Annotated in this window: 62 protein-coding genes and 1 riboswitch (2 of these 63 running past the window's edge); of the genes, 25 read left to right on the top strand and 37 right to left on the bottom strand. The window is 72.3% G+C overall.

Annotated features, from left to right (window positions below; genetic code table 11):
- A protein-coding gene (locus AB0J55_RS05030) for a LysR substrate-binding domain-containing protein (RefSeq protein WP_364242918.1) crosses the window boundary here: on the bottom strand, positions 1-339 show its 5' end (the start). It extends 588 nt beyond the left edge of the window; the window shows 339 of its 927 coding nt (coding positions 1-339); the start codon lies at positions 337-339; the stop codon falls past the left edge of the window.
- 120 nt (positions 340-459) lie between these two features.
- Between AB0J55_RS05030 and AB0J55_RS05025 the strand changes: the two genes are divergently transcribed.
- Positions 460-1,653 (top strand): Glu/Leu/Phe/Val dehydrogenase dimerization domain-containing protein, encoded by a 1,194-nt coding sequence (locus AB0J55_RS05025; RefSeq protein ID WP_364242915.1) that lies wholly within the window; start codon positions 460-462, stop codon positions 1,651-1,653.
- Here AB0J55_RS05025 and pip read toward each other — a convergent pair.
- The 5 genes from pip to AB0J55_RS05000 all read right to left on the bottom strand — a co-directional run bounded on the left by pip (position 1,643) and on the right by AB0J55_RS05000 (position 5,844).
- On the bottom strand, positions 1,643-2,590 hold the full coding sequence (gene pip / locus AB0J55_RS05020) for a prolyl aminopeptidase (protein ID WP_364242912.1): 948 nt from the start codon (positions 2,588-2,590) through the stop codon (positions 1,643-1,645). The genes AB0J55_RS05025 and pip overlap by 11 nt on opposite strands.
- Before the next feature lie 55 nt (positions 2,591-2,645).
- A complete protein-coding gene (locus AB0J55_RS05015) occupies positions 2,646-3,374 on the bottom strand; it encodes an ESX secretion-associated protein EspG (RefSeq protein WP_364243426.1) in 729 nt (242 codons plus the stop codon).
- 64 nt (positions 3,375-3,438) lie between these two features.
- Positions 3,439-4,794 carry a WXG100 family type VII secretion target gene (locus tag AB0J55_RS05010; RefSeq protein WP_364242909.1) on the bottom strand — a complete coding sequence of 452 codons (1,356 nt, stop codon included), beginning with the start codon at positions 4,792-4,794 and terminating at the stop codon, positions 3,439-3,441.
- A gap of 3 nt (positions 4,795-4,797) precedes the next feature.
- On the bottom strand, positions 4,798-5,409 hold the full coding sequence (locus AB0J55_RS05005; RefSeq protein ID WP_364243424.1) for a DUF3558 domain-containing protein: 612 nt from the start codon (positions 5,407-5,409) through the stop codon (positions 4,798-4,800).
- 39 nt (positions 5,410-5,448) lie between these two features.
- Entirely contained in the window at positions 5,449-5,844 is a 396-nt protein-coding gene (locus AB0J55_RS05000) for a hypothetical protein (protein WP_364242906.1), read from the bottom strand.
- A gap of 184 nt (positions 5,845-6,028) precedes the next feature.
- Here AB0J55_RS05000 and AB0J55_RS04995 point away from each other — a divergent pair, with 184 nt between their 5' ends.
- The 5 genes from AB0J55_RS04995 (at position 6,029) to AB0J55_RS04975 (ending at position 12,032) form a co-directional block, all read left to right on the top strand.
- Positions 6,029-6,610 carry a helix-turn-helix domain-containing protein gene (locus tag AB0J55_RS04995; protein WP_364242903.1) on the top strand — a complete coding sequence of 194 codons (582 nt, stop codon included), beginning with the start codon at positions 6,029-6,031 and terminating at the stop codon, positions 6,608-6,610.
- 199 nt (positions 6,611-6,809) lie between these two features.
- Complete coding sequence (locus AB0J55_RS04990; protein ID WP_364242900.1) at positions 6,810-8,159, top strand: hemolysin family protein; 1,350 nt, start codon at positions 6,810-6,812, stop codon at positions 8,157-8,159.
- Positions 8,156-9,199 carry a hemolysin family protein gene (locus AB0J55_RS04985; protein WP_364242897.1) on the top strand — a complete coding sequence of 348 codons (1,044 nt, stop codon included), beginning with the start codon at positions 8,156-8,158 and terminating at the stop codon, positions 9,197-9,199. Before AB0J55_RS04990 ends, AB0J55_RS04985 begins: the two co-directional genes overlap by 4 nt.
- A complete protein-coding gene (locus AB0J55_RS04980) occupies positions 9,196-10,077 on the top strand; it encodes a 3-methyladenine DNA glycosylase (RefSeq protein ID WP_364242894.1) in 882 nt (293 codons plus the stop codon). The genes AB0J55_RS04985 and AB0J55_RS04980 overlap by 4 nt, the downstream gene beginning before the upstream one ends.
- A gap of 116 nt (positions 10,078-10,193) precedes the next feature.
- Positions 10,194-12,032 (top strand): hypothetical protein, encoded by a 1,839-nt coding sequence (locus tag AB0J55_RS04975; RefSeq protein ID WP_364242891.1) that lies wholly within the window; start codon positions 10,194-10,196, stop codon positions 12,030-12,032.
- Here AB0J55_RS04975 and AB0J55_RS04970 read toward each other — a convergent pair.
- From AB0J55_RS04970 to AB0J55_RS04960, 3 genes are read right to left on the bottom strand one after another with little or no spacing between them, the layout of a single operon-like run.
- Positions 12,029-12,808, bottom strand: a complete 780-nt coding sequence (locus AB0J55_RS04970; RefSeq protein WP_364242889.1) for an aldo/keto reductase — start codon at positions 12,806-12,808, stop codon at positions 12,029-12,031. The two genes, AB0J55_RS04975 and AB0J55_RS04970, sit on opposite strands and share 4 nt — an antisense overlap.
- Positions 12,809-12,848: 40 nt before the next feature.
- Complete coding sequence (locus AB0J55_RS04965; protein ID WP_364243421.1) at positions 12,849-13,643, bottom strand: helix-turn-helix transcriptional regulator; 795 nt, start codon at positions 13,641-13,643, stop codon at positions 12,849-12,851.
- A gap of 45 nt (positions 13,644-13,688) precedes the next feature.
- The gene (locus AB0J55_RS04960; protein WP_364242886.1) at positions 13,689-14,003 is read right to left on the bottom strand and encodes a hypothetical protein; all 315 of its coding nucleotides are present in this window, start codon (positions 14,001-14,003) and stop codon (positions 13,689-13,691) included.
- Positions 14,004-14,162: 159 nt separating this feature from the next.
- Between AB0J55_RS04960 and AB0J55_RS04955 the strand changes: the two genes are divergently transcribed.
- On the top strand, positions 14,163-14,522 hold the full coding sequence (locus AB0J55_RS04955) for a nuclear transport factor 2 family protein (RefSeq protein ID WP_364242884.1): 360 nt from the start codon (positions 14,163-14,165) through the stop codon (positions 14,520-14,522).
- A 43-nt stretch (positions 14,523-14,565) separates the two neighbouring features.
- Here the strand turns inward: AB0J55_RS04955 and AB0J55_RS04950 are convergent, their stop codons facing one another.
- The gene (locus AB0J55_RS04950; protein ID WP_364242881.1) at positions 14,566-15,720 is read right to left on the bottom strand and encodes an NAD-dependent epimerase/dehydratase family protein; all 1,155 of its coding nucleotides are present in this window, start codon (positions 15,718-15,720) and stop codon (positions 14,566-14,568) included.
- A gap of 139 nt (positions 15,721-15,859) precedes the next feature.
- On the opposite strand from AB0J55_RS04950, the gene AB0J55_RS04945 reads away from it, so the two are divergent.
- Positions 15,860-16,357 carry a GtrA family protein gene (locus AB0J55_RS04945; RefSeq protein ID WP_364242878.1) on the top strand — a complete coding sequence of 166 codons (498 nt, stop codon included), beginning with the start codon at positions 15,860-15,862 and terminating at the stop codon, positions 16,355-16,357.
- Here the strand turns inward: AB0J55_RS04945 and AB0J55_RS04940 are convergent.
- The 4 genes from AB0J55_RS04940 to AB0J55_RS04925 form a co-directional block, all read right to left on the bottom strand.
- Positions 16,287-18,461 (bottom strand): glycosyltransferase family 2 protein, encoded by a 2,175-nt coding sequence (locus AB0J55_RS04940; RefSeq protein ID WP_364242875.1) that lies wholly within the window; start codon positions 18,459-18,461, stop codon positions 16,287-16,289. The genes AB0J55_RS04945 and AB0J55_RS04940 overlap by 71 nt on opposite strands.
- Positions 18,458-19,393 carry an NAD-dependent epimerase/dehydratase family protein gene (locus AB0J55_RS04935; RefSeq protein WP_364242872.1) on the bottom strand — a complete coding sequence of 312 codons (936 nt, stop codon included), beginning with the start codon at positions 19,391-19,393 and terminating at the stop codon, positions 18,458-18,460. Before AB0J55_RS04935 ends, AB0J55_RS04940 begins: the two co-directional genes overlap by 4 nt.
- 5 nt (positions 19,394-19,398) lie before the next feature.
- Entirely contained in the window at positions 19,399-22,302 is a 2,904-nt protein-coding gene (gcvP, locus tag AB0J55_RS04930) for an aminomethyl-transferring glycine dehydrogenase (RefSeq protein WP_364242869.1), read from the bottom strand.
- A gap of 203 nt (positions 22,303-22,505) precedes the next feature.
- Positions 22,506-22,604, bottom strand: a riboswitch (glycine riboswitch).
- Between the two features lie 42 nt (positions 22,605-22,646).
- The gene (locus AB0J55_RS04925; protein ID WP_033260631.1) at positions 22,647-23,225 is read right to left on the bottom strand and encodes a MerR family transcriptional regulator; all 579 of its coding nucleotides are present in this window, start codon (positions 23,223-23,225) and stop codon (positions 22,647-22,649) included.
- A gap of 298 nt (positions 23,226-23,523) precedes the next feature.
- On the opposite strand from AB0J55_RS04925, the gene AB0J55_RS04920 reads away from it, so the two are divergent.
- Entirely contained in the window at positions 23,524-24,135 is a 612-nt protein-coding gene (locus AB0J55_RS04920; RefSeq protein ID WP_364243418.1) for a TetR family transcriptional regulator, read from the top strand.
- Here AB0J55_RS04920 and trxA read toward each other — a convergent pair.
- From trxA to AB0J55_RS04875, 9 genes are all read right to left on the bottom strand, one after another.
- Positions 24,116-24,451, bottom strand: coding sequence for a thioredoxin (gene trxA, locus AB0J55_RS04915; RefSeq protein WP_364242866.1), 336 nt, complete (start codon positions 24,449-24,451; stop codon positions 24,116-24,118). The two genes, AB0J55_RS04920 and trxA, sit on opposite strands and share 20 nt — an antisense overlap.
- An 11-nt stretch (positions 24,452-24,462) precedes the next feature.
- Positions 24,463-24,858: a MerR family transcriptional regulator gene (locus AB0J55_RS04910; RefSeq protein ID WP_364242864.1), complete on the bottom strand. Its 396-nt coding sequence runs from the start codon at positions 24,856-24,858 to the stop codon at positions 24,463-24,465.
- 69 nt (positions 24,859-24,927) lie between these two features.
- The gene (locus tag AB0J55_RS04905) at positions 24,928-25,326 is read right to left on the bottom strand and encodes a VOC family protein (protein ID WP_364242861.1); all 399 of its coding nucleotides are present in this window, start codon (positions 25,324-25,326) and stop codon (positions 24,928-24,930) included.
- Between the two features lie 8 nt (positions 25,327-25,334).
- Positions 25,335-25,808, bottom strand: a complete 474-nt coding sequence (locus AB0J55_RS04900; RefSeq protein WP_004559569.1) for a bifunctional nuclease family protein — start codon at positions 25,806-25,808, stop codon at positions 25,335-25,337.
- Between the two features lie 216 nt (positions 25,809-26,024).
- A complete protein-coding gene (locus tag AB0J55_RS04895; protein ID WP_364242858.1) occupies positions 26,025-26,771 on the bottom strand; it encodes a MerR family transcriptional regulator in 747 nt (248 codons plus the stop codon).
- Entirely contained in the window at positions 26,768-27,232 is a 465-nt protein-coding gene (gene garA / locus AB0J55_RS04890) for a glycogen accumulation regulator GarA (protein WP_004559567.1), read from the bottom strand. The genes AB0J55_RS04895 and garA overlap by 4 nt, the downstream gene beginning before the upstream one ends.
- Before the next feature lie 114 nt (positions 27,233-27,346).
- Positions 27,347-27,730, bottom strand: a complete 384-nt coding sequence (gcvH, locus tag AB0J55_RS04885; RefSeq protein ID WP_103352921.1) for a glycine cleavage system protein GcvH — start codon at positions 27,728-27,730, stop codon at positions 27,347-27,349.
- A 92-nt stretch (positions 27,731-27,822) separates the two neighbouring features.
- Positions 27,823-28,440 (bottom strand): CDP-alcohol phosphatidyltransferase family protein, encoded by a 618-nt coding sequence (locus AB0J55_RS04880; protein ID WP_364242854.1) that lies wholly within the window; start codon positions 28,438-28,440, stop codon positions 27,823-27,825.
- Between the two features lie 741 nt (positions 28,441-29,181).
- Positions 29,182-29,391 carry a hypothetical protein gene (locus tag AB0J55_RS04875; protein ID WP_033260629.1) on the bottom strand — a complete coding sequence of 70 codons (210 nt, stop codon included), beginning with the start codon at positions 29,389-29,391 and terminating at the stop codon, positions 29,182-29,184.
- A gap of 316 nt (positions 29,392-29,707) precedes the next feature.
- On the opposite strand from AB0J55_RS04875, the gene AB0J55_RS04870 reads away from it, so the two are divergent.
- Complete coding sequence (locus AB0J55_RS04870; RefSeq protein ID WP_364242852.1) at positions 29,708-30,211, top strand: hypothetical protein; 504 nt, start codon at positions 29,708-29,710, stop codon at positions 30,209-30,211.
- A 30-nt stretch (positions 30,212-30,241) separates the two neighbouring features.
- Complete coding sequence (locus AB0J55_RS04865; protein WP_364242850.1) at positions 30,242-30,643, top strand: hypothetical protein; 402 nt, start codon at positions 30,242-30,244, stop codon at positions 30,641-30,643.
- 2 nt (positions 30,644-30,645) lie between these two features.
- Here the strand turns inward: AB0J55_RS04865 and AB0J55_RS04860 are convergent, their stop codons facing one another.
- Positions 30,646-32,349 carry an AMP-binding protein gene (locus AB0J55_RS04860; protein WP_364242848.1) on the bottom strand — a complete coding sequence of 568 codons (1,704 nt, stop codon included), beginning with the start codon at positions 32,347-32,349 and terminating at the stop codon, positions 30,646-30,648.
- 10 nt (positions 32,350-32,359) lie between these two features.
- A complete protein-coding gene (locus AB0J55_RS04855) occupies positions 32,360-33,202 on the bottom strand; it encodes a crotonase/enoyl-CoA hydratase family protein (protein WP_364242846.1) in 843 nt (280 codons plus the stop codon).
- Positions 33,203-33,339: 137 nt separating this feature from the next.
- Here AB0J55_RS04855 and AB0J55_RS04850 point away from each other — a divergent pair, with 137 nt between their 5' ends.
- Positions 33,340-34,215: an alpha/beta fold hydrolase gene (locus tag AB0J55_RS04850; protein ID WP_364242844.1), complete on the top strand. Its 876-nt coding sequence runs from the start codon at positions 33,340-33,342 to the stop codon at positions 34,213-34,215.
- A gap of 12 nt (positions 34,216-34,227) precedes the next feature.
- Entirely contained in the window at positions 34,228-34,767 is a 540-nt protein-coding gene (locus AB0J55_RS04845; RefSeq protein ID WP_364242842.1) for an AAA family ATPase, read from the top strand.
- On the opposite strand, the gene cobA is transcribed toward AB0J55_RS04845, so the two are convergent.
- The 7 genes from cobA to rpmB form a co-directional block, all read right to left on the bottom strand.
- Entirely contained in the window at positions 34,764-35,984 is a 1,221-nt protein-coding gene (cobA, locus tag AB0J55_RS04840; protein ID WP_364242840.1) for a uroporphyrinogen-III C-methyltransferase, read from the bottom strand. The two genes, AB0J55_RS04845 and cobA, sit on opposite strands and share 4 nt — an antisense overlap.
- Before the next feature lie 47 nt (positions 35,985-36,031).
- Positions 36,032-37,897 (bottom strand): hypothetical protein, encoded by a 1,866-nt coding sequence (locus tag AB0J55_RS04835; RefSeq protein WP_364242837.1) that lies wholly within the window; start codon positions 37,895-37,897, stop codon positions 36,032-36,034.
- The gene (locus tag AB0J55_RS04830; RefSeq protein WP_364242835.1) at positions 37,894-38,955 is read right to left on the bottom strand and encodes a MoxR family ATPase; all 1,062 of its coding nucleotides are present in this window, start codon (positions 38,953-38,955) and stop codon (positions 37,894-37,896) included. Before AB0J55_RS04830 ends, AB0J55_RS04835 begins: the two co-directional genes overlap by 4 nt.
- 91 nt (positions 38,956-39,046) lie before the next feature.
- Complete coding sequence (rpsR, locus tag AB0J55_RS04825; protein WP_364242832.1) at positions 39,047-39,301, bottom strand: 30S ribosomal protein S18; 255 nt, start codon at positions 39,299-39,301, stop codon at positions 39,047-39,049.
- Positions 39,298-39,603: a 30S ribosomal protein S14 gene (gene rpsN / locus AB0J55_RS04820; RefSeq protein ID WP_364242829.1), complete on the bottom strand. Its 306-nt coding sequence runs from the start codon at positions 39,601-39,603 to the stop codon at positions 39,298-39,300. The genes rpsR and rpsN overlap by 4 nt, the downstream gene beginning before the upstream one ends.
- Positions 39,603-39,770, bottom strand: coding sequence for a 50S ribosomal protein L33 (gene rpmG, locus AB0J55_RS04815; RefSeq protein WP_003091682.1), 168 nt, complete (start codon positions 39,768-39,770; stop codon positions 39,603-39,605). Before rpmG ends, rpsN begins: the two co-directional genes overlap by 1 nt.
- Positions 39,770-40,006: a 50S ribosomal protein L28 gene (gene rpmB, locus AB0J55_RS04810; protein WP_360181174.1), complete on the bottom strand. Its 237-nt coding sequence runs from the start codon at positions 40,004-40,006 to the stop codon at positions 39,770-39,772. The genes rpmG and rpmB overlap by 1 nt, the downstream gene beginning before the upstream one ends.
- 79 nt (positions 40,007-40,085) lie before the next feature.
- Here rpmB and AB0J55_RS04805 point away from each other — a divergent pair, with 79 nt between their 5' ends.
- The 8 genes from AB0J55_RS04805 to AB0J55_RS04770 are packed head-to-tail and all read left to right on the top strand — an operon-like array spanning position 40,086 to position 45,974.
- The gene (locus AB0J55_RS04805) at positions 40,086-41,330 is read left to right on the top strand and encodes a GTP-binding protein (protein ID WP_364242826.1); all 1,245 of its coding nucleotides are present in this window, start codon (positions 40,086-40,088) and stop codon (positions 41,328-41,330) included.
- Entirely contained in the window at positions 41,327-41,581 is a 255-nt protein-coding gene (locus AB0J55_RS04800) for a type B 50S ribosomal protein L31 (RefSeq protein WP_364242824.1), read from the top strand. Before AB0J55_RS04805 ends, AB0J55_RS04800 begins: the two co-directional genes overlap by 4 nt.
- Positions 41,581-41,733 carry a 50S ribosomal protein L32 gene (gene rpmF, locus AB0J55_RS04795; RefSeq protein WP_364242821.1) on the top strand — a complete coding sequence of 51 codons (153 nt, stop codon included), beginning with the start codon at positions 41,581-41,583 and terminating at the stop codon, positions 41,731-41,733. Before AB0J55_RS04800 ends, rpmF begins: the two co-directional genes overlap by 1 nt.
- The gene (locus AB0J55_RS04790; protein WP_364242818.1) at positions 41,730-42,800 is read left to right on the top strand and encodes a GTP-binding protein; all 1,071 of its coding nucleotides are present in this window, start codon (positions 41,730-41,732) and stop codon (positions 42,798-42,800) included. The genes rpmF and AB0J55_RS04790 overlap by 4 nt, the downstream gene beginning before the upstream one ends.
- 51 nt (positions 42,801-42,851) lie before the next feature.
- Positions 42,852-43,286 (top strand): MarR family transcriptional regulator, encoded by a 435-nt coding sequence (locus AB0J55_RS04785; RefSeq protein ID WP_364242815.1) that lies wholly within the window; start codon positions 42,852-42,854, stop codon positions 43,284-43,286.
- On the top strand, positions 43,283-44,953 hold the full coding sequence (locus tag AB0J55_RS04780) for an MFS transporter (protein ID WP_364242813.1): 1,671 nt from the start codon (positions 43,283-43,285) through the stop codon (positions 44,951-44,953). Before AB0J55_RS04785 ends, AB0J55_RS04780 begins: the two co-directional genes overlap by 4 nt.
- Positions 44,950-45,690: a dienelactone hydrolase family protein gene (locus tag AB0J55_RS04775; RefSeq protein WP_364242811.1), complete on the top strand. Its 741-nt coding sequence runs from the start codon at positions 44,950-44,952 to the stop codon at positions 45,688-45,690. Before AB0J55_RS04780 ends, AB0J55_RS04775 begins: the two co-directional genes overlap by 4 nt.
- Before the next feature lie 11 nt (positions 45,691-45,701).
- Positions 45,702-45,974 (top strand): DUF6295 family protein, encoded by a 273-nt coding sequence (locus AB0J55_RS04770; RefSeq protein WP_364242808.1) that lies wholly within the window; start codon positions 45,702-45,704, stop codon positions 45,972-45,974.
- A 38-nt stretch (positions 45,975-46,012) separates the two neighbouring features.
- Here the strand turns inward: AB0J55_RS04770 and AB0J55_RS04765 are convergent, their stop codons facing one another.
- The 3 genes from AB0J55_RS04765 to AB0J55_RS04755 form a co-directional block, all read right to left on the bottom strand.
- The gene (locus AB0J55_RS04765) at positions 46,013-47,434 is read right to left on the bottom strand and encodes an aminotransferase class V-fold PLP-dependent enzyme (protein ID WP_364242807.1); all 1,422 of its coding nucleotides are present in this window, start codon (positions 47,432-47,434) and stop codon (positions 46,013-46,015) included.
- Complete coding sequence (locus AB0J55_RS04760) at positions 47,421-48,734, bottom strand: MFS transporter (protein WP_364242804.1); 1,314 nt, start codon at positions 48,732-48,734, stop codon at positions 47,421-47,423. The genes AB0J55_RS04765 and AB0J55_RS04760 overlap by 14 nt, the downstream gene beginning before the upstream one ends.
- A gap of 116 nt (positions 48,735-48,850) precedes the next feature.
- Positions 48,851-49,402, bottom strand: coding sequence for a TetR/AcrR family transcriptional regulator (locus tag AB0J55_RS04755; protein WP_364242802.1), 552 nt, complete (start codon positions 49,400-49,402; stop codon positions 48,851-48,853).
- 82 nt (positions 49,403-49,484) lie between these two features.
- Here AB0J55_RS04755 and AB0J55_RS04750 point away from each other — a divergent pair, with 82 nt between their 5' ends.
- Complete coding sequence (locus AB0J55_RS04750; protein ID WP_364242799.1) at positions 49,485-50,225, top strand: SDR family oxidoreductase; 741 nt, start codon at positions 49,485-49,487, stop codon at positions 50,223-50,225.
- A 12-nt stretch (positions 50,226-50,237) separates the two neighbouring features.
- Here AB0J55_RS04750 and AB0J55_RS04745 read toward each other — a convergent pair whose 3' ends face one another.
- Complete coding sequence (locus tag AB0J55_RS04745) at positions 50,238-51,263, bottom strand: LLM class F420-dependent oxidoreductase (protein WP_364242796.1); 1,026 nt, start codon at positions 51,261-51,263, stop codon at positions 50,238-50,240.
- 10 nt (positions 51,264-51,273) lie between these two features.
- Complete coding sequence (locus AB0J55_RS04740; RefSeq protein WP_364242793.1) at positions 51,274-52,191, bottom strand: oxygenase MpaB family protein; 918 nt, start codon at positions 52,189-52,191, stop codon at positions 51,274-51,276.
- 86 nt (positions 52,192-52,277) lie between these two features.
- Between AB0J55_RS04740 and AB0J55_RS04735 the strand changes: the two genes are divergently transcribed.
- The 3 genes from AB0J55_RS04735 to AB0J55_RS04725 form a co-directional block, all read left to right on the top strand.
- Entirely contained in the window at positions 52,278-52,868 is a 591-nt protein-coding gene (locus AB0J55_RS04735; protein WP_364242790.1) for a TetR/AcrR family transcriptional regulator, read from the top strand.
- A gap of 57 nt (positions 52,869-52,925) precedes the next feature.
- Positions 52,926-53,711 carry an IclR family transcriptional regulator gene (locus tag AB0J55_RS04730; protein ID WP_364242787.1) on the top strand — a complete coding sequence of 262 codons (786 nt, stop codon included), beginning with the start codon at positions 52,926-52,928 and terminating at the stop codon, positions 53,709-53,711.
- A gap of 95 nt (positions 53,712-53,806) precedes the next feature.
- Positions 53,807-54,507 carry the beginning of a glycosyl transferase gene (locus AB0J55_RS04725; protein ID WP_364242784.1) on the top strand. It continues 1,123 nt past the right edge of the window, so 701 of the gene's 1,824 nt are visible here — the first part of the coding sequence; the start codon lies at positions 53,807-53,809; its stop codon lies off the right edge, out of view.

Below are 54,507 nucleotides of genomic sequence, written 5' to 3'. Positions count from 1 at the left end.
GGTCAGGGCCGTGGGCAGCAGGCCGGAGGCGACCGACGCCCACACCCCGGCGGTCAGCCGGACCGTGCGCGACTCCTGGGCTTCCTCCAGGGCGAGCGTGGCGCGTTCGACCGAGCCGAGGATCTCCTCCGCGTGTTCGGTCAGCAGGGTGCCGAGCTCGGTCAGCTGGACGCGCCGGCCGAGCCGTTCGAACAGCTTCGCGCCCACGTCCCGTTCGAGCTGCGCGAGCTGCTGCGACACCGCCGAAGCGGTGTAGTGCAGTGCCGCGGCCGCCGCCGTCACGGTGCCCCGGCGGTGCAGCTCGCGCAGCATCCGCAAGCGGTGCAACGAAAGCTCCATACACAAAACCTAAACGAGATCGTGCAGCAGCGTTAAATGGACGGGCGGGCCACCCGGGGCGCACGCTCGTGATGGCGGTCACGAGGCCGCCCCGGACTTCCCCTGGAGGTGAGCGGCCCGATGACCCCCGCCGAACCGCTGATGCGGCTCACGTGGACCGACCCCGTCACCGGCGCGCACGGCTACCTGGTCGTACACAGCCTGGTCTCCGGCGTCGCCACCGGCGGCACCCGGATGCGGGCCGGCTGCACGATGTCCGAGGTCGAGGACCTCGCCCGGGGCATGGCCGACAAGACCGCGACGTTCAACCTGCCGGTCGGCGGGGCCAAGGGCGGCCTCGACTTCGACCCCAAGGACCCGCGCGCGTTCGACGTGCTGAAGCGGTTCTGCGCGTTCCTGCGGCCGTGGCTGGACGCGCACTGGGTGACCGCCGAGGACCTCGGCGTGCCGCAGCACCTGATCGACTCGGTGTTCGCCGAGCTCGGGCTGGAGCAGTCGTACCACGCGGCGATCCGCCGTTCGGCCGACCCGGCGCGGACCCTGCGCCGGGTGCAGGCGGGCCTCAACGCCCCGGTGCCCGGCGGGCTGCTGCTCGGCGACGTCGTCGGCGGCTACGGCGTGGCGCAGGCGTGCCTGGGCGTCGCGGCGGCGTGGGACTGGGACGTTCGGGCGACGACCGTGGCGATCCAGGGCATCGGCACCATGGGCGGCGGCGCGGCCTGGTACCTGCACGAGGCCGGGCTGAAGGTGGTCGCGGTGGCCGACGCCGCGGGCACGCTCTACGACCCCGCCGGTCTCGACGTCCCGGCGCTGCTGGACCTGCGCGACCGCTTCGGCGAGGTCGACCGGTCCCGGCTGCCCGCCGGGGTCCGTTCCCTGCCGCGCGAAACGATCGTCGGGATCGACGCGGACATCTTCGTGCCGGCGGCGATCTCCTACGCGCTGCGGCCGGACAACGAGAGCGCGGTCAAGGCGAAGGTCGTCGTCGAGGCGGCGAACGCGGCGACGACGCCGGAAGCCGAGGCGGCGCTGTCGGCCCGCGGGGTCGCGGTCGTGCCCGACTTCGTCGCCAACGCGGGCGCGGCGGCCTGGGCGTGGTGGCTGCTGCTGGGCGAGGTCGGTGCGGACCCGGCCGACTCGTTCCTGCGGCTGCGCACGGAAATGCAGGCGAAGGTGGCGCTGCTGCTGGCGGAGTGGAACATGGACCGGCTCCCCCCGCGCGTCGCCGGGCTGCGGCTGGCCGAGGCCAACCGGGCCCGGCGCGCCGAAGCCGCGCTCGCCCCGGAAGGCGAGCCGGGCCTGCTCATCCCCTGAGCGCGAACCGGTCGGTCGCGCCGATCAGGACCTCCTGCATCGACGCGGCCGACACGGTGTGCCCGACGTCGTCCAGCAGCACCAGTTCGCTGCCCGGCCAGGCGTGGTGCAGCAGCCAGGGGGTGCCGACGAGGTTGTTCGTGTCGAGCACGCCCTGCGCCAGCACCGCGGGGATGCCGGCGAGCTTGCCGGCCTCGCGCAGGATCTCGCCGTCGGGGAGGAACGCGCGGTTGCTGAAGTAGTGCGTGACGAGCCGGGCGAAGCAGAGCCGGTACGCCGGGTCGTCGAAGATGTCGGACGGCGGCACGCCGGGCAGCATCGCGTCCTCCCAGGCGCACCAGTTTTTCGCGGCCCGGTGGTGGACGGCGGGGTCCGGGTCCATCAGGAGGCGGTGGTAGGCCGCGGACAGGTCGCCGTCGCGTTCGGCCTCCGGCACCCCTTCGCGGAACTTGGCGAAGCCCTCCGGGAAGTACGCGCCGAGGCCGCGGATCAGCATCTCGATCTCGATGTACCGGTCGGTCGCCAGGCCCATCAGGACGATCTCGCTGACGCGCTCGGTGTGGCGCAGCGCGTAGGCCAGGCTGAGCACCGAGCCCCAGGAACCGCCGAACAGCAGCCACTTTTCGATGCCCAGGTGGGTGCGGAGGCGTTCGAAGTCCGCGACCAGGTGGGCGGTGGTGTTGGCGGACAGGTCGGCGACCGGGGCGCCGGCGTGCGGGGTGCTGCGGCCGCAGCCGCGCTGGTCGGCCAGGACGATCCGGTAGCGCGCCGGGTCGAAGAACCGGCGGACGTTCGCCGAGCAGCCGGAGCCCGGGCCGCCGTGCACGACGAGCGCGGGCTTGCCGTCGGGGTTGCCGCAGGTCTCCCAGTAGATCTCGTGGCCGTCGCCGACGTCGAGCATGCCGTGTGCGTACGGTTCGATCTCGGGGTACAGCATCGGCGCGTCCTTCCACCCGGAATGCAACAGCGCTGTCAGATTACCCCGGGCCGGCTCAGGCCAAAGTGCCGGCCAGTTCGGCCAGGGTGCCGGCCAGCTCCCGCGGGCCGGCCGGGCCGATGTGGATGACGGCGTCCTCCCCCGAGCCGGAGGTGTAGCTGAGGTAGCGGCCCCAGTCGGTGTCGGCGTAGTGGAGCGGCTGCTGCAGGCAGGTGTGCCGGCCGACGTCGTCGCGGCGGCCGGCGTAGAGCTCACCGCTGCCCGACACCGGCCGCTGCACCAGGCTGACGACGTCGGCGATGGCCGGGTCCAGCGGGTAGGCGGCCTGCCCGCGGCGGGCGGCCTCGGTCAGGTCGGCCACCCGCACGGTCCGCGGGTGTCCCCCGCCGGGCCCGACCGGCGGCAGCTGCTCGACGAGCGCCTCGGCGAGCCGGTTCCGGTCGATTTCCTGCACCCCGACGTGGGTCCCGTCGGACACGGCCAGGACGGCCTGCAGCCCTTTGGCGGCGGCGAGCACGCCGTAGGTCCGGCCTTCGGTGCCGACCCAGCCGTAGCACTCCCGCGCGGGACTGACCAGCAGCGGAAGCCAGTCGAGGAAGTCGACGGTGACCCGCCCCCGGACGTCGACCAGCCCAGCTTCGGCGAGCGCGGCATCGATCCGCTTGTCCGCTTCCTCCCGTTCGGCGTCCGACAGCCACAGCGGTTCGGGACGCAGGGTGGGGTGCAGCTGGCCGACCTGTTCCCGGTCGGCCAGCGCGGCCAGCGCCTCGACCGGAACGTCCACCCGGCCTGTTCCCACGTCCACCTGCCTCTTGTTCGCCTTGTTCGCCTTGTTCGCCTTGCTCGCCTTATTCGCCGATGACCGGCGGACTGGTCCGCTGGTCGGTGCCGAAGATCGCATCCGGATCCGCCTCGATCAGGAAGTCCGGGCGCTGGTGTTCCTCGTCCTCGTCGCCCTCGCCCCGCCGTCCCCCGGGACCCATGGGCCCCATCTGGCCGCGCTGGCTCCCCGCGGCCCGCGCGGCGGCCGCCTCCGCGGCGGCGGCGTTGCCGAGGCTGCCCATCCCGGAGCCGCGGCCGCTGCCGAGCCCGCGCTCACCGGCACCGCCGGCCCCGCTGCCGCTTCCGGTTCCTGCGCCGGTGCCTGCGCCGCCGCGGCCCGTGGGGTCGAGCAGCCGGCTGCCGGCGTTGCCGCTGTTGGGGCCGCGGCCGCCGGTGCTGGGGTCGTTGGGGTTGAGCGGGTTCTGGCCGTAGTTCTGCCCGCCACCGCCGGTGTTGGTGGGGTAGAAGTCGATTCCCCCGGTGTTCGGCGGCGTTTTGCCGGGCTGGTCGGTCGGTTGCCCGGGGCGAGTCGGGACGGTGGGCACGGTCGGGCGGCCGGAGCCGGTGGTGTGGGTGTCGTCGCCGGTGCCTCCGGTGCCGCCCGTTCCTCCGGTCCCCCCGGTGCCGGTGCCACCGGTGCCGCCCGTACCTCCGGTACCGCCCGTGCCGCCGGTGCCTCCGGTGCCGCCTGTTCCGCCGGGCTTGTCGGACCCGCCGGTCCGCCCGGGATCGAAACCGGTGGTGGAGGTCTGGTCGCCGCCGCCGGTACCGGGGTGGCCGGGCAGCCACTTGCTTCCATCGCCCGGCTGGTCGATCCCGCCAGGACCGTCGGGGGTGTTCACGGCGATGGCGGCGCCGTCGGCTTCCAGGACGCCGTATTCGGTCGGCAGCGCGGCCCTGGTCCCGCTGGTGACGCTGCTGTACTGGTCCATGACGCGGACGTTGGTCTCGTTCGCCGCGTTGTACCTGGCCATCCCCTCCTGGTAGGAGTCGATGTCGTCCTTGGCCATGAAGGGTCCGGCGATCGGGATGGCGGCCTTGAGCCCGGTGGTCCAGGGGTTGGGCTTTTCGGGCTTGGGCGGCACCTGGACAACGGAGTTGCTGGAGTCGTTGAACACCGCGGCCTGGGTGTCGACCGAAGCTTTGGTCGTGTCGAGCGGCAACGCGGTGTCCCTGAAGGCCTGTTCGAGCGGCCCCGCCCCGGCGTTGGCCGCGTCGGCGGCGTCACCGGTCCACGAGTTCACCATGCGGCTCTGGAGCGCCTTGATGCTCGCCCCTCGCTCCATGTAGGCGTCCGACAGCTGCTGAACCGTCTCGGCCATCTGGCGCAGGCCGGAGGTGTCGCCCTGTCTGAAGTTGTCGTAGATCTGCTTGCCGTCCACTCGTCATGCCCCCTTGAGTGTCTTGACCACACCGGCGGCCGCCTGGGCAGCCGCCGCACACGAATCGTCCTGGCCCTGGTACCCCTGCGCCTGGACGCTGAAGGAAAGATCGTCGGCGATACCGACGTCCATCGCGCAGGTCCCCCTCGATCGCTCGTCCTGGACGCCTGCGTAAACGGCCGGATACCCCTCGACGGCCGGCGCGGGCTCCAGGAACCGCACGAGCTTCTTCTGGCGGTAGGCGGCATAGGTGCCGGCCAGCCCGCCCACCCCGTTGTCACGGTTCCCGGTACCGAGGATCACCTGGAGACCGATGCCTTCGCCCTTGATCTTCCAGGAGCACGACGGTCCCGCCGCGGTCAACGGGGTGTTGCCCGCGGGGTGGTACTCGCCGGCGTCGGTGTACTTCAAGGACGCGAGCAGGTCCTGGGGCAGGAGCCCGCAGGTGTCCGCGGCGTACTTCCCCGCGTCGAGCGGAGGCTGGGTCACCTTGGGGACCTCCGGGTCCGCCTGCGAGGTGCCCGTCGAGGCCGAGGTGCCCGGCGCGGGAGACGCAGCGCCGCCGGTCTCCGAGGTGCAAGCGGTCGCGAGTCCCGCGGAAACGACCAGGGACACAGCGAGGACGCAGATTTTGCTTCGCACGAGGTTGTTCGCCTATGCCTTGAAGGTGTCCGACATGCCCTGGTCGGTGGCCACGGTCTTCGTCTGCGCCGCCTTGAGCTTCTTGATGTACTCCTGGGCGTACTTGCGCATGGAATCGTTCTGGCGCTGCAGGGCGGCGATCGAGTCGCCGCTGGTCGACGCGAAGCTCCCGCTGGCGGAGTCTTCGCCCGGCGCCAGCTTGGGTGTGAAGACAAGGCTGTGGATCTTGTCGCCGTCCTCGACGATCTTGTCGAGGAGGTCCTCCCACTGGCCGATCACCGACGACAGCTCTTCCGGGTCCATCTGGAACCGGCCGCCCTTGCCTCCGCCGCCGTACACGCGGCCGGAGTTGTCCAGGACGTCTCCCCACAGCGCCTGTGCCGCCGCTCCGGCCTCACCGATGATCACGCCGCACCTTCCCCTCAGTTCACCCACCGTGATGGGGCAAACCTTAGCCAACCGTCTCACTTCGTGTCAGCGAAACGCCGCAACGTTCAGACGGTGGGGACGCACCCGCGGTTCCCGCGCACTCCGGGTCACAGTACGTACGTACGGATTGCGAGATGGCGGTCCTCGGTGCCAGGATTTCAGGATGCCACGCGTAAGCCAGGATCACCTCGACGCACGCCGGCGCCAGATCCTCGACGGCTCGCGCGTCTGCTTCGCGCGCTACGGCTACGAAGGTGCCACAGTCCGGCGTCTGGAGGAAGCCACCGGGCTCTCGCGGGGGGCCATCTTCCACCACTTCCGCGACAAGGAGTCGCTCTTCCTCGCCCTCGCCGAGGACGATGCCCTCCGGATGGCCGATGTCGTCGCCGAACAGGGCCTCGTCCAGGTCATGCGGGATCTGCTCGCCGGGGGCGACCACCCCGCCGACTGGCTCGGGACGCGGCTGGAGGTGAGCCGGCGGCTGCGGACCGATCCCGAGTTCCGGGGCCGGTGGGCCGAGCGGTCCGAGCAGCTGACCACCGCCACCCGGCTGCGGCTGCTGCGCCAGCGCGAGGCCGGGAACCTGCGGGACGACGTCGACGTCGACGTCCTCACCGCCTTCCTGGAACTCGTCCTCGAAGGGCTCGTCTCGCACCTGGCCATGGGGCTGCCCGCCGCCGGGCTGGGGCCCGTGCTCGACCTCGTCGAGGAAACGGTGCGGCGGCACCGGCCCGGCGCCGGATGAGCGCGCCGACACACCGGTAACGCCAGCGCCGGACGCGAAGGACACGTTAAGCTTGTCCCCATATCCGCAGTACACGCCGATTTCTTGCTAGGAGTGACCGTTTCGTGCGCGCAGCGCAGTCACCCGGTGACAGTACCGGGCCGGGTGACCGACCCGGCTGTCCGATAGGTTCGTCCCCCGCCACCGAGGCGGATGCGGAATGATCCAGATCCTCTTCGCCGTGCTCGGCGTCCTCCTCTTCGTGCTCCTGACGGTCGGCACCGGCCTCGCCGTCGCCGCCGAGTTCTCGCTGACCGCCCTGGAACGCAGCACCGTCGAGGCCAACGTCCGCCAGGTCGGCGACCGCCGCGCGCTGACCGTCCAGAAGGCGCACCGGACGCTGTCCTTCCAGCTCTCCGGCGCCCAGGTCGCGATCACGCTGACCACCCTGATCACCGGGTACCTGGCCGAGCCGCTGATCGGCGAGCTCGTCCGGCCGCTGCTGACCGCCGTCGGGCTCCCGGCCGGGTTCGCCGGGGGCGCGTCGATCGTGCTCGCCCTGGTCATCGCCACCTCGCTGTCGATGATCCTCGGCGAGATGGTGCCGAAGAACCTCGCGATCGCCCGGCCGCTGCCGACCGCCCGCGCGGTCGCCGGCTACCACTCGCGGTTCTCCGCGCTGTTCCGCTGGCTCATCACCCTGATGAACAACAGCGCGAACTTCCTCGTGCGCAAGTTCGGCGTCGAACCGCAGGAAGAGCTGCGGTCCGCGCGCTCGCCGCAGGAACTGGGCTCGATCGTGCGGTCCAGCGCCGAAAGCGGCACGCTCGACACGTCCACCGCCGAGCTGCTCGACCGCTCGCTGCGGTTCGGCGAGCGCACCGCGGAGGAGCTGATGACCCCGCGCGTGCAGCTGGAGTCCCTCGCGATCGACGACACCGTCGAGGATCTCATCGAGATCTCCCGCCGCACCGGGTTCTCGCGGTTCCCGGTGCACGCCGAGGACCTCGACGACGTCCGCGGCGCCGTGCACGTGAAGCAGGCCTTCGCCGTGCCCGCCGCGGACCGGGCCGCCGTGCCGATCGGCTCGGTCATGCGGCCGGTGCCGACCGTGCCCGAGTCGCTGCCCGGCGACGACCTGCTGCTGCGCCTGCGCGACTCGCGCTTCCAGCTGGCCATCGTCGTCGACGAATACGGCGGCACGGCCGGGCTGGTCACCCTGGAGGACGTCGTCGAGGAGATCATCGGCGACGTCCGCGACGAGCACGACGAGCGTGAGGCGCCGGCGTCGAAGCAGGTCGGTGCGGACAGCTGGCTGGTGTCCGGGCAGCTGCGCGCCGACGAGATCACCGACGTCACCGGGTTCCGGATGCCCGACGGCGACTACGAAACCATCGCCGGGCTGATCCTCGAGCGGCTGGGCAAGATCCCGGCCGAGGGCGACGCCACCGAGGTCGACGGCTGGCTGCTCACCGTCACCACGATGGACAAGCGCCGGATCGCCGAGGTCGAGGTGGCCCCGGTCCGCGCGGCTCCGGAAGCGGCCCCGGAAGCGGAGGTGGCCTCGTGACCGACTGGCTGAACATCGCCCTCGTCGTGGTCCTGCTGCTGGCCAACGCCTTCTTCGTCGGCGCGGAGTTCACGCTGATCTCTTCGCGGCGTGACAGGCTCGAAGCGCTGCTGGAGCAGGGCAAGACGCGGGCGAAGATCGTCATCAACGCGAGCAGGCACGTGTCGCTGATGCTCGCCGGCGCCCAGCTGGGCATCACCATCTGCTCCCTGCTGCTCGGCCGCGTCGGCGAGCCCGCGATCGCGCACCGGCTGGCGGCGGGCTTCGACGCCCTCGGCCTGCCCGAAGCGCTGCTGCACCCGATCTCCTTCGCCATCGCGCTGGCGTTCATCACCGTGGCGCACGTGCTGATCGGCGAGATGGTGCCGAAGAACCTCGCCATCGCCGAGCCCGAGCGGCTCGCGCTGTGGCTGGTGCCGGCGCACGTCGCCTGGGTGAAGGTGGCCAACCCGTTCATCTGGCTGCTGAACTTCGTGGCCAACTCGCTGCTGCGCGCGGTCCGCGTCGAGCCGAAGGACGAGCTGGAGACGGCCTACACCTCCGACGAGCTGGCCGAGCTGCTCAGCGAGTCGCGCCGGGAAGGCCTGCTGGACCAGTCCGAGCACCAGCGGCTCGCCCAGACGCTCTCGTCGGTGCAGAAGACGGTCGCCGACGTGCTGGTGCCGACCGCCGAGCTGACCACGCTCCCCTGCGGGCCGACGGTCGGCGACGTCGAGCAGGCCGTGTCGAGGACCGGGTTCTCGCGGTTCCCGGTGTGCACCGACGACGGGCGCCTCACCGGCTACATCCACGTCAAGGACGTCCTCGACCTCGCCGGGCAGGACCCGGGGACGATCGTGCCCGCCTCGAAGACCCGCGCGCTCACCGAGCTGCGCGCCGACGCCCGGCTCGACGTCGCGCTTTCGGCGATGCGCAAGGAACGCAGCCACCTCGCGCGGGCGCTCGACGAAGGCGGGAACGCCGTCGGCGTCGTCGCGCTGGAGGACCTGGTCGAGGAGTACGTGGGCACGGTGCGCGACGGCACCCACGTGGGCGCATGACGGGTGTCGAGGTGCTCGCCGAGCCGGACTGGCTGGCCCGGGAGGCGGCGCACGTCTCGCGGATGCGCCGGTGGACCGGCCCGCACCAGGAGCGGCGTTCGCGCGGTGAGAAGCACCCGGTGCTGGACTTCCTGTTCACCTACTACTCGTACCGGCCGTCGCACCTCGAACGGTGGCAGCCCGGGCCCGGCGTCGCGCTCGCCGGGCCCGCGGCGCGCCGCTTCCTGGACCGCAAGGGCTACGTCGCGACACCCGACGGCGTCCTGCTGGACCCGGCGGGCTTCGGCGAGGGCAAGATCCGGACGGCCGAGTTCGTGCTCGGCCTGCTGAGCGCGACGGCGTCGCGCGCGCCGCGGCTGAGCTGCTTCGGGCTGCACGAGTGGGCGATGGTGTACCGCGAGCCGGCGGATTCGGTGCGGCACGACCAGGTGCCGCTGCGGCTGGGTTCGGCGGGCACCGACGCGGTCGTCGAGTCCCTCGACATCCGGTGCGGGCACTTCGACGCGTTCCGGTTCTTCACGGATGCCGCGCGGCCGCTGAACGGGCTGACGCCGTCCCGGGAGACGCAGATCGCACTCGAGCAGCCGGGGTGCCTGCACGCGAACATGGATCTGTTCAAATGGGCGTACAAGCTCGACCCGTTCGTGCCGGCCGAGCTGGTGGCGGACTGCTTCGAGCTGGCGGTCGAGATCCGGACCCTGGACATGCGGGCGAGCCCGTACGACCTGGCTTCCCTCGGCTACCCGCCGGTGCGGATCGAGACGCCGGCGGGCCGCGCCGAATACGCCAGGGCCCAAGCGGAGTTCGCCCGCCGGGCGGCGCCGCTGCGTCATCGCCTGATTGCGCATTGCCATCGCCTGGTCAGCGCAGCACCCTGAGCACGGGCCACTGTGAGTCAGATTATTCTCTCACCGATACTCACCTGTTAGGGTGATAACGGTTTGATTGCATAGCAGCGCGTGCTTGACATGCGCTCACCCCGAAAGGATGACGGATGGGGCGACACTACCGGGACGAGGAGCCGGTGCCGCACCCTCAGGACCGCACGCCGCGCGTGCCCGCCGAGGGCCGCAGCGAGGCTTCCGGCGCCTTCCGCACCCCGGGGCGCAGCTCCATCTCCGACGCGTTCGGGATCGCGGGCCGGGCGGCCGGCGCCGCCCGTGAGTCATCCGGTTCGGCCTTCTTCACGGAAGGAGCCGAAGCACCGGGGTTCCCGCCCGCGCCCGGCGGTCCTCAGCCGGTGGCCCGGCGAGGCGAGACCTCCGGGGCCTACCCGGTGACGGGCACCCGCCGCGGCGAAGCATCCGGCGCGTACCCGGCTGCGGGCGGCGGCGAATCGACCGTGACCCGTGCTCCGCGCCGGGGTGAGGCATCGGGGGCCTACCCGGCCGCGAACCGCATCGACGTGCCCGGGACCACCGCGACGCATCCCGCGCGGCCCGGGGAGACCTCCGGCGCGTACGGGATCGACGCTTCCGGCGGCTCCCACCCCGCCCGCCGCGGCGAGGCATCCGGTTCCTACCCGGCCGCGGCGCCGGGCGCTTCCACTGCCACGCACCCGGCCCGTCGCGGCGAAGGGACCGGCTCCCACCCGGCCGCCACCCCCGTCGGATCCACCGCCACCCACCCCGCCCGCCGCGGCGAAGGGACCGGCTCCCACCCAGCCGCCGCTCCTGCCGGGTCCACCGCCACCCACCCCGCCCGCCGCGGCGAAGCGTCCGGTGCCCACCCGGCCCCTGCCCCGGCCCGCCGTGGTGAAGCGTCCGGCGCGTACCCGGCCGCCGAACCCACCGGTAGGCGCGCCTCCCGCCGCCGCGAGGCACCCGCCGAGAACAGCGCCGAGGTCACCACCGCCTACCCCGCCGTCGCCGAGTCGGGCACCCGCTCCCGCCGCGGCAAGCGCGCCGCCGCCCGGCAGCCCGAGTCCGCCGCCGAGCGGACCGAGGTGATCACCCGGCAGGACGACTCCCCCGGCGACCTCGCCGCCCGCGGCGACGACACCGCAGAACGCAGCGAGAACACCGTCGCCCTCCGGACCCCCGAACCCGGTGACACCACCGGGCCGCAGCGCGCGGGTCACAGCGACAGCACCGTCGCGCTCCGGACCCCCGACCGCGGCGACACCACCGGGCCGCAGCGGACGGGCCGCACCGACAGCACCGGGCCGAGCCGGGCCGGGCGCAGCGAAGGCACCGGTTCGCACCGCGTGGTCGGGAAGGGCGACGTCACCGGCTCGCACCGGATCGTCGGCAAGAAGGCGCCGCGGCGGCGGATCGCCACCTGGCCCATCGCCTGCCTCGTGCTCGCCGCCCTGATCGGGCTCGGCATCGTCGGCTGGAACTGGGCCGACAACGAGCTCAACAGCCGGGCCGAGGCGCAGGCCGCCAGCTGCGACGGCGGCACCGCGCAGATGCGGATCGTCGTCACCCCCAGTGTGCAGAAGCCCCTCACCGCGGCCGCCCAGCGGTGGAACCAGGCCGCCACCGTCGTGCACGGCCAGTGCGTGCACGTCACGATCGACGCCAAGCCCTCGGCGCAGGTGCTCGACGCACTGGTCGGCCGGGCCAAGCTCGACTCCATCGGCGGGCTCCCGGCCGCCTGGCTGCCCGAGTCGTCATACTGGGTGAGCGAGCTGACCACCAAGAAACCGGAGATGATCGGCTCGCCCGCCCAGTCGGTGGCGAACGCCCGCTCGGCGGACTACCCGTTCGTCGGGCTCGCCGGCCCGGGCATCGACGACACCGCGCTGCGCGCCGCCCAGACCTTCCGCGAGTACCTGGAACAGCCCGCGCAGCAGGCCGACTTCGCGGCCGCCGGGATCAAGTCGGCCTAGACGCGCGTCCCGTTGTCGAGCTCGGCCACCACGGCGATGTCGTCGTCGGCCAGCTCGAAGTCGAAGATGCCGAAGTGCTCGCGGATGCGGGTCGTCGTGGCCGACGCCGCCACGGCGACCGTGTCGTTCTGCAGGTGCCAGCGGAGCACGATCTGCGCCGGGGTCTTGCCGTACTTCGCGGCGAGCGCGGTGACCGTCTCATCCGACAGCAGCGCCGTGTTCGCCGCCGGGCTGGCCGCCGCGGTCACGATGCCGCGCTCGGCGTGGAACTCGCGCAGCGGGAGCTGCTGCAGCCACGGGTGCAGCTCGACCTGGTTGACCGCCGGCACCGAGCCGGTCGCGTCGATCAGCCGGCGCAGCTCGGCGGCGCCGAAGCCGGCCACGCCGAGCACGCGGGCCCGGCCGTCGGCGCGCAGCCGGCTCAGCGCGCGCCAGGTGTCGGTGAACGCGCCCTTCGTGCCGTCCAGCAGGCACAGGTCGACGCGCTCGAGCTGCAGCGCGGCCAGCACCTGGTCGGCGGCCCGGCGGGCGGTGTCGTAGCCCTGGGCGGGCACGTGCACGCTGACGAACAGTTCCTCGCGCGGCACCTCCGCCGCGGCGAGCACCGCGCCGACCGCCGCCTCGGTCCCGGGCGTGGTGTCGATGCCGCGGTAGCCGGTGTCGAGGGCGATGCGGACGGCCCGGCCGGTCTCGGCCGGGGACAGACCCGCGACGCCGAACAGCAGCTGGGGGATGCGGACTCCGTCGGACAGGGCGAGCGAAGGCGGGACGGCCATCAACCGGTGATCCTCACTTCGGATGCTGCGCGGAACCCCATCATCCCACCGGGACGGCCCGCTCGCGCAGGTATGCCGCCGTCGCCGCGTCGGCCGGGAAGAACGACTCGATGACCAGCTCGGCGACGGTGATGTCCAACGGGGTGCCGAACGTCGCGATCGTGCTGAAGAACGCCAGGTCGGTGCCTTCGTGGCGGAACTTCAGCGGCACGAAGATGTCACCCGGGCCGGGGACCTCGACCTCGGGCACCGGCTGGTCGCAGGGGTAGCCGCGCAGCTCGTCGAGGAGTTCGGCGAGCCCCGCGTCCGCGGTCTGGCTCACCTGCCGCCGCAGCCGGCCGAGCAGGTGGGCGCGCCACTCCCCCAGGTTGAGGATGTGCGGCGCCATGCCGTCGGGGTGCAGGGTGGCGCGCAGCACGTTGGTGGTCAGCTCGGGCGCGACACCGGCGACGAAGAGCCCGACGCCGGCGTTGGCGTCGACGAGGTTCCAGTTCCGGTCGACGACGGCGGCGGGGTACGGGTCGTGGCCCGCGAGCAGCTGCCGGACGGCCTGGCGGACGGCGTCCAGCTCCGGGTCCCCCAGCGCGGTCTCGGTGTAGGCGGGCGCGTACCCGGCGGCCAGCAGCAGCCGGTTGCGGTCCCGCAGCGGGACGTCGAGGTGCTCGCCGAGCCGCAGCACCATGTCCCGGCTCGGCTTGGACCGGCCGGTCTCCACGAAACTGAGGTGGCGGGTGGAGATGTCCGCCGAGATCGCCAGATCGAGCTGGCTGATCCGGCGCCGGTCCCGCCATTCCCGCAGCAGCTCACCGACGGGCCGCTGCCGCGCCTGCACCATGGTCGTCACGCGAGCGACGCTACGGCGATCACGGCGGCGCTGCCATTACTTCCGGGGTAATGGCTCGATGTGCGCGCCGGGCGCGCAGAAGCCGGTGAGCCGGTCCATGAGGTCCGCCAGAGCTTCCCAGGCCGGATCATCGTCGCCCGCCGGCGACTCGGCGACCACCCTGTCTTGGGCCGCGTAGCAGGCCCGCATCAGGCCGAGGGGCGTGACGCCGGCTTCGTAGGCAGCGACGGCCACCCGCTCCAGCGGCGCGGCCGGCCGTTCGGCGCGGGCCGCGGCGACCACCTCGCCTACCAGCCCGGGATCCGCCGGTCCCGGCTTGGCGTGCCACGCGTCGTCCGGATCTTCCTCCACCCGGCGAGTGTCGCGGGCGGGGCCTCGCGGCGCCACCGGATTTTCGCCGCCCCGGCATTACCTCCCGCGTAATCGACGGGCCGCCGCTCGTCCGCCAAAGTCGGTCCCAGCGCAGGACGACGACCGAAACCGTTGTCCCCCAACCGGAAGGAACCAGTCATGACCGACGTCCGCACCCTCGTCGAGCAGTACATCGCCGTCTGGAACGAGACGGACGGCGACCGGCGGCGGGCCCTCATCGCCGACGTCTTCACCGCCGACGCCGGCTACACCGACCCGCTCGGCGCCGTCGCCGGGCACGACGGGATCGACCAGTTCGTCGCCGGGGCGCAGCAGCAGTTCGGCGGGCTCACCTTCAGCCTGCCCGCCGGCCCCGACGCCCACCACGATCTCGCGCGCTTCCAGTGGCACCTCGGCACCCCCGGCGCCGAGCCGGTCGCCATCGGGTTCGACGTCGTCGAGCTCGAAGACGGCAAGATCGCCAAGGTGCACGGCTTCCTCGACAAGCTGCCCGGCTGAAACCCGCGGGGGCTCCCGGCGCCGGGAGCCCCACACGGGGCTGTCAGGCCTTCAGGGCACCCCGCCAGCGGACGGTCGGGCGCAGCTTCTCCGGGTTCACCCGGTGCTTGTTGGCCCCCACGATGTCGAACATGGACTCGATCAGCGTGTCCGACAGCAGGTGCGGCTGCAGCCCCAGCCCGACCAGCCCGGTGTGCTTCACGTTGTAGTAGTGCTCCGGCGCCTCGGTGCGCGGGTTCTCCAGCTGCTCGATCTGCACCGGGCCGGGGAACCGGTCGGCCACCAGCTCGGCGATGCCGGCCACCGGCATGCTCTCCGTCATCTGGTTGAACACGCGGAACTCGCCCGGCTCGGCGGGGTGCTCGACGGCCAGGCGGATGCACTCGACCGTGTCGCGGATGTCGATCAGGCCGCGGGTCTGCGCGCCCTTGCCGTACACCGTCAGCGGCTGCCCCAGCACCGCCTGGATGGCGAACCGGTTCAGCACCGTGCCGAACACCGCGTCGTAGTCGAACCGGGTCGCCAGCCGCGGGTCGAGCGCGGTCTGCGGCGTCTGCTGGCCGTAGACGATGCCCTGGTTGAGGTCCGTGGCGCGCAGTCCCCACGCGCGGCAGGTGAATTCGATGTTGTGCGAATCGTGGACCTTCGTCAGGTGGTAGAAGGAACCCGGCCGTTTCGGGAACAGCACGCGGTCCGTGCGCCCGTTGTGCTCGAGTTCCAGCCAGCCCTCTTCGATGTCGATGTTCGGCGTGCCGTATTCACCCATCGTGCCCAGTTTGACGAGGTGGATGGCCGGGTCGATCTCGGCGATCGCGTACAGCAGGTTCAGCGTGCCGACCACGTTGTTGTGCTGCGTGTACACCGCGTGTTCGCGGTCGATCATGGAATACGGCGCCGACCGCTGCTCGGCGTAGTGGACGACCGCGTCCGGCGCGAAGTCGCGCACCGCCCCGAACAGGAACTCCGCGTCGAGGAGGTCGCCTTCGTAGCTGGTGATCGTCTTGCCGGAGACCTCGCGCCAGGCGGCGATGCGGTCGGCCGGTGATGCGATCGGGACCAGGCTCTCGACGCCGAGTTCGGCGTCGTACCCGCGGCGCGCGAAATTGTCGAGAACGGCCACGTCGTGGCCTTTGTCCGATAAGTGCAACGCGGTCGGCCAGCCCAGGTATCCGTCACCGCCGAGAACCAGCACACGCATTGTGCCGCCTTTCCTGCTCGTTTACGCCACCCGAACGCTATAGATCACGTGCTGATGAGGACCTGGCAATGACCTGTGAATCTCCTATGCGTGGGGGGGCCGGACGGCGGCGCGCGCGGCCCGCGGGGAGGATGGGGACATGACGACGGTAACCAACGGCGTGCGGCCCCGCACGGCGGAGAAGACCCGCCACCGCGGCTGGGCCCGGCTGGCCCGCGCCGCGACGACCTCGGTCGCGGCCACCGTCGTCAGCCAGGTCGTGCTGCTCGCCGTCCTCGCCGCCGGCGGGGTCCCGGCCCTGGCGAGCACGCTGGCCTGGGCGGCCGGGGCGGTGCTGAACTTCCTGGTCACCCGGCGCTGGGTGTGGGGCCGCACCGGGCGGCCGCGGGTGCGGCGCGAACTGCTGCCCTACCTGGCCGTCATCGGGCTCGGCGGGCTGGCGTCGATCGGCCTGACGACCCTCGCGGGCTCGCTGCTGACGCCCCTGGAGCTGCCGCACTTCTGGTGGGTCGTGCTCGTCGACGGCGCGTACGTCGCCAGCTACGCGCTGGTGTTCGCCGTCAAGTTCACGCTGCTCGACCGGCTCGTGTTCGGCCGCGGCGCAGCACGTACCCCCGCCACCACGTCCCGGTCATGACGCGGGCGTAGTTCGCGCCGTAGACGAGGCTGCCGCCCTTCTTGCTCTTGCCCGCCTTGCGCAGCCGCATGCTCATCGGCAGCTCGGTGACGCGGGCGCCACGGGCGGTGACGCCGAGCAGCAGCTCGGAAGACTGGTACTGCGGCTCGTTCAGCGGGACCGCGCAGACCAGGTCCGCCCGCATCGCGCGGAAGCCGAACGACGTGTCGGTGATCCGCCGGGCCGTGAGCACCGAGGCCAGGACCGCGAAGACGCGGACGCCGAGCCACCGGACGCGGCTGTCGGCCTCCTCGTGCCCGAGCCGCCGGGATCCGGTGACGAAGTCGGCGGTGCCGTCGACGACCGGGCGCACGAGCGCTTCGAGCTCGCTGTTGTCGTACTGGCCGTCGGCGTCGGTCGTCACGACGTACTCGGCGCCGGCCTCGGCCGCGAGGTGGTAGCCGAGGCGCAGCGCGGCGCCCTGACCGCGGTTGCGCGGCGCGACGCAGACGTAGGCGCCGTGGTCTTCGGCGATCGACGCCGTGTCGTCGGTGCCGCCGTCGACCACCACCAGCACGTCGACCGGCATGCCGAGGCACTGGTCGGGCATCTTTTCCAGGACTTCGCCGATGCCGCCGGCCTCGTTGTAGGCGGCGATGACGACGGTCAGCGGTGCCAGCTGCAGGCCGGGGTGCCGGCCGCGGAAGTCGTTGAGAGCACCGGCGTCGACGTCGTCGGGGAAGGCCGCGAGCCGCTTCCGGCTCGCCGATGTCAGCGTGGTGAAGCCGAGCGCCCCGGCCACCGGCAGCAGCACCAGCGCCGGGATCTGGTAGCGCCAGGAGAACAGGAACACCGCCGAGGCGAAGAGCAGCACCAGGCCGGCCGACGCCGCCAGCAGCGCGCCCGCCTGGGCCCGGTCCAGGGGCTTCTTGCGTCGGAACACCGGCAGCAGGCCCAACACCGCGCCGATGCCGAGTACTCCGCCCGAGACGTAGCCGCCGCCGAGCTGGTAGTCGCGCAGGATCTTCGCCAGGGGCTGGTCGACGTGCGCGACGACGCCGTCGTTCTGCAGCGTGACCAGGTCGATCAGCGACTGGTCGGCCCACTGCGGGTAGGTGAGCTGGAACTGCCATCGGTCCAGCGGGACGTCGGCCGGGTCCTGCTCGCGTGTCCAGGCGAAACTCTTGGCGAAGTCGGTCAGGATCGCGTCGGCGACGTCGCCGGGCTGGGCCTTCAGGACGGCGATCGCGAACTCGTGCGCCAGTGCGACTTTGTCCGCGCCCGGGGGTAGCGGGCCGGGCCAGTTCGGGTCGAGGTCGGCGTGGGTGTAGTTGTCGACCAGGCGCGTTTCGCGCGGCTCGGCCGGGCAGAACACCTGCACCTCCGGGGCGAGGTGCAGGTTCGCGCAGTCGGCGACGGCGGCGGTGCGGCCGTAGAGCATGTTCCCGGACGGCCCGGTCAGGCCCCACTTCCCGGTCTCGGCATGCACCCGCGCCGCATACGGGACCAGCACGGCGAGCAGGCCGAGGAGGCCGGCGCCGGCCCGGCGCCATCCCGCCCAGTGCCGCCACGCTCCCCCGGCGACGACCAGGAACACCAGCAGCGGCAACGCCAATGAGATGCCGATCAGCCGGGTGAGCACGCCGAAGCCGAGCAGCAGGCCCGCGGCGCCGGCGCGCTTCCAGCCCGGGGTGCCCCACCCGAGCAGCAGCCAGAGGAGCCCGAGAAGGACCGCCTCGAAGGTCACCTCGGACATGATGTTCTGCTCGATCTGCAGCTGGTAGGCGTCGAGCAGCAGCGGGACCGCGGCCAGCGCGCCGACCCACGGACGGCCGCCGAGGCGCAGGACCAGCGCGTAGACGCCGATCGCGATCAGGACCCCGCCGGCGTGCTGCACCGCCGCGACCCAGGCCAGCCCCCCGACGGCGAGCAGCGGGCGCAGGACGAGGTCGTAGCCGATCGGGTTCAGCTGGTCGGCGCGCAGCGCGTGCAGGTTGTCGATGTACCGGAACGAATCGATGTACAGCAGCGCCGGCCGGTAGGCGAGCCAGGTCAGCACCCGCAGCGTGATCGCCGGGACGAGGAGCAGGAGGAGCAGCCAGTGCCGCCGGAGAAAACCGCTCACCGGTTCGCGAGGCCGGAGAAGTACTTCCACGCCGTGGCGAGACCGTCGGTGAGCGAGACCTCCGGCCGGTAGCCGATGGTCTCCGCGCTGGCCGAGATGTCGACGACCACCGCCGGCATCTCGCCCGCCGGGGCCTCGACGTGCTCGACCGGCAACTCGGCCCCGGTCACCTCGCGCACGGCGTCGATCATTTCCAGCACGGACACCGAACAGCCGGCGCCGACGATCGCGCGACCGGAGTGGCCGCTGTCCAGGGCCAGCAGGACGGCGCGGACGACGTCGTCGACGTGCACGAGGTCGCGGCGCTGGCGGCCGTCGCCGTAGACCTTGACCCCGCTGCCGGTCAGCGCGGCCCGCATCATCCGCGGCACGAAACTGTCCTTGTGGGACATTCCCGGGCCGTAGACGTTGGTGAACCGCAACGCACACGTCGTCATGCCGTACGCCCCGGCGTACCCCGACAGCAGCATCTCGCACGCCGCCTTGGTCGCGCCGTAGGGCGTCAGCGGGCGCAGCGGCAGATCCGGGGTGATGGTCGCCGAACCGACGTTGCCGATCACCGCGTTGGTCGAGGCGAGCAGGAACGCCGGCACCTCGCGGCGGCGGGCGAGTTCCAGGAGTTCCTGGGTGACGAGGACGTTGTCGGCGAAGGTGTCCTCGGGGAGCTCGACCGACTTCAGCACCGACGTCAGCGCGGCGAGGTGCACGATCCCCGCGGTCCCGGGCGTCACGGCCTCCTCGCGGACGGCCGCCTCGCGCAGGTCACCGGTCACCACCCGGACACCGGCGGTGTCTTCGGGGAAGGGGATCCGGTCCACGACGGTGACCGGCACGTCCCGGTCGCGGAGGGCGCGCACGACGGCCCGGCCGATGAAGCCGCTCCCGCCGGTCACGACCACGGACGTCCGATCAGGACCGTGCCTGCTCACCATGGGCGTCAACCTACCCCGCGATCCTGTGACCGGTCCGCGAAGGCCTCCGGCGGCGGGCAGGAGCAGACCAGGTTCCGGTCGCCCGCCGCGCCGTCGATGCGCCGGACCGGCGGCCAGATCTTCGGCGTGCCCGGGCCGGCGGGGAACACCGCCGTCTCGCGGCTGTACGGCCGGTCCCATTCGCCGGCAACGCACCGCGCGGTGTGCGGCGCCTGCCGCAGCGGCGAATCCTCCAGGGGCCACTCCCCCGCCGCGACGCGGTCGATCTCGCCGCGGATCGCGATCATCGCGTCGCAGAAGCGGTCGAGCTCGGCGAGGTCTTCGCTCTCCGTCGGCTCCACCATCAGCGTCCCGGCGACGGGGAACGACATCGTCGGCGCGTGCAGCCCGTAGTCCGCCAGGCGCTTCGCGACGTCGTCGACCGTGATGCCGGTGGCCTTCGTCAGCGGCCGCAGGTCGAGGATGCATTCGTGCGCGACCAGGCCTTCGCGCCCGGCGTACAGCACCGGGTAGTGACCGGCGAGGCGGCGGGCGACGTAGTTGGCGTTGGCCACCGCGACGAGGGTCGCCCGGCGGAGGCCGTCGGCGCCCATCATCCGGACGTAGGCCCACGAGATCGGCAGGATCGACGCGCTGCCCCACGGCGCCGCGCTGACCGGGCCGACGCCGGTGGCCGGGCCGGCCGCCGGCTGCAGCGGGTGGTTCGGCAGGAACGGCGCCAGGTGCGCGCGGACCCCGATCGGGCCGACGCCGGGCCCGCCGCCGCCGTGCGGGATGCAGAACGTCTTGTGCAGGTTGAGGTGCGAGACGTCGGCGCCGAACCGGCCGTACTGGGCGACCCCGATCAGGGCGTTGAGGTTGGCGCCGTCGACGTACACCTGACCGCCGGCGGCGTGCACCGCCGCGCACACCTCGCCGACGGTGTCCTCGTAGACGCCGTGCGTCGACGGGTAGGTCAGCATGATCGCGGCGAGGTCGGCGCGGTGTTCGTCCACAGTGGACTTCAGGTGGGCGAGGTCGATGTTGCCGCGCTCGTCGCACCGGACGACGACCACCCGCATGCCCGCCATGACGGCGCTGGCCGCGTTGGTGCCGTGGGCGCTGGCCGGGATGAGGCAGACGTCCCGGGCGTGCTCGCCGCGGGAGCGGTGGTAGGCGCGGATGGCGAGCAGGCCGGCGAACTCACCCTGGCTGCCGGCGTTGGGCTGCAGGGAAACGGTGTCGTAGCCGGTGATCCGGGCGAGCCAGGTGGCGAGGTCGGCGACGACCTCCAGCAGGCCGGCCGCGTCCCCGGCGGGCGCGAAGGGGTGCAGCCCGGCGAATTCCGGCCAGGTGACCGGTTCCATCTCCGCGGTGGCGTTGAGTTTCATCGTGCACGAGCCGAGCGGGATCATGCTGCGGTCGAGGGCGACGTCCTGGTCGGCCAGCTCACGCAGGTAGCGCAGCATCGCGGTTTCCGAGCGGTGCGCGTGGAACACCGGGTGCGCCAGGTACCCGCTCGTCCGGCGCAGCGGGACCGGGAGCGCGTCCGCGGTGTCGGCGTCCAATCCGTCCACATCGGACACCGAGACGCCGAACGCCTTCCACACCAGCGAAAGCCGTTCACGGGTCGTGGTCTCGTCGCAGGCGACACCGACGTGGTCGTCGTCGGCGAGCCGCAGGTTCACGCCGAGGTCGCGGGCCGCCGCGACGACGGCGGCCGCGCGCCCGGGCACGGTCGCGGTGACGGTGTCGAAGAACTCGCCGTGCCCGACGTCGACGCCGCCCTCGGCGAGGCCGGCGGCGAGCACGGTGGCCATCCGGTGGGCCCGCAGCGCGATCCGGCGCAACCCGTCGGGGCCGTGGTACACGGCGTACATCGCCGCCAGCACCGCCGGCAGGACCTGCGCGGTGCAGATGTTCGACGTCGCCTTCTCGCGGCGGATGTGCTGCTCGCGCGTCTGCAGGGCGAGCCGGTAGGCCGGGTGGCCGTCGGCGTCGCGGGAAACGCCGACGAGCCGCCCGGGCAGCTGCCGTTCGAGGCCCTTCCGGACGGCGAGGTAGGCGGCGTGCGGGCCGCCGAAGCCGAGCGGGACGCCGAACCGCTGCGTCGAGCCGACGGCGACGTCGGCACCGAGTTCGCCGGGTGGCCGCAGCAGGGTGAGGGCGAGCGGGTCGGCGGCGACGACCACGGCCGCGCCGTGCTGCTTCGCCTCGCTGATGGTGAGGTCGAGCTCGTGCACCGCGCCGGACGCGCCCGGGTAGGACAGGAGGATGCCGAAGAAGTCGCCGCCGAGCCCGAGCCCGGTCAGCCCCTGGGACAGGTCCTCGACGACGAGCTCGATCCCGAGTGGTTCGGCCCGGGTCCGCAGCACGGCGAGGGTCTGCGGCAGGGTGTCGGCGTCGACGACGAACCGGGACGACGCCGCCCGCCCGGCCCGCCGGACGAGGGTCATGGCTTCGGCGGCGGCGGTGGCCTCGTCGAGCAGGGAGGCGTTGGCCACGGGCAGCGCGGTGAGATCGGCGATCACGGTCTGGAAGTTGAGCAGCGCTTCCAGGCGGCCCTGGGAGATTTCGGGCTGGTAGGGCGTGTAGGCGGTGTACCAGGCGGGGTTTTCCAGGACGCCCCGCCGGATGACCGGCGGGGTGACGGTGTCGTGGTACCCGAGCCCGATCATCTGCGCCATCGGCCGGTTCCGGGCGGCGAGTTCCCGCAGTTCGGCGAGGGCCTGCGCTTCGGAGGCGGCGGGCGGCAGGTCGAGCGGCTCCGCGGACTCCCGCAGCGACTCGGGAACGGCTCGTTCGGCGAGTTCGCCGAGGGAGGCGACGCCGATGACGTCGAGGATGTGCCGGAGGTCTTCGGGACCGGGGCCGATGTGCCGGTCGGCGAAGGGAATGCCCTGTTCCAGGGAGGCGAGTGACGGATCCACGATGGCCTCCTCCGATCGGCGGTGTCCACCGCAGGATTCCGGCGAGCGCCTTGCGCGAGCAGACCTCGCCGAATCCGAAGGAACCCTCCCCGCTCTGTCTGACCCCTAAGGGCGCCTGAGAGTTTCGCCCGTAGGTTGACCCGGGCTTGCACCGTCGGCGGGGCCATCAGGGTGTGTCCTGACGACCCGCTTTCCAGAGGCGTCTCGTCCGCGCGGTCCAGGGTGCCTGAGAGGTTCCGGGGAGGATTTGCTCCTTCGGCGCCGAGCTCAAGGTGTGGCTCGGACTCTCCCGCGCGGATTCGTCGACCGCACGGTGAACCTTACTCTGTCCGCCGCAGCGGTGATCACCCGGTCTTGCGGGCGTTGCGGCGCTGGGTGAGTTCGTCCGGTTCGTGCGTCTCGACGATGCCGCCGTCGGCGCGTTCGGCCGGGAACTCGTGGATGGTGCCGCTGATTTCCTGCATCGCGCCGCTGACCGCGATGCCGAAGACGCCCTGGCCGCCCTGGAGCAGGTCGACGATCTCCTCCGGGGAGGTGCACTCGTAGACCGTGGTGCCGTCGGAGAACAGCGTCACCCGGGCCAGGTCGCGGACGCCGCGGACGCGCAGGTGGTCGACCGCGACGCGGATGTTCTGCAGCGAGACGCCGGTGTCGAGCAGCCGCTTGACGACCTTGAGGACCAGGATGTCCTTGAACGAGTACAGCCGCTGCGAGCCGGAGCCGTGCGCGGTGCGGATGCTGGGTGCGACCAGTTTGGTCCGGGCCCAGTAGTCGAGCTGGCGGTAGGTGATGCCGGCGATCTGGCACGCCGCCGGACCGCGGTACCCCACCAGCTCGTCGGGCAGCGAGTTGTCGGGGAACAGTTCCCCCTGCTCACCAGTCGCGACCTCGACAGGCTGCTTCTCGGAACCAGCCTCGACCACGCAAGCCTCCCCTCGCCCGACCTGACGGCCGGCGAATGACAGCCGGACGGTCCCAGGAGCGGGACCCGCCGGAGATCAACCGCCACGGTCCGGCCCCAGACCGTGAATCACACCGTGGCGATTTCCCTTCTTCGACGGTAAGCGCCCGGACAGTGCCGGTCAACGCGACGCGCGGCAAGCCTCAACGGTCGGCTGAGCCTTTGAGCCGTTCGCCGTACCCCCTACGGCGTGATTCAAACACCTTGACAGAGTTACTCAGCCGAGTAACTTTTTACTCATGCAGGTAAACACTGACCTCATGGCCGAGATGGGCCTCAGCGTCACCGAGGCCGCGCGCCGGGCGCAGATCATCGGCGCGACCATCGGCGTCCTGGCCGATCTCGGCTACCGCCGGACCACCTTCGCCAAGATCAAGGAGCGCGCCAGGCTCAGCAGCACCCGGCTGATCTCGTACCACTTCACGAACAAGGCCGGCCTGATGCAGGCCGTGCTCAGCACGGTCGTCGAGACGAAGGGTGCGTTCCTCACCGAACGCACCGGCGGCGGCCTCGACCCGGCCGACCGGCGCGGCTACCTGCGGGCGCACATCGAGACGTCGATCGCGTTCCTGCGGGCGTACCCCGAGTGCGTCCGGGCGCTGTCGGAGCTGGCCGCCAACGCCGACGACGCCGACGGCTGGGTGATGACGAAGGTGCTGGTCGACGACCTGCGCGTGCACGGCCTGGCCCGCCAGCTCAAGCAGGGCCAGGCCGAGGGCGTCTTCGGCGTATTCACGCCCGAGGTGATGGCGATGTCGATCGCGCAGGCCGTCGACGGTGTCGCCGCGGCCTACGCGGCCGACCCTTCGCTGGACCTCGAAACGTACGGGCGCGAGGTGGCGGACACGTTCGTCAAAGCGACGGCGCCTTGAGGGCCCGGTCGAGCCGGTCCTCGATGCGGGCCTTCGGGAACGCGCCGACGATCGTCTCGACCGGCTCGCCGCCGCGGAAGAGGATCATCGTCGGCAGCGACATGACCTGGTAGGAGCGGGTGGTTTCCGGGTTCTCGTCGGCGTTGATCTTCCGGACGGCGAGCTCGCCGTCCCGCTCGGCGGCGAGCTGCGCGAGCACCGGGCCGACCATCCGGCAGGGGCCGCACCAGGTGGCCCAGAACTCGACGAGCACGGGAACGTCGCTGCTCAGCACGTCGGCGAACGTGCGGTCGGTGACTTCGAGGACTTCGGACACGGCGGGCTCCTTCACGGGCGCGGGGAATCGGGCACGGCACACGGATCGGGCGCCTGCCGGGCGAGCGCGGCGGCGAGCTTGGCGGCCAGTTCGCCGCGGATGCCGCCGAGGCGGGCGAGCAGGGCGTCGGCTTCTTCGAGCTTGCGCCGGTAGACCTCGATCGAGTTCGCGCAGGAATCGCCGGTCTCGTGCCCGCTGCGCAGGCATTCGACGAAGGGGCGGGTCTCCTCCAGGGTCAGGCCGACCGTCTGCAAGGTCTGGATCTCCTTGACCAGCTGGAGGTCGTCCTCTCCGTACTCGCGGTAGCCGTTCGCCGAGCGCCGGGCCTGCAGGAGGCCCTGGTCCTCGTAAAACCGCAGCGCACGGGTGGTGGTACCCGTGCGCTGCGCAAGTTCTCCGATCCGCATGCCTTCGACGCTAGACGTTGACGTCCACGTCAAGGCAAGTTCCCCTCGCCGCGGCGAGGGGACCGCTCCTCAGATGTCGGCTTCGATGGCGAAGGTGTTGCCGTCCGGGTCCTGGAACCAGGCGATCCGCCCACCGCCGGCCCGGGCGGTGATCCCCTTCGCGTCGTGTTCCAACCGGTCGTAGCGGGTGAACTCGACGCCGGCCGCGATGAGTTCGCCGACGACCTCGTCGATGTCGTCGACGTACCAGGTCGCCAGGGTGGCCGAGCTCTTCCCCGCGGTGCCGGACTGGTACACGTTCAGCGCCGGTCCGCCCCCGGATCCGTAGGTCCGGCTGCCGTCGGCGACGTGGGCGCTCGGGCCGGACTGCAGCGCCCGCAGACCGAGCTTGCCTTCGTAGAACTCGACCGCCCGGTGGATGTCGGACACGGCGATCGAAGCTCTGACCTGGTGGGCACTCAGGGACATGAGGCCCCTCAGGTATCTGCTCCGCGGAAGTCTTCCGGGGAAACCGAGTCGAGGAACTCGCGGAACTTCTCGACTTCGTCTTCCTGCTCGTCCGGGATGATCAGGCCGGCTTCCTCCAGCACCGAGTCCACGGCGTGGATGGGGACGCCGATCCGCAGGGCCAGCGCGACCGAGTCGCTCGGCCGGGCGGACACCCGGATGTCGCCGTCGAAGACGAGCTCCGCGAAGAAGGTGCCCTCCTTCAGGTCGGTGATGACGACCTGCTCGAGCTCCCGGCCGAGTGCTCCGATGACCTCTTTCAGCAGGTCATGCGTGAGCGGGCGGGCCGGCCGGACCCCCTGTTGCTCCAAGGCGATGGCGGTGGCTTCGACCGAGCCGATCCAGATCGGCAGGTACCGTTCGCCTTCGGTCTCCCGCAGCAACAAGATCGGCTGATTCGCGGGCAGCTCGACCCGCACACCGACGACGCGCATTTCGCTCATCGGGCTTCGCCTCCCTCTCGTGCACACGGGCTGCAGCGCTGAACCGGCTTCACGCCCTCACTCCCGACGCTACCCGTCATCCGTGCGCTGTGCTCGCTGTCCGGACTCTCTCGGTTCGCCTGCCGCAAACCCGTCCCTTCACGGTACGGCATGCGGTGCCGAACATTCAGTCATTGACATGGGACCGCAAAGAGGATCTCACTGCCCCGTTATCGATCAACACCCGGCGACGCCACGGATTCCGGCCTTGACGAGCAGCGTGTGCAGGGTCACGGACAGGGCCGCGAGCTCCCGCACCACTTCGTCGGCCCGGGACTTGGCCTCCGGGTCGCGGTGCCGGTACACCGGCGTCACGATCTGCTCCAGCAGCCCGACCTCGCGGTCGGCCGCGGCGCGGAACGCGCGCAGGTGTCTCGGTTCGATCCCGAATTCGGTCATCGCCTTCACCGTCCGCGCGACCAGCACCGCGTCCGGGTCGAAGAACCCGGCGGGACCGGGCCGGACCAGGCCGTACTGCTGCAGCTCGGCCAGCGCCCCCGCGTCGATGCCCGCCTGTTCCAGGAGCTCCTCCTGGGTCAGGCGCAGCTCCTTGCCCGCGGCGAAGTCGTCCGCCACGGGCAGGCCGACGTTCTCGGCCGGCGCGTCGATGGGCACCAGCCGGCGCGGCGGGCGGGGCAGGGCCGCGGCGGTCCCGTTGCCCGAGTCCGCCGCGTCCAGCTGTTCCTTGATGACCTTCAACGGGAGGTAGTGGTCCCGCTGGGCGGCCAGGACGAACCTGAGACGCTCCACGTCCGCCGCGGCGAACTGCCGGTACCCCGAAGGCGTCCGGCCCGGCTGGACCAGGCCTTCGGCTTCGAGGAACCGGATCTTGGAGATGGTGACATCGGGGAAGTCGCCGCGCAGCTGCGCGAGAACGGCCCCGATGCTCAACCCGTCACGTTGTGGCCGTCCGGCCGCCGTCACTGCGCCCCCTGGCCCCCGTGCCCCGGGCCGGTCAGGAAGACCAGGCGGAACTTCCCGATCTGCACCTCGTCGCCGCCGGCGAGCACGGCCTGGTCGACCGGCTCGCGGTTGACGTAGGTGCCGTTGAGGCTGCCGACGTCGATGACGACGAACTCGCCGCCCTCACGCCGGAATTCGGCGTGCCGGCGGGAGACCGTGACGTCGTCGAGGAAGATGTCGCTGTCCGGGTGCCGTCCGGCGCTGGTGGTGTCGCGGTCGAGCAGGAACCGCGAACCCGCGTTCGGCCCGCGCTTCACGACCAGCAGGGCCGAACCCGGGGGCAGGGCGTCGACTCCCTGGACCGGGGCTTCCGGGGCGGGCTCGCGACCTTCGGCTTCGGCCAGGAAGTCGGCCCGGAAGACAGAGGTCCGCTCCGGAGACTGCTCCGGGGGAACGCCGCCGGGCCCGTCGTTCGTGCTCACCTGAGCTCTCCTCCACACATGCTGTGTTGCCAGTACTCAAGAACGTGTAGCTGCCAACGTACCGTGCCTGATCGATTCTCCGAGCCCCGGCTCCCCGAACCGGCGGAGCGGGCTTCAGCCCTTGGTCAGGGCGTCGTACGCCTCGGCTTCGAGCAGCGCTTCGAGCCCGGCGGGGTCGTCGAGCCGGATCTCGATCAGCCAGCCCTCGCCGTAGGGGTCGCTGTTGATCAGCTCGGGCGAGTCGGCGACGGCGTCGTTGACCGCGACGACCTCCCCGTCGACCGGCGCGAACAGCTCGGAGACGCTCTTGGTCGACTCGACCTCGCCGAAGACGTCGCCCGCGCTCACCTGCCTGCCGACCTCGGGCAGGTCGACGAACACGACGTCGCCGAGCTGGTCCTGCGCGTACTCGGTGATGCCCACCCGGACGAGCGTCTCCTCGCGGGTGGCGACCCACTCGTGGTCCTCGGTGTAGCGAAGCTCTTCAGGAGCGGACACCGCGGTCCCCTTTCATGCCCTCACTGGCGAAACGTGCTGCGCGAAGTCTTACACCCACACGGCCCAGCCGCCCGCCACGACCCGGCGAAAGCTCACTCTGCGGGTTCGCGGAGGGCGTTGCGTGCCTGCACGACGTAGAGGACACCGGACCAGACGTAGAGAACGGCGCCCCAGATGGTGAAGGCGTACCCGATCGGCCGCGCGACCGCGGCGACGCCGGAGCCACCCTGCGCGAGCAGCAGGAACGGGAAGGCGTACATCAGGACGAAGGTGGCCCCCTTGCCGAGGTAGGTGACCTCGGGCGGCGCGAACCCCCGGCGGCGCAGCGTCATGACGCAGACGCCGAGCACGGCCTCCCGCAGCACCAGCGGGACGACCACCCACCACGGGATGATGTCCCGGACGAGGAAGGCGATCAGGGTGGCGAGGATGTAGAGCCGGTCGGCGGCGGGGTCGAGCAGCTGCCCGAGGCGGGACATCTGGTTGAGCCAGCGGGCGAGCTTGCCGTCGAGCCAGTCGGTGAGGGCGCTGAAGACGAGCAGTGCGAGGGCCCAGCCGTCTTCTCGGGGGCCGAGCAGGAGCCAGAGGAAGACCGGAACGCCGGCCAGCCGCAGCAGGGAGAGGATGTTGGGGACGTTGAGCGCCTGCCGCAGCAGGGAGGGCTCGGCGGTACCGGGCTGAGCGGCGGGTTCGGGGGCGGCTGTGCTCACGGGGCCATTAAACAGCGGAGGGGTGGCGGGGCGCCCGGTGGTGCGGTGCGGGGTCGGGGCCTGAAGGGCAGGGTGCGGGGCCTGGTTGGTGGGCCGGCGCCGGCTGGGACGGGGCCGGGCCTGGCGGCGCGAGGTTGCGGCCCCTTGCCGGGCCTGCGCCAGGTGGGAAGTGGCCGGGCTGACGGGGCGAGGCGGGCGGCCTCAACCGACTGGGAGCGGCCGCGGCTGGCAGGGCGAGGCGGGCGGCCTCCACCGACCGGGGCTGACGGGGCGGGGCGGGCGGCCTCCACCGACCGAGGCTGACGGGGCGGGGCGGGCGGCCTTCACCGACCGGGAAGCGGCCGCGGCGGGCGGGGGCGAGGCGGCCGGCCTCCACCGACCGGGCGGACGGGGCGTGCGGGCTGCACCGGCCGGTGAGCGGTCGGGCCGGAAGTACAGGGGGTTCTGTCTGCCGGACCTGCGCCAGCCGTGCCGTGGCCAGGCCAGGCGCCGCAGGGTAGAGGCCCCATGCCTACGCCGGCCGTGGCCGGCCGTGGAGCGGCCGGGACCTGCGGTGCAAGGTGAGGCGCTCACCCAACCTGCCGAAACCGTCCGCCCGCAGCCCTGGTTGCCGGGCCCGCGCCGGCCGAGCACCGGCCCGGGCGGGCGGCGCCGGCAGGGCATTGCCCGACCGGCACCGGCCCAACCCCCGGAGGACGATCCCCGGCCCACCCTCCCCCAGCCAGGGCGGCCAGGGCGGGCTCAGCTGGCCCGGCGGTGGCTCCACCCGCGGCGCTGCAGCTCCGCGCTGGTCAGCGACTCGGGGCGGCCGCGGTAGTCGGTGCCCATCCAGCGGGCCCGGCCCGCGCGGCCCTCGAGCACATACGGGCGGCCGCAGCACCAGACCACGGTGCTCGGGACGGTCGGCGGACTGGACGGGTCTTCGGTACTGGTCACAGCGTCGGCGTTCATCGCTCTCACGGATCTCGGGACGGGTGTCGGGGACGGGGAAGCTCGTCGGCTCCCACCAAGATCTTCGGCTCGCCGGGCCGGATTGTTAACGGGAACGGCCGGAATTAGACCGATCGATTCTTGATCGCAGCGGGAGGTTTCGGAGCGTGAACGGAATGTTAACTGTCCATTGTGGACACCAATTCGGCGGCCACCGGACCGGGGCGCCACGCCGCTGGAGTAATCTCCGGCACACCCGTGGGCGCGTCGGTCCGCGGGGCCCCGGCCCGGATGGGCCAGAATGACCGGGCCAGCCAGCCGGGGAGGAAGGATCGCGGTGCCCCACCCGACCACCACGAAGACGTGGCTCGTGGCCTGCCTCGCCCTGCCCGTGCTCGCGGCCTGCTCCGGCGGCCCGGCCGCGCAGGCGCCCCCGGCGCCGCCCTCCTCGACCGCCTCCGCGCCCGCGACGACGCCGACCGGCACCCCGCCGCCCCCGCCCGCCGCTGCGGACGGCTCCGAGGCGCCCGCTCCGGTGTCCAAGCCGTCCGGGCCGCCGCCGTCGGTGCCCGGCTCCTGCGGCACCGTGACCGCCGCCAGCGGGCTGACGCTCTACGTGTTCGACAGCGGCTCCGCGGGCGTCAGCTGCGCCGCCGCGACGAAGCTCGTCGGGGACTTCCACCGCAAGATCGCCGGGCGCCAGGGCGCCGGCTCGAACGACGCGGTGAACGAGACCGTCGACGGCTGGCTGTGCGCCTCCGGGCCGCCCGCCGCCCAGGGCGGCACCACCTGCACCAAGGGCGAGCAGACGGTGTTCGCCGCCGTCGTGCCGTCCGAGTGAGAACCCGTTCCGTCCGCTCCTGAAGGGCCCATGAAGACTCTCGCGTACCCCCTGCTGCTCGTCGCCGCGACCGCCGCACTGGCCGGTTGCGGTGGTGGCGACCCGGCCCCCGCCGCGCCCTCCTCCTCGGGGGCGGCCGTGCCCGCCGCCGCCGCGGCGGCCGCCTCGACGGCGCCCGGCGTGCCGTGCGGCGACGTCACCGGCGCGGGCGGCGCCAAGACGGCGGTCGTCGCGCACGGGAAGGTCGACTGCGCCGCGGCGAGCCAGCTGCTGAAGGACTACTTCGCGAAGCTGACCCCGGCCGAGGCGAACGACGCCGACGGCCCGGGCCCGATCGCGATCGGCGAGTGGACGTGCGGCAGCGGGGCGAACGACCCGGTGACCGCCTGCTCGACCGAGGACGGCCGCCAGGTCGAGGGCACCCGCAGCTGACGTCAGGACTTCAAGTCGGGGAAGTCCTCTTCGCGGTACTCGGTCCCTTCGCCACGCTTCGGGTCGCTCTCCCGCCCGCGGAGCTCGACGCGGCGGATCTTGCCCGAGATCGTCTTCGGCAGCTCCGCGAACTCGAGCCGCCGGATCCGCTTGTACGGCGCCAGGTGCTCGCGGCAGTGCGCGAGGATCGACCGCGCGGTCGGCGCGTCCGGCGCGAAACCGGCGGCCAGCACGACGTACGCCTTGGGCACCGCGAGCCGGATCGGGTCGGGGGCCGGCACCACCGCCGCCTCCGCCACCGCCTCGTGCTCGATCAGCACGCTCTCCAGCTCGAACGGCGAGATCCGGTAGTCCGACGCCTTGAACACGTCGTCGGTGCGCCCGACGTAGGTGATGTAGCCGCGTTCGTCGATCGAACCGACGTCCCCCGTGTGGTAGAAGCCGTCCGCGAAGGCCGCCGACGTGCGTTCGTCGTCGTCGGCGTACCCGGTCATCAGGCCCACCGGCCGGTGCGCGAGGTCCAGGCAGATCTCGCCCTCCGTCGCGCGCTCGCCGCTGACCGGGTCGACCAGCGCCACCACGAAGCCGGGCAGCGGGCGGCCCATCGACCCGGGCACGACCTCCTGGCCCGGCGTGTTCGCGATCTGGACGCTGCTTTCGGTCTGGCCGAAGCCGTCGCGGATGGTGACGCCCCACGCCTTCTCGACCTGGTCGATCACCTCGGGGTTGAGCGGCTCGCCCGCGCCGACGACCTTGCGCGGCGGGGTCTTCAGTGCCGTCAGGTCGGCCTGGATGAGCATCCGCCAGACCGTGGGCGGGGCGCAGAAGCTGGTGACGCCGCACCGGTCCATCTGCGCCATCAGGGCACCCGCGTCGAACCGGCTGTAGTTGTAGAGGAACACCGTCGCCTCGGCGTTCCACGGGGCGAAGAAGTTGCTCCACGCGTGCTTCGCCCAGCCGGGCGAGGAGATGTTCAGGTGGACGTCGCCGGGTTCCAGCCCGATCCAGTACATCGTGGACAGGTGGCCCACCGGGTACGAGACGTGCGTGTGCTGCACCAGCTTCGGCTTGGCCGTCGTGCCGGAGGTGAAGTAGAGCAGCAGCGGGTCGCCGGCCTTCGTCGGGCCGTCCGGGGTGAACTCGGGCGACTCGGCGAACGCGGCCGAGTACGGCTGCCAGCCCTCGACCGGCTCCCCCACCGCGATCCGCGTGTAGTCACCCTCGACGCCGTCGAACTTCGGCGCGTCCACCGAGCGGACGACGACGTGCTTCGCCGCGCCGCGCTCGACGCGGTCGGTGAGGTCGGCCGGGCCCAGCAGCGTCGACGCCGGGATGATCACGGCGCCGAGCTTGATCGCGGCGAGGATGGTCTCCCACAGCTCGCCCTGGTTGCCCAGCATGAGGATCAGCCGGTCGCCGCGGCGGACACCGAGGCCGCGCAGCCAGTTGGCGACCTGGTTGGACCGGCCGGACATCTCCGGGTAGGTCCAGCGGTTCTCGCGGCCGTCCTCCTCGACGATCCACAGCGCGTACCGCTCCGCGTTGGCCGGATCGTGCGCGACCACGTCGAACCAGTCGATCGCCCAGTTGAACTCGTCGAACTCCGGCCAGGCGAAGTCGCGGTACGCGGTGCCGTAGTCCTCGCGGTGGGCCTGCAGGTAGTCGCGCGCCACGCGGAACGCGTGGTGGACCTCCGAAGCGCTCACGCCATACCTCCTATTCGCCCTTGAACTCCGGCTTGCGGCGCTCCATGAAGGCCTGGACCGCTTCGCCGAGGTCCTTGCTGGGCAGGAACGCCGAGTTCCACGCCGCGACGTACCGGAGGCCGTCGGCGACCTGGCGCTCGGTGTTCGCCGCCAGTACCTGCTTCGTACCCTGCACCACCAGCGGCGGGTTCGCAGCGATCTCGCCGGCGAGTTCCCGCGCGGCCTTCAGCAGCGCTTCCTGGCTTTCGTAGACGTCGTTGACCAGGCCGATCTTCTCGGCGCGGGCGGCGTCGACGTCCTTGCCGGTGAGGGCGAGCTCCCGCAGGTGGCCCTCGCCGATGATCGAGGCGAGCCGCTGCAGGCTGCCGAGGTCCGCGACGATGGCGACGCGCACCTCGCGGACGCTGAACTTGGCGTCGGCGCTGGCCAGGCGGACGTCCGCGGCGGCGATGACGTCGACGCCACCGCCGATGCACCAGCCGGAAACGGCCGCGACGACCGGTTTGCGGCATTCCGCGATCGAGCTGACCGCCGCCTGCAGCGACCGGACCTGGTCGAGGAAGGCCGTGCGCGGGCCGGCCAGGTTGTCCCCGCCCAGCATCGGCGCCCAGTCGCCCATCATCGCCGGCAGGTCGAGGCCGTAGGAGAAGTGCGCCCCGCTGCCGGTGAGAACCACGGCCCTGACCTGCGGGTCGGCGTCCAGCGTGCGGAACACCAGCGGCAGCTCGCGCCAGAAGTCCGGGCCCATCGCGTTGCCCTTCGACGGGCCGAGAAGCGTCACTTCGGCCACAGGGCCGTCGACGTCGACCTTGAGGGAGACGAGGTCGGGCAGACTGTCAGCAGTAGCGGTCATGGGGTCATCTTGACCCATGCCCGCGGCGACCCGCCATTGGCACCTTGTCAATTGACCCGCGCGTCACTGTGCCAACCCGGTCGGGGGATGCTTTCCTGAAAGGGACTCACACCACGACACGGGGAGGACGGTGGGACATGAGCCCGGCCAGTGCGACCGCGATCGAGCCCGGACCGCCGCCCGCCCCGGTCCGGCGGGCGTCCCGCCCGATCGAGCTGACCGGCTCGTTCGACCACGAAGGCCACCGGCTCTGGTACACCGAGTTCGGCAGCGGTGACAAGGTCGTCGTCCTCACGCACGGCATCATGCTGACCCGCCGGATGCACGCCCCGCTGGCGCGCCGGCTGGCCCGCGCGGGGTTCCGGGTGATCACCCTGGACCTGCTCGGCCACGGCGACTCCGACCGGCCGACCGAGTCGTGGCTGTACTCGATGCCGTCGTTCGCCGAGCAGACCCTGGCCCTGCTGGACCACCTCGACGTCTCGTCGGCCGTCATCGGCGGGACGTCACTGGGGGCGAACGTCTCGCTGGAGGTCGCGGTCCTGGCGCCTTCGCGGGCACGCGGGCTGATCGTCGAGATGCCGGTGCTGGACAACGCGATCGTCGCCGGGCTGGTGACTTTCGCCCCGCTGCTGATGGCGGCCCGGTTCCTGCCGTTCACCGTGCAGGCGGTGGCGCTGGCGGCGTCGTTGGTCCCGCACGGCAACCAGTGGATCGACGTCGTCACGGACACGCTGTCGCAGCGCCCGGCCCCGATGGCGGCGCTGCTGCACGGGGTGCTGTTCGGCCGGATCGCGCCGCCGAAGGCGGTGCGGCGCAGGATCACGACCCGGGCACTGGTGATCGGCCACCAGGGCGACCCGATCCACCCGTTCGGCGATGCGGACACCCTGGCGGTCGACATGCCGGACGCGGAGTTCGTCCAGGCCCGCAGCCCGGTCGAGCTGCGCCTCGACCCGACCCGGCTGTCGGACGCGATCCGCGATTTCGCCGCGAGCTGCTACGAAGACTGACATGCTTCGCCCATGCCTTTGGTGTGGGTGACCGGCAACGCCGGAGCCGGCAAGTCGGCGGTCTGCGCCCTTCTGAAGGAATGGGGCGAGTTCGCGGTCGACGCGGACGAGGAGGGTTACCACCACTGGGCCGACCGGACGACCGGCCAGGTGGTCACCGACCCGCCCGACCCGGTGCCGTCGGGCTGGCTCGACCGGTTCGGGTGGCGGATCGACCGCGCGAAGGTCGAATCCCTGGCGGCCCGGACGGCCGGCGGGATCGCGTACTTCTGCGGCTGCCCCGAGAACCACGAGGACGTGCGGGATCTCTTCGACCTCGTGATCTGCCTGGTGATCGACGAGGACACGCTCCGCCACCGGCTCCGGACCCGCACGTCGAACAGCTTCGGCAAGCACCCGGAGGAACTGGCCGCGGCCCTCGGCGACAACGCCTACCGGCACCCCGGCGCCACGATCGTCGACGGCACCCGCCCCCTGACCGAGGTCGCCGGCGCGATCCTCGCCGAGGCAGCACGCGTGCTGCCTCGGCGGGACGCGCGAGGTTCCTCTTAGGACACCGGGGCGAGGCCGGCCACCGGGCCGATCACGATCACCGCGGGCGGGCGGACTCCCGAGGCCGCCGCGTCGGTGACCACCGTGTCCAATGTGGACCGCAGCGAGCGCTGGGTGCGCATCGTGCCGTCCTCGATGATCGCCACCGGGGTGTCCGCCGGACGGCCGCCGTCCAGCAACGCCTTCGCGAACTGCGGGAGGCGCTCCACGCCCATCATCAGGACGATCGTGCCCTTCATCCGGGCCAGCAGTTCCCAGTCCACCAGGGACCGGTCGTCGCCGGGGGCCACGTGGCCGGAGACCACCACCACCTCGTGCGCCACGCCGCGGTGGGTCACCGGGACGTCCGCCGCCGCCGGGACCGCGAACGCGCTCGTGATGCCCGGCACCATCGTCACCGGGACGCCCGCCTCGGCGCAGGCCAGCACCTCCTCGAACCCGCGGCCGAACAGGTAGGGGTCGCCGCCCTTGAGGCGGACGACGAACTTGCCCTCCTTGGCCCGCTCGACCAGCGTGCTGTTGATCACGTCCTGGCTGGCCGCGCGGCCGTACGGGATCTTCGCCGCGTCGACGATCTCCACCTCCGGCGCGAGCTCGTCGAGCAGCTCGCGGGGCGCCAGCCGGTCCACCACGACGACGTCCGCGCGCGAGAGCAGCCGGCGGCCGCGGACCGTGATCAGCTCCGGGTCGCCCGGGCCGCCGCCGACCAGGGCCACGCCGGGCAGGGTGCCCTCCGGGTGCGGGGTGCGGCCGTCCTCGATCGTGCCGTTGTGCAGGCCGTCGAGCATCGAGTCACGGACCGCCGCCGAGCGCAGCGGCTCGCCGCCGGAGAGCACGCCGAACAGCAGGCCGCCATGCCGCCCGGACGCCGGGGTCACCGCGGAACCGGACTCCCCCTCGTCGGCGCGGACGCAGAACACCCGCTCGCGCTCGGCCTCTTCGCAGACGGCGGCGTTCACCGACGGGTCGTCCGTGCAGGCCAGCGCGTACCAGGCGTCGCGGAGGTCACCGGGCTCGTAGCGGCGCTCGTGCCAGACCAGCTCGCCCGCGTCCACCATCCCCTGCACCGATGGCGTCGTGTGCGGTGACACCAGTTCGACGCGGGCTCCCGCGCCGATCAGCCGGGGCAGCCTGCGTTGCGCGACCGTGCCGCCGCCGATCATCACGACGCGGCGGCCGGTGAGCTGGAGGCCGGAGAGGTAGTGCGGGTCGTCCATGGCCCGGAGTTTATTGGCGGTTCACCCCCGCGCCAGCCCAGCGTGGGTCATGCCACGCGGAACACCGGCCCGCGGGCCACGAACGGCAGCCGCGCGCCCCGCGGCACCAGGTACGCGTGCTCACGCCGCGGCCGGACGTGGTCGCAGTACGCGTCGGTGATGATCAGGATCGGCCCGTCCGCCGGGAAGTCCGGCGCCCGCTGCAGCAGGTCGACGCCGGGCTGCAGGATCGTCCCGCCACGGCCCCGCACCTTCACGCGGCCGGCGATGTCCTCCACCGCGAGGTACCCGGCGTCGTAGGCGACGGCGTCGCAGAACACCACCCGCGCCGCCGGCACGTCCCGGGCCAGCGCGTAGGACGCGATCGCGCCCAGCGCCTTGCCGAGCAGCTCGGCGTTCATCGACCCCGACGTGTCCAGCACGACGCCGAAGGTGACGCGCCGGTCGAGGCGTTCCGGCCGGACGCGGCCCGGGCGCGGGATGTCCGGCGTCGACGACTGGCGGCGGGACGCCCGCGCGTAGCTGCGCACCGGCAGCTCCACCCGGACGTGCTCGTCGAACCAGCGCGCCAGCTGCGCGTCCCACGGCAGCGGCGGGTGGTCGAGCGCGCGGATCTCCTGCTCCAGCCCGAGCGGCAGCAGTCCGCGGCCCTGGGCGTGGTGGTACTCGAGGCCCTGGGTCAGCGCGCGGCGGTAGAACTCGTCGAGGTCGACACCCTGGGCGCGGGAACCCCACGGTACCGGGCGGGAGCTCCGCTTCGACGACCGGCGCTGCGCCGCCTCCGGCTCGGACAGCCACTCGCCGAGCACGTCACCCGCCTCGCGCGAGCCCGGTGTCCGCAGCTTGCGGGCCCGGCGGAGGTCCGTGGTCAGCGTGTCGTACACCGACTCCGCGGACATCCCGGTCAGCTGCTGGTCGTGCAGGAGGCCGTCGGGCAGCTCGCCGACGCCCATCGCGACCAGCCAGCCGTTGATCACGTAGTCGCAGGCGACGTTCCACAGGTACGGGTTGCGGCCCAGCGCGCGGCGATCGTGCCGCAGGGCCGCGTGCAACATCTCGTGGGCCAGCACGAACCGCCACTCCTCGGCGCTCAGCGCCGCGCCCGGGTTGACGTAGATCTCGCCGTGCTCGGCGTCGACCGCCGCGAGGGCGATGTCCCAGACGCGGACGACGTCGGCGTCCACGACCAGGGTGAACCCGGCCGCCACCGCGCCGAGCAGCGGGAACGACGAGACGAACCACGACAGCGCCCGGTCCCACTCCCCCATCGCCCGCCGGTGCCGCGTCTCGCCGCGCGCGTCGGCGGCACGTTCCATGGCCTCGGTGGCCGAGGCGATCAGCCCGCGGGCGAACCGTTCGGTCCACGGCGTCGGCTTCCCGTGGTACTGCAGCTGCCAGCGGCTCATCGCGCGCGCCAGCCGCAGGCACGGACCCGGGCCGCCGGCGAACGGCTCGGGAACGCCGGTCTCGCGCCACACGCGGGTCAGCGCGAGCTCGTCGGTCCCGGGCAGTTCGGGCAGGTCGACGACGGGCGTCCCGACGCGCACCGCCTCCGCGAACCGGTGGACGGCCACGCAGCAGGCCGTGGCGTAGACCGGGTCCACGTCGTGGCCGGGCGTGATCGCCTCGGCCTCGGTGAGCCGGTCGTCGTCGAGGTGGCCGAGGCCGAGGTGCAGCAGGAGGTGTGCGAACACCCACGCCCACTCGTCCGCCTCGGCGTCGCGGCCGCGGTTCGCCGTGATCACCCCGCGGTCGTTCACGACGGCCCAGCCGGCGCCGGCGCTCTCCGGGCTCAGGTTCGCGCCCCGGGCGAGGTGGTCGAGGACGGTGTTGGCGCGCACCGCGGCCCAGCCGTCGGCGATCGCCTTGTTCCGGCGCTCGCGGCGCTTCGATTCGGCGCGGGCGTTGCTCATGCGCGGGCCGCCACCAGCCGCGGCAGGTCGCGGGCGGCTTCGACGAGGAACCACGAGGGCAGCCGCGGGTGGCCGGTTTCGTCGTCGGCGATGACCAGCTGCGCCATTTCCAGGGAGATTTCGGCCAGCTCGACCAGGAGGCTCTTCGCCCGGAACGCGAACTGGCGGACCGCCGCCGACGCGTGCCGCTTGTCCGCGGGCAGGTCCTTGACCAGCCGCGCGCGGAACGTCTCGGCGAGGAAGTAGAGCAGGTCGCGGTCACCCGCCTCGGCGGGCCAGCGCGCGTCGCCCTTGAGGATCGCCTCCAGGTCGAAGGCGTGCCGGGCCACCTTGAGGTACGCGCGGAACGCGCCCGCGTGCGCCGGGGTGAGCGTCGCGTACGCCAGCAGGGCGACCGTCTCGTCGTCGGCCGGGTCGCCGGCGGAGTGGAGCAGGTCCGAGAGCATGTGCCAGGACCGCGGCGTCGAGAACGGCTCCTCGGTCTTCGGCGGCGGGCTCCACAGGTGGTCCGGGCGCTGGGTGAGGTACTCGAGCACCCACGGGTGGATGCCGTTCCCGGCGGCCCAGGCGAGCCAGTCGCCCGGTGCGGCCCGCAGGTGGACGTGCACCAGGCGGTTGACCAGGGCCGAGGCCATCGGCCGGGCCAGGGCCTGGTCGGTGGCGCGGTTGCCGGCACCGATCACGACCGAGCCCGGCGGCAGCTCGTAGGAGCCGATGCGGCGGTCGAGGATGAGCGAGTAGAACGCCTTCTGGACGTCGGGGGCGGCGGCGTTCAGCTCGTCGAGGAACAGGCAGTACGGCTCGTCGCGGGCGATCTGCTCCGGCGGGCAGAACCGGCTGCGGCCGCCCGTGATCTGCGGGACGCCGATCAGGTCCTCCGGCGCGAGCTGGGTGCCCAGCAGCGAAACGCAGTGAAGGCCCAGCGACGCCGCGAACTCGCGCACCAGCGAGGACTTCCCGATCCCGGGCGCGCCCCAGAGGAACACCGGCCGGACGACGGCGGTGGTCAGCAGGAGCTCGGGCAGCCGGGCGGGCGTGACCGTGAGCTGGGCGTGCAAGCGTGGACCTCCTGGTGGTCAGGACATCCCGTGCGACGCCCCCGTTCGTGCGCCCATGGTCGCGCGCCGCCCGGCTTCGCGCATCCGAATTTCAGCTCGCGCGGCCCGCGGACGGGTACGGCAGCAGGGCCATCTCGCGCGCGTTCTTGATCGCCGTGGCGACCTGTTTCTGTTGCTGCGGCGTCAATCCCGTCACGCGGCGGGCGCGGATCTTGCCACGGTCGGAAACGAACTTCCGCAGCAGGTCGACGTCCTTCCAGTCGACGTGGGTGATCTTGTTGGCGTGCAACAGGTTCACCTTGCGCTTGCCCGGACGGTCGCGGTGCGGCTTCGGCATCCGGCTCACCAGCTCGACTTCGCCACGCCGGGAAGTTCGCCGCGGTGCGCCGCCTGCCGCATCTTCACCCGCGACAGCCCGAACTTCCGCAGGTAGCCGCGGGGACGGCCGTCCGCGGCATCCCGGTTGCGGATGCGGGTCGGGCTCGCGTCGCGCGGCAGCTTCTGCAGCGCGACGACGGCGTCCGCCTTCTCGTCCGGCGACGACGCCGGAGAGGCGATGACGGCCTTGAGCGCGCGGCGGCGTTCGACGTACCGGGCGGCGATCACCTTCCGCTGCTCGTTCTTCGCGATCTTCGACTTCTTGGCCATCAGCGCTCTTCCTTGAACTCGACGTGCTTGCGCGCGACCGGGTCGTACTTGCGCAGGACCATCCGGTCCGGGTCGTTGCGGCGGTTCTTCTTCGTCACGTACGTGTAGCCGGTGCCCGCGGTGGACCGCAGCTTGATGATCGGCCGGACGTCGGTGCTCTTCGCCATTACAGCTTCACCCCCTTCGCCTTCAGCTCGGCGACGACGGCCTCGATGCCGCGCTTGTCGATCGTCTTCATGCCCTTGGCGGAGACGCGCAGCCGCACCCAGCGGCCCTCACCGGGCACGAAATAGCGACGGTTCTGCAGGTTCGGCTCCCACCGCCGGGACGTGCGGCGGTGCGAATGCGAGACCTGCTTGCCGTAGCCCGGCTTGCGGCCGGTGACCTGGCACACGGCGGACAAGGGCCCTCCCGAGTTGATAGTGGTTTTCATTTCCATGTACTGTAGCGCACCGCACCCCGCCCGCATTCCTGGAGCCCCTGTGACCCACCACCCCCGCGTCCCGCTCGTCCTCGTGAGCGGTCTGGCCGCCGGACCGAACGCCGCGCTCGCCGAGCTGCTGTGCGTGGCCGAGCCCGGCACCGCCGTCGTCCACCACGACCTGCGCGAGATCCGCTCCGGCGTCGTCCGCCGCCGGCTGCGGCTCGCCGAGCGCGACGAGCTGACCGTCCTGGAACTGGCCCACGGTTGCGTCTCGTGCACCCTGCGGGAGGACCTGCTCCCGCTGCTGCGGCGGCTGGCCCGGCGGCCGGAGGTGACCCGGATCGTCGTCCGGCTCGACGAGGCCATGGAGCCGGAGCCGGTGAGCTGGGCGATCCGGAACGTCCTGGTCGGCGACCACCCGGTGGGCGACGACGTCGACCTGCGGGCCGTCCTCACGGTGGTCGGCTGCGCGACCTGGCTCGCCGACGCGACCGGCGACGACGAGCTGGCCGACCGGAACCTGCAGGGCAGCCCCGAAGACGAGCGCACGGTCGCCCAGGTCGCCCTGTCCCAGGTGGAGTTCGCCGACGTCCTCGTGCTGGCCGGCGCGGCCACCGACGCGTGGAGCGCCGCGAAGGCGGCCGCGGTGCTGGACCGGGTGGCGCCGTCGGTCCCGCGGGTCGAGCTGGCGCGGATCGACGGCCACAGCGTGCTCGACGCGGTCCCGGCGGACGCCCGCCGCGGCGAGGTCACCGACCTGCACGGCGCCCTGCTGCGCGGCGAACCGCCGCTGCACCCCGACTGCGGCATCGGCCTGCTCGTCTTCACCGCGCGGCGGCCGTTCCACCCGTCGCGCCTGCACGACGCGCTCGACGTGCTGCTCGACGGCGTCGTCCGCACCCGCGGGCGCGCGTGGGTGGCCGGCCGGCCCGACGTCGCGTTCTGGATCGAGTCGGCGGGCGGCGGGCTGGGCCTCGGGCACGCCGGGCCGTGGCTGGCGTCGCCGGACGGTCCGGAGTGGACGGACGTCTCCCCCGAGCGCCGGACCCTGGCGTCCCTGCGCTGGGACCCGGTGCACGGCGACCGTGCGCAGGAACTCGTCGTGGTGACGGACCAGACAACCCCGGACGAGATCGACGCGGCCCTGCGCGGCGCTCTACTGACCGAAGAAGAGCTCGCGGCAGGACCGGAAGCTTGGCGCCACTACCCCGATCCGTTCGGGGACTGGCACGAGGAACCGTGCGAGGACACCGAACCCGGCCCGGCGCGGCACTCCGCGGCGAACCGAAAGGAAGAACGATGAAGACCGGAATCCACCCCGACTACCACCCCGTCGTGTTCAAGGACTCGTCGACCGGCGACGCTTTCCTGACCCGGTCGACCATCACCTCCGACCGGACCGTCGAGTGGTCCGACGGCCACACGTACCCCCTCGTGATGGTCGACATCAGCTCGTGGTCGCACCCGTTCTGGACCGGCACGCAGCGGATCATGGACAGCGCCGGCCAGGTCGAGAAGTTCCACCGCCGCTACGGGAAGCGGGGCAATCGCTGATGGCCGTCCCCAAGCGGAAGACGTCCCGCAGCAGCACGCGGTCCCGGCGGTCGCAGTGGAAGGCGGCTGTGCCCGATCTGGTGCCGATCAAGGTCGACGGCACGGTGCAGCTGGTCCCCCGCCGGCTGATGAAGCACTTCCACGCGCGGTGAGCGTTCCGGTCACCGTCCTGTCCGGCTTCCTCGGCGCGGGCAAGACGACGCTGCTGAACCACATCCTCGCCGGCCGGGCCGGGCTGCGGGTCGCGGTGATCGTCAACGACATGAGCGAGGTCAACATCGACGCCGCGCTGGTCCGGTCGCAGGAGCGCCTCGTGGAACTGACCAACGGGTGCATCTGCTGCACCCTGCGGGAGGACCTCCTGGAAGAGGTGGCGGCGCTGTGCGCGGACGGCCGGTTCGACCACGTGCTCATCGAGTCGAGCGGCATCTCCGAGCCGATGCCGGTGGCGGCGACGTTCACGTTCCTGGACGCCGTCGCCCACCTCGACACGATGGTGACGGTGGTCGACGCGGCCACCTTCGCCCGCGAGCTGGCGGCCGGCGACTCCCTGGTGGAACGCCGGCTCGACCAGTACGAAGGCGACGAGCGGACGGTCAGCGACCTGCTGATCGACCAGATCGAGTTCGCCGACGTGCTGCTGCTGAACAAAACCGACCTGGTCTCGTCCGCCGGAGCGGACCGGCTGGTGGCGACCCTGCGGCGGCTCAACCCGGCCGCCGACGTCGTCACGGGCCGCTTCGGGCAGGTGCCCCTGGAGCGCGTCTTCGGGACCGGCCGGTACGACGCCGCCCGGGCCCAGGAGGCGCCGGGCTGGGTGGCCGAGCTGAACGGCGACCACGTGCCGGAGACCGAGGAGTACGGCATCTCCAGCGTGGTGTTCCGCGCTTCCCGGGCGTTCGATCCGGTGGCGCTGGGGCACTTCGTCACCCGGCGGCTGGATTCCGGCGAGTTCGGGACGGTGCTGCGGTCGAAGGGGTTCTTCGCGCTGGCGTCCCGGCCCGGGGTGACCGGGCTGTGGTCGCAGGCGGGCACGGTGGCGCGGTTCGAACCCCAGGGCGTGGCGGAGGCGCCGCGGCAGGAGCTGGTGTTCATCGGCGTCGACCTGGCGGGCGAGGCTTTGCTGGAAGCACTGCGGGACTGCCTCGGGGAGGCGACCGGGCCGGACCCGTTCCCGGCGTGGGACCCGGTCCACGTCCATCCCGTACCCGCGGTCTGACCGGTTCGTCCGGGTTGATCAACCCAGGTTTATCAGTCTAGGTTGACGATCGTGACGGACGAGGAACTCCTCCAGGCGAGCGCCGATCTCCGCGTCGCGCTCGGGCGGCTGGTCCGGCGGCTGCGCCAGGCCTACGTCGCCGGCGAACCGACGCTGCCCGAACGGTCGGTCCTGTCGCGGCTCGACCGGGAGGGCCCGGCCACGCCGGGGTGCCTCGCCGACCTGGAACGGGTCAAGCCGCAGGCCATGGGCGTCACCCTGGCCGGGCTGGTCGAGCGCGGCCTCGTCGAACGGCGCAAGGACGACTCCGACGGCCGCAAGGTGCTGATGTCGGTCACCGAAGCCGGCGTCAAGCTGCTCACCGACCGCCGCTCGGCGACCACCCGGCAGATGGCGGCGGCGCTCGCCGAGCAGTTCACCGAAGCCGAACAGCGCGAGCTGATCGCGGCCATCCCGCTCATCGAACGGCTGGCGGACCACCTGTGAGCTACAAGTGGATCGCGCTGTCCAACACCACGCTCGGCGTGCTGATGTCCGCGCTCGACGGCTCGATCGTCATCATCTCGCTGCCGGCGATCTTCCGCGGCATCGGCCTCGACCCCCTCGCGCCCGGCAACATCGGCTACCTGCTCTGGATGATCCTCGGCTACCTGCTGGTGCAGGCCGTGCTGGTGGTGACGCTCGGGCGGCTCGGCGACATGTTCGGCCGCGTCAAGATGTACAACGTCGGGTTCGTCGTGTTCAGCGTGGCGTCGGTGGCGCTGTCGTTCGACCCGTTCCACGGCGGCAGCGGGGCGCTGTGGCTCATCGGCTGGCGGATCGTGCAGGCCGTCGGCGGGTCGATGCTGACGGCGAACTCGGCGGCCATCCTCACCGACGCCTTCCCCGCGCACCAGCGCGGGATGGCGCTGGGCGTCAACCAGATCACCGCGCTGGCCGGGCAGTTCCTCGGCCTGGTCGTCGGCGGCCTGCTGGCCGAGATCGACTGGCGGGCGGTGTTCTGGGTCAGCGTGCCGTTCGGCCTGCTCGGCACGATCTGGTCGATCCGCAGCCTCCGCGAGGTCGGGACGCCGCAGCGGGCGAAGGTCGACTGGGGCGGCAACATCACCTTCGCGGCCGGGACCGCGCTGGTCCTGGCGGCGATCACCTACGGCATCCAGCCCTACGGCGGCGCCGCGACCGGCTGGGGCAACCCGTGGGTGCTCGGCGGGATCGGGGCCGGGGTGCTGCTGCTCGTCCTGTTCGGCGTCATCGAGACGCGCGTGGCCGCGCCGATGTTCCAGCTCTCGCTGTTCAAGATCCGGGCGTTCGCCGCGGGCAACATCGCCGCGTTGCTGACTTCGGTGGCTCGTGGTGGCATGCAGTTCATGCTCATCATCTGGCTGCAGGGGATCTGGCTGCCCCTGCACGGCTACGACTACGAGCAGACCCCCTTGTGGGCCGGGATCCACCTGCTGCCGCTGACCGCCGGGTTCCTGGTCGCCGGGCCGGTGTCCGGGTACCTGTCCGACCGGTTCGGGGCGCGGCCGCTCGCCACCGGTGGCCTGCTCCTGGTCGCGGTGGCGTTCTTCGGGCTGCTGGCGCTGCCGGTGGACTTCCCGTACCCGGCGTTCGCGGCCCTGCTCGTCCTCAGCGGGATCGGCCAGGGCATGTTCGCGGCGCCGAACACCTCGGCGATCATGAGCAGCGTCCCCACCGAACAGCGCGGGGTCGCCTCCGGCATGCGGGCGACGTTCCAGAACTCCGGGACGTCGCTGTCGATCGGCGTGTTCTTCTCGCTCATGATCGCCGGCCTCGCTTCGTCGCTGCCGCAGACGCTCACCGGCGGCCTGCAGGCCCACGGCGTCCCGGCGCCGGTCGCCGACGGCGTCGCGCAGCTCCCGCCGGTCAGCACGCTGTTCGCCGCGTTCCTGGGCAGCAACCCGGTCGGGCACCTGCTCGGCCCGGACGTCCTGGCCGGCCTCTCCCCCGCCGACCGGACGGCGCTCACCGGCGGCGAGTTCTTCCCGCGGCTCGTCTCCGGGCCGTTCCACCACGGCCTGGCGGTCGTGTTCACCGCGGCCGCCGTGATGGCGGTCGTCGCCGCGATCGCGTCCGCCTCCCGCGGCAAGCGGTACGTCCACAGCCCCGAAGCAGCGAAGGAGTCTCAATGACCGACGAAATCGTCGCCGGGACGGTCGCCATCACCGGCCACGGCGGGGACGAGCTCGAGGCCTACCTGGCCAAGCCGACCGACGAGACCCCGCGCGGCGGCGTCGTGGTGATCCACCACCTGCCCGGCTACGACGCGGCGACGAAGGAGATGGTGCGCCGCTTCGCCGTCGAGGGCTACAACGCGCTCTGCCCGAACCTGTACACGCGTGAAGCGCCGGGCGCGGACCCGGACGACGCGGCGGCGACGGTCCGCGCGGCGGGCGGCGTCCCCGACGACCGCCTGGTCGGTGACGTCTCGGGCGCGGCGGACTACCTCCGCGCGCTGGAGAACGCGAACGGCCGCGTCGGGGTCATCGGGCACTGCTCGGGCGGCCGCCACGCCTTCCTGTCCGCGTGCTCCCTGGACCTCGACGCGGCGGTGGACTGCTACGGCGCCTTCGTCGTCAACGACCCGCCGGAGGCCATGAAGCAGATGAAGCCGCTGCTCGGCCTGACACCGCAGCTGTCCTGCCCGCTGCTGGGCATCTTCGGCGCCGACGACCAGTACCCCGGGCCGGACGAGGTGGCCGTGCTGGCGGCCGAGCTGGAGAAGCACGGCAAGGAACACGAGTTCCACACCTACGCGGGCGCGGGACACGCGTTCTTCGCCGTCGACCGCCCGAGCTACCGCCCGGAAGCCGCGAAGGACGGCTGGGAACGGATTCTCGACTTCTACGCCCGCACGCTCACAGCCTGAGAGGACTCCCCATGTGCACCTACCTGACGGAAAAGTTCGCGCTCGAAGGCAGCGGCAAGGGCGCCCGCGGCTGGTTCCGGCTGAACGAAGGCACCGTGTACGTCGACCACCCGGTCCACGCGCCGTACGCGCACACGGTGAACATCGACTTCCGCAACCCTTCCCTGGGCGCTTCGGCCCGGGTAGCTCTCGAACTCACCGAGGAGGACGCCTTGGCGCTGGCGGACGCGATCCACGCGGCGGTCAAGTCCGCGCCCGCCGGCCTGGCCTCCCGCAACCAGTGAGGGGTCGTGAGTGAAAAACAGTGTTAGAACACTGTTTTTCACTCACGAGGGCTGTAGAGGGCGCCCAGGAACTCGAGGAGGAGGCGCTCGCGGAGCGGCGCCGGGGCGGTGGCGAGGAGGGCGTTGATCGGGGCCATCCGGTCCGGCAGTCCCGCACCGGAGCCGAGGCCGGCCGCGGCGAGGAGACCCGCGAACTGCTCCGACGTCAACGTCGCCGGGTCGAGGGCCGCCACGAACTCGGCCACCGCGGGGTCGACGAGCACCGGGCCCGCCGCGCGGGCCGCGTCGACCGATGCCGCCAGGTCGGTCAGGAACTCCTTCTCGCTGCCCTGGTTGGCCGCCGTCACCGTCAGGTGGAGGTTCGCCGGGGACGACTCAAAAGCGAACTGCGGCTGGACGTACCAGCCGCGCACCTTCATCTCGTCGGCCACCGTGAACAGGTCGAAGCCGTCGTCGCCGGTGAACGCGATCAGCGTCGACACCGGGTCGCCCGGCACCCGCAGGCCCGGCAGTTCGGCGATGCCGGAACGGATGCGGGCGGTCGCCTCGCGCGCGGCTGAAGCCAGCTTCAGGTAGCCGTCGGGGCCGAGGTGGTTCACCACCGCCCACGCCGCGGCCAGGGGGCCGCCGGAGCGGGTGCTCTGGATCGTCGTGTTCAGCATCGTGTAACCCGGCCAGCCGGCGCTGGCGAAGTAATGCGTGCGCCGCAGCTCCGCGGACGCGTGCAGCAGCACGGACGTCCCCTTCGGACAGTACGCGTACTTGTGCAGGTCCACCGAAATGCTCGTGACACCGGGGACGCGGAAGTCGAACGGCGGGACGTCCGCGCCGAGGCGGGCGAAGTACGGCAGCACCCAGCCGCCGATGCAGGCGTCCACGTGCATCCGGACCCCCCGCGCGGAGGCGGCCGCGGCGATCTCGGGGATCGGATCGAGCACGCCGTGGGCGTACGACGGCGCGCTCGCCACCGCCAGGACCGTCGAGTCGTCGATCGCCGCGGCCATCGCCGCCGGATCGGCGCGGAACGTCACCGGGTCGACCGGGACGTCGATGCGCCGCAGCCCGAACAGGTGCGCCGCCTTGTGGAACGCCGCATGCGCGGTGGTCGGCAGCACGATCGACGGCGAAGCGATCGAGGGCTGGGCGTCCCGGGCGGCGAGCACCGCCAGCAGGCACGACTCCGTGCCGCCGGAGGTCACCGAGCCGACCACGCCCGGGACGTCGCCGAGCAGCGCCGCCGCCTCGGAGACGAGGTCGTTCTCCATCCGCAGCAGGCTGGGGAAAGCCGTCGGGTCCAGGCCGTTGGCCGACGACGCCAGCGCGTGCGCGGCCGCGCCCAGGGAGTCCACTTCGGACAGTCCGCTGTCGTAGACGTAGGCCAGGGTGCGGCCGCCGTGCGTCGGCAGGTCGCCCGCACGGAGCTGCCGCAGCTGCGCGAGGACGTCCTCAGGCGAGTTCACGCCGCGGCTCCAGCACCGAGCGCCGCAGCAGCGGCAGGGCCAGCGCGATCAGCACCCCGGGGACGATCGACGCGCCGACCAGGATCGCCACGATCGCGCTGTGCGGCTGGAACGCGGTGGCGTCCGTGCTGGACACGTACCCGCCGAACGCCAGGATGAGCGCCCACAGCCCGCCGCCGAAGGCCAGCCCGAGGGTCTCCCCCGCGGTCCACACCCCCGCCGCGATCCCGGCCCGGGTCTCGCCGGTGCGCTCCTCCTCCGCCGTGATCAGGTCCGGCAGGATGGCCAGCGGGAACACCGAGATCCCCGCGTACCCGACGCCGCAGAGCGCCACGAAGACGAACGAGACGACCAGCGGGATCGACTGGGCGAAGACCAGCCCGAGCAGGCCGATCGCGAAGGCCGCGGTGGCCAGGCGGAAACCGTTGAGCTTGCCGACGCGGTCGCCCAGCCGCGGCCACAGCGGCATGGTGACCAGGGCCGGGCCGACGAAGATGACGAACAGGATCGTGCCGTAGCCCTCGCTGCCGAGGATGCGCTGGGCGAAGAACGGGATCGCCGCGAGCACCGTGCCGATGCCGAGCGCCTGGATGAAGTACGTGCCGAGCAGCCACCGGAACGGCCGCCAGCCGGCCAGTGTCCGGACCAGCTCGCCGAGGCGCACGGTGTTCGGCCGCAGCGCGCCGACCGGGGCGTCCTTGAGGCCGAAGTAGACCAGCAGCGTCGCGGCCAGCACGATCAGCCCGATGACGACGGCCATCACGCGGTAGCCGGTGACCCCGCCGATGCCGGTGCTGATGGCGGGGGCACCGCCGCCGCAGATCAGGATCGTCACGGCCAGCACGCCGATGCGGACGCTGGTGAGCTTCGTGCGTTCGGTGGCCGACTCGGTCAGCTCGGCCGGCAGCGCGTTGAACGGCACCTGGAACAGCGCATACGCCGTGGCGCAGGCGGCGAACATGATCGCCACGTACAGCGCGTCCGGCAGCGGGGCGCCGAACCCGGGGTGGGCGAACATCGCGGCGAACAGGATCGCCACGCCGATGCCGCCGAGCAGCAGGAACCGCCGCCGGCTGCCGGTCTTGAGCAGGTCGGCGTCCGACAGCCGGCCGGCGACCGGGTTGAACAGCACGTCCCAGGCCTTCGGCACGAACACGATCGCGGCGGCCCAGCCCGCGGGCACGGCCATCGTGTCGGTCAGGTACTTGACCAGGACCAGGCCGGGGACCGTGCCGAAGGACCCGGTGACGAACGAGCCGAGCGAATAGCGGAATCTCGTCCGGCCGGACAGCGTCGCCATGGTCCTCCTCGAAGGCGTACCGGGTGCAGGCCATGAGTATTCGATCTCGGCGCGCACCCGGTAGTGGTCGAGGGGAATCGTGCCATCGTCGTGACCAAGGCCACGACAGGGGCCCGCTAGGCGCGGAGGCCGTCGACGATCACCGCCACGATCCGGGGCGCCCGCTCGTCCCAGTCGGCTCCGGGGATCCGGGACAGCGCGCCCAGCAGCAGGATGACGTCGGCGGCGTCGACGCCGGCGCGGATCTCCCCGGCGGCCTTTCCCCGGTCCAGCAGCGTTTCGAGGGCCTCGTCGAGCCGGTGGTGCTGACCGGAGTAGAGGTCCTGCCATGCCGGCACCTCGATCGCCGCCATGACACCGCGTTTGACGCGCGCGTATTCGATCAGCCGGTCCAGCCAGCGGGACAGCGCGTCCAGCGGGGAGTGCTCCGCCAGCAGCGGCGCCACCGTGTCGACGAGCTGGTCGAGCTCGGCCCGGTACACCTCCGCCAGCAGGTGCTCGCGGGTCGGGAAGTGCCGGTAGAGCGTGCCCTGCCCGACGCCCGCGGCCTTGGCGACCCGGTGCAGCTTCAGCTCGCCGGGCGCGCCGTTGGACTCGCTCAGCTCCGCCCGGGCGGCCTCGACGATCCGGTCGCGGTTGGCGACGGCGTCCGAACGGCGCTCACGCAAGACCCTGCTCCTCGCTCAAGTGGACAAGTGTCCGGTACAGTGGAAGCCGAACCGGACAGTTGTCAGTTTAGCGAGGAGTGTCATGACCAACGGACTGGACAAGGTCGTCGCGATCACCGGCGCGAGCAGCGGGATCGGCGAAGCGACGGCGGTGGAGCTGGCGAGCCGCGGCGCCGCCGTCGTGCTGGGCGCCCGGCGCACCGACCGGCTGGAAGCGCTGGCCCGGAAGATCCGCGACGACGGCGGCCGCGCGGACCTGCTGGACGTCGACGTGACCCGCCGGGCCGACCTCGAGCGGCTCGTCGCCCTCGCGGTCGAGCGCTTCGGCCGCCTCGACGTCCTGGTGGCCAACGCCGGCGTCGCCCGGATCGCGCCGGTGAGCGCCCTCGACCTCGACGACTGGGACGCGATGATCGACGTCAACCTCCGCGGCGTGCTGCACGGGATCGCCGCCGCGCTGCCGGTGTTCCAAGCGCAGGGCCGCGGGCACTTCGTCACGACCGTCTCGACGTCGGGGCTGAAGATCGTCCCGGCCCAGGCCGTCTACGCGGGGACCAAGAACGCCGTGCGGACGCTGCTGGAAGCACTGCGGCAGGAGTCGACCGACGGCGTCCTGCGCACGACGGCCATCTCGCCGGGGTACGTGCGCACCGAACTGGTCGACTACGTCCAGGACCCCGCCCAGCGCGAGCAGGCGCAGCGGGCGATGGCGGCGCTCGGCATCGCCCCCGAGGCCGTGGCGCGGGCGATCGCGTTCGCCATCGAGCAGCCGGACGACGTCGAGATCGGCGACCTCACCATCCGGCCCACCCGGCAGGGCTGAGCCGGGAGGCCGTCAGCCGAGCGCCCGGGCGATCTTCTCCAGGGTCGCCGCGTCGCCCCGCAGCAGCAGCTGGGTCACCACCGTCTCCTCCCACGCCTGCAGCTCGTCGCGGATCTTCGCCGGCGGCCCGATCAGGGAGGTGTCCTCCACCAGCGACGTCGGGATCGCCGCCGTCGCCTCCTCCTTGCGGCCGGCCAGGTACAGCTCCTGCACCTTGTCCGCGACGTCCTCGTAGCCGAGCCGGGCGAAGACGTCGTGGTGGAAGTTGACGCTCTTCGCGCCCATCCCGCCGATGTACAGCGCCAGCGACGGCTTGATCCAGCTCGCCGCTTCCTCGACGTCGTCGTGCACGATCACCGGCAGGGAGCACGGCACCTCGAACGTCTCCAGGGTGTGCCGCGCGCCCGGCCGCGCGAAGCCCTCTTCGAGCGCGGCCTGGTAGAAGCCGTTGCTCTTGGGCGAGAAGAACAGCGGCAGCCAGCCGTCGCCGATCTCCGCCGCCAGGGCCACGTTCTTCGGACCCTCTGCCGCCAGGTAGATCGGGATCTCCTTGCGCAGCGGGTGCACCGTCGGCTTCAGCGGCTTGCCGAGGCCGGTGCCGCCCTTGAGCGGCAGCTGGAAGTGGTCGCCGTCCAGGGTCACCGGCGCTTCGCGGGCGATCACCTGCCGGACGATGTCGACGTACTCGCGGGTCCGCGCGAGGGGCTTCGGGTACGGCTGGCCGTACCAGCCTTCGACGACCTGCGGGCCGGACGCGCCGAGCCCGAGCACCATCCGGCCACCGGAGAGGTGGTCCATGGTCAGCGCGCTCATCGCCGTCGCCGTCGGGGTCCGCGCGGCCATCTGCACGATGTTCGTGCCGAGCCGGATCCGGCTGGTGGAAGCGCCGTACCAGGCCAGCGGGGTGAACGCGTCCGAACCGTACGCCTCGGCCGTCCACACCGAGTCGAAGCCGAGCTCCTCGGCCTTGAGGACGGCTTCCAGCGCACCCGGGGTCGGGGCGCTCTGCCAGTACCCGAGGTGGAATCCCAGCTTCACGAAAGGCCTCCTAGACGTTCGGCGCGTAGTGCTCGGGCTTGCCCCGCTCGGACAGCGGCGGCAGGTTCCTGGGTGGAGTCTCGACCAAGGGCGCGTCGGCGGCCAGCTCTCCGCGCTCGCGGCGCCAGCCGGCGCGGGCCCGCGGGTGGTAGCGGCGGTCGTGCGGGACGAGCTTGAAGGCGGCGTTCACCAGCTTCCCGAACCGCCGGTGCCGCCGCGCGTCCCGCTCGGTCCAGCGGAAGCCGAGCAGGTCGCGGACCTCGCGGTCGTAGAGGCCGATCGTCAGCCAGACGAAGTGGCGCGCGACCACCCGCTGGACCGGCCGCCACAGCGCGTCCGGCAGCCACGGCAGGAACGGCGGCTTGCCGAGCCCGCGGATGTCCAGGACGTCCCGGGTCGCCTTGTTGTCCTCGAGGACCTCGGTGCACATGTGCTTCCAGTAGCGCTGGAAGTCCTCCCAGCTCGCCGGCACCGGCCGCATGGTCATGTCGTACATCCGCCACCAGCGGACGTGCTCGTCGAACAGCTGCCGTTTCTCCGCCTCGCCGATGCCGCCCATGAAGTGGTCGGCGATGAGGATCGTGCTGACGAAGAAGGTGGCGTGCGCCCAGTAGTAGGTGCCGGGGTCGAGAGCGTGGTAGCGCCGGCCTTGTGCGTCGACGCCCTTGATGCGCTCGTGGTAGCCGCGGACCTCCAGCGCGGTCCGGTGCGCGCGCGGGCCGTCGTAGACCACCCCGCCGATCGGGTAGAGCGAGCGGAACAGCCGCTGCCAGCGCTCCTCGAAGAACCGCGAGTGCTGCTCGACGCCCGCGCCGAGGCCGGGGTGCATGTTCTGCATCGACCCGGCCCACAGGCCGATCAGCAGGCCGCGCCAGTCGCCGAAGTACTTCCACGTCAGCGAGCCGGGGCCCAGCGGCTGGGGGGTCATCGGCGGCTCCTCGGTCTGCCCGGAACTGACTACGGCTGTTGTCAGGCTAGGATCTGACAACAGTTGTAGTCAACCGAGGAGTCACCATGCCGGGCCGGACCTGGGCGGGCACGACGCTGGACGACCGGAAGGCGCTCCGGCGTGCACAGCTGGTCGCCGCCGGCCTGGAGCTGCTGGGCACCGAGGGGTCCGCCGGGACGAGCGTCCGCGCGGTCTGCCGGCACGCGAAGCTGACCGAGCGCTACTTCTACGAGAGCTTCGCCGACCGCGAAGAGCTCGTCGCGGCGGTGTACGAGCACGTCGGCGAGGAAGCGCGGCAGGCGCTCGTCGACGCCGTCCGGGACGCCCCCACCCCGGCCCAGCGGGCCGAGCACGCCGTGCGCGCGTTCGTCGAGCTGATCGTCGACGACCCCCGCAAGGGCCGGATCCTGCTGCTCGCACCGCTGACCGACCCCGCGCTGACCCGCCGGGGCCTGCACCTGCTGCCGGTGTTCGCCGCGCTCGTCGGCGACCAGCTGTCCCACGGCGACGAGACCGAACGCCGGCTGGTGGCCGTCGGGCTGGTCGGCGCGCTGAGCAACGTCTTCATCGCCTACCTCGACGGGTCGCTGAAGGTCTCGCGCGAACGGCTCGTCTCGCACTGCGTCAAACTCGTCCTCGGTGCCGACGGCCACTGACCTCACCTCCCTACCGACCTCGTGACAGTCGCGCGGCGGATCGGGCACACTCAACCCATGCGTACCGCTGGGCGGAACGACGGGGCGAGCGGCGACGGCCTCGTCGCGGCGCGGCTCGCCGCGCTCCTCGAAGCCTTCCGGCCCGGTGACGAGACCCTCGGCGTCTCCGAACTGGCCCGCCGGACCGGCCTGGCGAAGACGACCGTGCACCGGCTCGTCGGCCACCTGACCGGAACCGGGCTGCTCGAACGCGAGGACGGCGCGGTGCGGCTCGGGCTGCGGCTGTTCGAAATCGGCCAACTGGCCTCGCCCCGCCGTGGCCTGGTCGAAGCGGCCCGGCCGTACCTGGCCGACCTGCGCGAGGCGACGCGCAACACCGTCCACCTCGCCATCCTCGAAGGCACCGAAGTCGTGTACCTCGACGTGCTGCGCGGCCCGGACGCGCCGACGCTGCCCTCGCGCATCGGCGGCCGGTTCCCCGCGCACGCCACCGGCGTCGGCAAGGCGATCCTCGCCTTCTCCCCGGAATCCGTGGTGGACCAGGTGATCGAGGCCGGGCTGCCGCGGATGAGCGCGCGCACGATCACCGCACCCGGCCTGCTGCGCCGCCAGCTCACCCGGGTGCGCGAAGAGGGAATCGCCTTGGAGCGCGAGGAATCCGGCGTGGGCGTCGTGTGCGCGGCCAGCCCGCTGCTCGACACGCGCGGGGTCGCGGTGGCCGCGGTGTCGATTTCCGGCTGGGCCAACCGGATGCGGACCGAACGCGTCGCCCCGGCGGTCCGGACGGTCGCGCTCGCGTTGACCCGGACACTCTCCGGAGCCACCCCGCGCGGTGGGAAATAATCTTGCCGGACAAGGCTTTTCCCGCGGCTGGGCCGTCCGGCTGACGTAGCCGTCCCGGGCTGGACGGGTGATCCCGGGGGGCTACGATCCGTCCAATGGCCCAGCACAGCCGGGAGACGACCGACCCGGGCCGCTCCCCCGCGACGCTTCCCGAACCGGCGGGCACCGGCTTCCCGGCCGCACACCGGTTGCTGTCGCTCGACATCGTGCTCGCGCTGCTGGCACTGGCGGGCGGGCTGCGCGTGCTGTACCTCGCCGCACCCACGCCGGCGCTGCCCGCCGAGGCCGCCAACGTCGCCCACGCCTACGCGCTCGGGCACCTCACGTCGTTCACCGACGCCGGTGGCGCCGGGTTCAGCCCGTTCGGCTGGTGGCAGCTTTCGGCGTACACGATGCTCTCCGACGCCTTCGGCCGGTCCGCCACGGCGCTCGCGGCGGTCCGCGAAACCATGCTGGTCGCGGCGGTGCTCGGGGTCGTGCTGCTGTGGTTCCTGGCGCGCCGGCTCGGGCTGACGCGGTGGGCGTCGGCGGCCGCGGTGCTGCTGGTCGCCGCGTCGCCGCTGGCGCTCGGCCTGCAGCGGCTGGTCGTCGTCGAGCACCTGGCGGCGGTGTGGGTCCTCGCGGCGCTGGTGCTCATCACCAAGCCCGGTGGCCGGATCCGGCACGACGCCCTGGCCGCGGCCTGCCTGCTCGCGGCCGTGCTGACTTCGCCGTTGGCGCTGCTGTTCCTGCCCGCCGCGGGCTGGCTGCTGGCGCGGCGCGCGCCCGCCCGCGCGGCACTGGTGGCGGTGCTGCT

Source organism: Amycolatopsis sp. NPDC049688 (genome assembly GCF_040674975.1).
Classification (GTDB): Bacteria; Actinomycetota; Actinomycetes; order Mycobacteriales; family Pseudonocardiaceae; genus Amycolatopsis.
The sequence above is the reverse complement of the archived record's forward strand: the minus strand, read 5'-3'. Positions and strand labels throughout refer to the sequence as shown.

Excerpts from the sequence above, each read along its gene's own strand:
- AB0J55_RS05025 (WP_364242915.1), top strand. The coding sequence starts at position 460 with ATGACCCCCGCCGAACCGCTGATGCGGCTCACGTGGACCGACCCCGTC.
- pip (WP_364242912.1), bottom strand. The coding sequence starts at position 2,590 with ATGCTGTACCCCGAGATCGAACCGTACGCACACGGCATGCTCGACGTC.
- AB0J55_RS04995 (WP_364242903.1), top strand. The coding sequence starts at position 6,029 with ATGCCACGCGTAAGCCAGGATCACCTCGACGCACGCCGGCGCCAGATC.
- AB0J55_RS04990 (WP_364242900.1), top strand. The coding sequence starts at position 6,810 with ATGATCCAGATCCTCTTCGCCGTGCTCGGCGTCCTCCTCTTCGTGCTC.
- AB0J55_RS04980 (WP_364242894.1), top strand. The coding sequence starts at position 9,196 with ATGACGGGTGTCGAGGTGCTCGCCGAGCCGGACTGGCTGGCCCGGGAG.
- AB0J55_RS04975 (WP_364242891.1), top strand. The coding sequence starts at position 10,194 with ATGGGGCGACACTACCGGGACGAGGAGCCGGTGCCGCACCCTCAGGAC.
- AB0J55_RS04970 (WP_364242889.1), bottom strand. The coding sequence starts at position 12,808 with ATGGCCGTCCCGCCTTCGCTCGCCCTGTCCGACGGAGTCCGCATCCCC.
- AB0J55_RS04965 (WP_364243421.1), bottom strand. The coding sequence starts at position 13,643 with ATGGTGCAGGCGCGGCAGCGGCCCGTCGGTGAGCTGCTGCGGGAATGG.
- AB0J55_RS04955 (WP_364242884.1), top strand. The coding sequence starts at position 14,163 with ATGACCGACGTCCGCACCCTCGTCGAGCAGTACATCGCCGTCTGGAAC.
- AB0J55_RS04950 (WP_364242881.1), bottom strand. The coding sequence starts at position 15,720 with ATGCGTGTGCTGGTTCTCGGCGGTGACGGATACCTGGGCTGGCCGACC.
- AB0J55_RS04945 (WP_364242878.1), top strand. The coding sequence starts at position 15,860 with ATGACGACGGTAACCAACGGCGTGCGGCCCCGCACGGCGGAGAAGACC.
- AB0J55_RS04935 (WP_364242872.1), bottom strand. The coding sequence starts at position 19,393 with ATGGTGAGCAGGCACGGTCCTGATCGGACGTCCGTGGTCGTGACCGGC.
- AB0J55_RS04920 (WP_364243418.1), top strand. The coding sequence starts at position 23,524 with ATGGCCGAGATGGGCCTCAGCGTCACCGAGGCCGCGCGCCGGGCGCAG.
- AB0J55_RS04910 (WP_364242864.1), bottom strand. The coding sequence starts at position 24,858 with ATGCGGATCGGAGAACTTGCGCAGCGCACGGGTACCACCACCCGTGCG.
- AB0J55_RS04905 (WP_364242861.1), bottom strand. The coding sequence starts at position 25,326 with ATGTCCCTGAGTGCCCACCAGGTCAGAGCTTCGATCGCCGTGTCCGAC.
- AB0J55_RS04900 (WP_004559569.1), bottom strand. The coding sequence starts at position 25,808 with ATGAGCGAAATGCGCGTCGTCGGTGTGCGGGTCGAGCTGCCCGCGAAT.
- AB0J55_RS04875 (WP_033260629.1), bottom strand. The coding sequence starts at position 29,391 with ATGAACGCCGACGCTGTGACCAGTACCGAAGACCCGTCCAGTCCGCCG.
- AB0J55_RS04865 (WP_364242850.1), top strand. The coding sequence starts at position 30,242 with ATGAAGACTCTCGCGTACCCCCTGCTGCTCGTCGCCGCGACCGCCGCA.
- AB0J55_RS04855 (WP_364242846.1), bottom strand. The coding sequence starts at position 33,202 with ATGACCGCTACTGCTGACAGTCTGCCCGACCTCGTCTCCCTCAAGGTC.
- AB0J55_RS04850 (WP_364242844.1), top strand. The coding sequence starts at position 33,340 with ATGAGCCCGGCCAGTGCGACCGCGATCGAGCCCGGACCGCCGCCCGCC.
- AB0J55_RS04845 (WP_364242842.1), top strand. The coding sequence starts at position 34,228 with ATGCCTTTGGTGTGGGTGACCGGCAACGCCGGAGCCGGCAAGTCGGCG.
- cobA (WP_364242840.1), bottom strand. The coding sequence starts at position 35,984 with ATGGACGACCCGCACTACCTCTCCGGCCTCCAGCTCACCGGCCGCCGC.
- AB0J55_RS04835 (WP_364242837.1), bottom strand. The coding sequence starts at position 37,897 with ATGAGCAACGCCCGCGCCGAATCGAAGCGCCGCGAGCGCCGGAACAAG.
- rpsN (WP_364242829.1), bottom strand. The coding sequence starts at position 39,603 with ATGGCCAAGAAGTCGAAGATCGCGAAGAACGAGCAGCGGAAGGTGATC.
- rpmG (WP_003091682.1), bottom strand. The coding sequence starts at position 39,770 with ATGGCGAAGAGCACCGACGTCCGGCCGATCATCAAGCTGCGGTCCACC.
- AB0J55_RS04800 (WP_364242824.1), top strand. The coding sequence starts at position 41,327 with ATGAAGACCGGAATCCACCCCGACTACCACCCCGTCGTGTTCAAGGAC.
- rpmF (WP_364242821.1), top strand. The coding sequence starts at position 41,581 with ATGGCCGTCCCCAAGCGGAAGACGTCCCGCAGCAGCACGCGGTCCCGG.
- AB0J55_RS04775 (WP_364242811.1), top strand. The coding sequence starts at position 44,950 with ATGACCGACGAAATCGTCGCCGGGACGGTCGCCATCACCGGCCACGGC.
- AB0J55_RS04770 (WP_364242808.1), top strand. The coding sequence starts at position 45,702 with ATGTGCACCTACCTGACGGAAAAGTTCGCGCTCGAAGGCAGCGGCAAG.
- AB0J55_RS04760 (WP_364242804.1), bottom strand. The coding sequence starts at position 48,734 with ATGGCGACGCTGTCCGGCCGGACGAGATTCCGCTATTCGCTCGGCTCG.
- AB0J55_RS04750 (WP_364242799.1), top strand. The coding sequence starts at position 49,485 with ATGACCAACGGACTGGACAAGGTCGTCGCGATCACCGGCGCGAGCAGC.
- AB0J55_RS04740 (WP_364242793.1), bottom strand. The coding sequence starts at position 52,191 with ATGACCCCCCAGCCGCTGGGCCCCGGCTCGCTGACGTGGAAGTACTTC.
- AB0J55_RS04735 (WP_364242790.1), top strand. The coding sequence starts at position 52,278 with ATGCCGGGCCGGACCTGGGCGGGCACGACGCTGGACGACCGGAAGGCG.
- AB0J55_RS04730 (WP_364242787.1), top strand. The coding sequence starts at position 52,926 with ATGCGTACCGCTGGGCGGAACGACGGGGCGAGCGGCGACGGCCTCGTC.